Origin of the sequence: Mycobacterium sp. MS1601 (assembly GCF_001984215.1) — a bacterium.
Taxonomy (GTDB): Bacteria; Actinomycetota; Actinomycetes; order Mycobacteriales; family Mycobacteriaceae; genus Mycobacterium.
In genome coordinates, this window is sequence record NZ_CP019420.1 from 4,839,242 (window position 1) to 4,896,912 (window position 57,671).

General features: G+C 63.8%; 48 protein-coding genes and 2 pseudogenes (2 of these 50 running past the window's edge). 32 read left to right on the plus strand and 18 right to left on the minus strand.

The window, feature by feature from the left end; translation table 11 throughout:
* Together BVC93_RS23350 and BVC93_RS23355 are read left to right on the plus strand one after the other, a co-directional pair.
* A protein-coding gene (locus tag BVC93_RS23350; RefSeq protein WP_083741276.1) for a phospholipase D family protein crosses the window boundary here: on the plus strand, window positions 1-346 show its 3' end. 1,199 nt of this gene lie to the left of the window's left edge; 346 of the gene's 1,545 nt are visible here — the last part of the coding sequence; its start codon lies beyond the left edge, outside the window; the stop codon is at window positions 344-346.
* An 85-nt stretch (window positions 347-431) separates the two neighbouring features.
* Window positions 432-1,628 carry a metallophosphoesterase gene (locus BVC93_RS23355; RefSeq protein WP_083739531.1) on the plus strand — a complete coding sequence of 399 codons (1,197 nt, stop codon included), beginning with the start codon at window positions 432-434 and terminating at the stop codon, window positions 1,626-1,628.
* A 200-nt stretch (window positions 1,629-1,828) separates the two neighbouring features.
* On the opposite strand, the gene BVC93_RS23360 is transcribed toward BVC93_RS23355, so the two are convergent.
* Together BVC93_RS23360 and BVC93_RS23365 are read right to left on the minus strand one after the other, a co-directional pair.
* Complete coding sequence (locus tag BVC93_RS23360; RefSeq protein ID WP_083741277.1) at window positions 1,829-2,497, minus strand: response regulator; 669 nt, start codon at window positions 2,495-2,497, stop codon at window positions 1,829-1,831.
* Window positions 2,490-4,091: a sensor histidine kinase gene (locus tag BVC93_RS23365; protein ID WP_236950090.1), complete on the minus strand. Its 1,602-nt coding sequence runs from the start codon at window positions 4,089-4,091 to the stop codon at window positions 2,490-2,492. The genes BVC93_RS23360 and BVC93_RS23365 overlap by 8 nt, the downstream gene beginning before the upstream one ends.
* Before the next feature lie 184 nt (window positions 4,092-4,275).
* Between BVC93_RS23365 and BVC93_RS23370 the strand changes: the two genes are divergently transcribed.
* The 6 genes from BVC93_RS23370 (at window position 4,276) to BVC93_RS23395 (ending at window position 10,109) form a co-directional block, all read left to right on the plus strand.
* Window positions 4,276-5,160: a Bug family tripartite tricarboxylate transporter substrate binding protein gene (locus tag BVC93_RS23370; protein WP_236950487.1), complete on the plus strand. Its 885-nt coding sequence runs from the start codon at window positions 4,276-4,278 to the stop codon at window positions 5,158-5,160.
* Window positions 5,157-5,669 (plus strand): tripartite tricarboxylate transporter TctB family protein, encoded by a 513-nt coding sequence (locus tag BVC93_RS23375; RefSeq protein ID WP_083739534.1) that lies wholly within the window; start codon window positions 5,157-5,159, stop codon window positions 5,667-5,669. Before BVC93_RS23370 ends, BVC93_RS23375 begins: the two co-directional genes overlap by 4 nt.
* The gene (locus BVC93_RS23380; protein WP_083739535.1) at window positions 5,670-7,211 is read left to right on the plus strand and encodes a tripartite tricarboxylate transporter permease; all 1,542 of its coding nucleotides are present in this window, start codon (window positions 5,670-5,672) and stop codon (window positions 7,209-7,211) included.
* Window positions 7,212-7,601 (plus strand): universal stress protein, encoded by a 390-nt coding sequence (locus BVC93_RS23385; RefSeq protein WP_083739536.1) that lies wholly within the window; start codon window positions 7,212-7,214, stop codon window positions 7,599-7,601. It begins immediately after the preceding gene.
* 46 nt (window positions 7,602-7,647) lie between these two features.
* On the plus strand, window positions 7,648-9,057 hold the full coding sequence (zwf, locus tag BVC93_RS23390; protein ID WP_083739537.1) for a glucose-6-phosphate dehydrogenase: 1,410 nt from the start codon (window positions 7,648-7,650) through the stop codon (window positions 9,055-9,057).
* 74 nt (window positions 9,058-9,131) lie between these two features.
* The gene (locus tag BVC93_RS23395) at window positions 9,132-10,109 is read left to right on the plus strand and encodes a GGDEF domain-containing protein (RefSeq protein ID WP_083739538.1); all 978 of its coding nucleotides are present in this window, start codon (window positions 9,132-9,134) and stop codon (window positions 10,107-10,109) included.
* Window positions 10,110-10,114: 5 nt separating this feature from the next.
* Here the strand turns inward: BVC93_RS23395 and BVC93_RS23400 are convergent, their stop codons facing one another.
* From BVC93_RS23400 to BVC93_RS23415, 4 genes are all read right to left on the minus strand, one after another.
* The gene (locus BVC93_RS23400) at window positions 10,115-10,789 is read right to left on the minus strand and encodes a sensor domain-containing protein (RefSeq protein ID WP_083739539.1); all 675 of its coding nucleotides are present in this window, start codon (window positions 10,787-10,789) and stop codon (window positions 10,115-10,117) included.
* Window positions 10,790-10,924: 135 nt separating this feature from the next.
* Complete coding sequence (locus tag BVC93_RS23405; RefSeq protein WP_083739540.1) at window positions 10,925-11,227, minus strand: Rieske (2Fe-2S) protein; 303 nt, start codon at window positions 11,225-11,227, stop codon at window positions 10,925-10,927.
* The gene (gene nirB, locus BVC93_RS23410; RefSeq protein ID WP_083739541.1) at window positions 11,224-13,692 is read right to left on the minus strand and encodes a nitrite reductase large subunit NirB; all 2,469 of its coding nucleotides are present in this window, start codon (window positions 13,690-13,692) and stop codon (window positions 11,224-11,226) included. The genes BVC93_RS23405 and nirB overlap by 4 nt, the downstream gene beginning before the upstream one ends.
* Window positions 13,693-14,046, minus strand: coding sequence for a molybdopterin oxidoreductase (locus BVC93_RS23415; RefSeq protein WP_083739542.1), 354 nt, complete (start codon window positions 14,044-14,046; stop codon window positions 13,693-13,695).
* Between the two features lie 178 nt (window positions 14,047-14,224).
* On the opposite strand from BVC93_RS23415, the gene BVC93_RS23420 reads away from it, so the two are divergent.
* Both BVC93_RS23420 and BVC93_RS23425 read left to right on the plus strand, forming a co-directional pair.
* Window positions 14,225-15,637, plus strand: a complete 1,413-nt coding sequence (locus BVC93_RS23420) for an MFS transporter (RefSeq protein ID WP_083739543.1) — start codon at window positions 14,225-14,227, stop codon at window positions 15,635-15,637.
* A complete protein-coding gene (locus BVC93_RS23425; RefSeq protein ID WP_083739544.1) occupies window positions 15,634-19,515 on the plus strand; it encodes a bifunctional nitrate reductase/sulfite reductase flavoprotein subunit alpha in 3,882 nt (1,293 codons plus the stop codon). Before BVC93_RS23420 ends, BVC93_RS23425 begins: the two co-directional genes overlap by 4 nt.
* Here the strand turns inward: BVC93_RS23425 and BVC93_RS23430 are convergent.
* Window positions 19,512-20,099 carry an HD domain-containing protein gene (locus BVC93_RS23430; protein WP_083739545.1) on the minus strand — a complete coding sequence of 196 codons (588 nt, stop codon included), beginning with the start codon at window positions 20,097-20,099 and terminating at the stop codon, window positions 19,512-19,514. The two genes, BVC93_RS23425 and BVC93_RS23430, sit on opposite strands and share 4 nt — an antisense overlap.
* Before the next feature lie 38 nt (window positions 20,100-20,137).
* Between BVC93_RS23430 and BVC93_RS23435 the strand changes: the two genes are divergently transcribed.
* Window positions 20,138-22,642: an excinuclease ABC subunit UvrA gene (locus BVC93_RS23435; protein WP_083739546.1), complete on the plus strand. Its 2,505-nt coding sequence runs from the start codon at window positions 20,138-20,140 to the stop codon at window positions 22,640-22,642.
* Here the strand turns inward: BVC93_RS23435 and BVC93_RS23440 are convergent.
* A complete protein-coding gene (locus BVC93_RS23440; protein ID WP_083739547.1) occupies window positions 22,623-23,180 on the minus strand; it encodes a TetR/AcrR family transcriptional regulator in 558 nt (185 codons plus the stop codon). The genes BVC93_RS23435 and BVC93_RS23440 overlap by 20 nt on opposite strands.
* 86 nt (window positions 23,181-23,266) lie before the next feature.
* Between BVC93_RS23440 and BVC93_RS23445 the strand changes: the two genes are divergently transcribed.
* Window positions 23,267-24,172 (plus strand): SDR family oxidoreductase, encoded by a 906-nt coding sequence (locus BVC93_RS23445; RefSeq protein ID WP_083739548.1) that lies wholly within the window; start codon window positions 23,267-23,269, stop codon window positions 24,170-24,172.
* Here the strand turns inward: BVC93_RS23445 and BVC93_RS23450 are convergent.
* Complete coding sequence (locus BVC93_RS23450) at window positions 24,169-26,037, minus strand: HNH endonuclease signature motif containing protein (protein WP_192860079.1); 1,869 nt, start codon at window positions 26,035-26,037, stop codon at window positions 24,169-24,171. The genes BVC93_RS23445 and BVC93_RS23450 overlap by 4 nt on opposite strands.
* 119 nt (window positions 26,038-26,156) lie before the next feature.
* Complete coding sequence (gene ilvD / locus BVC93_RS23455) at window positions 26,157-28,001, minus strand: dihydroxy-acid dehydratase (protein WP_083739550.1); 1,845 nt, start codon at window positions 27,999-28,001, stop codon at window positions 26,157-26,159.
* Window positions 28,002-28,079: 78 nt separating this feature from the next.
* Between ilvD and BVC93_RS23460 the strand changes: the two genes are divergently transcribed.
* Window positions 28,080-28,919, plus strand: coding sequence for a helix-turn-helix transcriptional regulator (locus BVC93_RS23460; RefSeq protein ID WP_083739551.1), 840 nt, complete (start codon window positions 28,080-28,082; stop codon window positions 28,917-28,919).
* Here BVC93_RS23460 and BVC93_RS23465 read toward each other — a convergent pair.
* Window positions 28,905-29,429: an isoprenylcysteine carboxyl methyltransferase family protein gene (locus BVC93_RS23465; protein ID WP_083739552.1), complete on the minus strand. Its 525-nt coding sequence runs from the start codon at window positions 29,427-29,429 to the stop codon at window positions 28,905-28,907. The genes BVC93_RS23460 and BVC93_RS23465 overlap by 15 nt on opposite strands.
* Before the next feature lie 7 nt (window positions 29,430-29,436).
* Window positions 29,437-30,543, minus strand: a complete 1,107-nt coding sequence (locus BVC93_RS23470; protein WP_083739553.1) for a type III polyketide synthase — start codon at window positions 30,541-30,543, stop codon at window positions 29,437-29,439.
* A 62-nt stretch (window positions 30,544-30,605) separates the two neighbouring features.
* Here BVC93_RS23470 and BVC93_RS33640 point away from each other — a divergent pair, with 62 nt between their 5' ends.
* Both BVC93_RS33640 and BVC93_RS23475 read left to right on the plus strand, forming a co-directional pair.
* Window positions 30,606-30,881, plus strand: a complete 276-nt coding sequence (locus tag BVC93_RS33640) for a hypothetical protein (RefSeq protein WP_192860080.1) — start codon at window positions 30,606-30,608, stop codon at window positions 30,879-30,881.
* 419 nt (window positions 30,882-31,300) lie between these two features.
* A complete protein-coding gene (locus BVC93_RS23475) occupies window positions 31,301-31,774 on the plus strand; it encodes a winged helix-turn-helix domain-containing protein (RefSeq protein WP_083739554.1) in 474 nt (157 codons plus the stop codon).
* A 396-nt stretch (window positions 31,775-32,170) separates the two neighbouring features.
* On the opposite strand, the gene BVC93_RS23480 is transcribed toward BVC93_RS23475, so the two are convergent.
* The gene (locus BVC93_RS23480; protein WP_236950092.1) at window positions 32,171-32,845 is read right to left on the minus strand and encodes a hypothetical protein; all 675 of its coding nucleotides are present in this window, start codon (window positions 32,843-32,845) and stop codon (window positions 32,171-32,173) included.
* 20 nt (window positions 32,846-32,865) lie between these two features.
* Between BVC93_RS23480 and BVC93_RS23485 the strand changes: the two genes are divergently transcribed.
* The 6 genes from BVC93_RS23485 to BVC93_RS23510 all read left to right on the plus strand — a co-directional run bounded on the left by BVC93_RS23485 (window position 32,866) and on the right by BVC93_RS23510 (window position 38,791).
* Window positions 32,866-33,621 (plus strand): hypothetical protein, encoded by a 756-nt coding sequence (locus BVC93_RS23485; RefSeq protein ID WP_157517042.1) that lies wholly within the window; start codon window positions 32,866-32,868, stop codon window positions 33,619-33,621.
* A gap of 326 nt (window positions 33,622-33,947) precedes the next feature.
* Window positions 33,948-34,907 carry an SMODS domain-containing nucleotidyltransferase gene (locus tag BVC93_RS23490; protein ID WP_083741279.1) on the plus strand — a complete coding sequence of 320 codons (960 nt, stop codon included), beginning with the start codon at window positions 33,948-33,950 and terminating at the stop codon, window positions 34,905-34,907.
* Between the two features lie 11 nt (window positions 34,908-34,918).
* The gene (locus tag BVC93_RS23495; RefSeq protein WP_083739556.1) at window positions 34,919-35,452 is read left to right on the plus strand and encodes a hypothetical protein; all 534 of its coding nucleotides are present in this window, start codon (window positions 34,919-34,921) and stop codon (window positions 35,450-35,452) included.
* 176 nt (window positions 35,453-35,628) lie between these two features.
* Window positions 35,629-36,780, plus strand: a complete 1,152-nt coding sequence (locus BVC93_RS23500) for a ThiF family adenylyltransferase (protein WP_157517043.1) — start codon at window positions 35,629-35,631, stop codon at window positions 36,778-36,780.
* Complete coding sequence (locus BVC93_RS23505) at window positions 36,770-37,555, plus strand: DUF6602 domain-containing protein (protein WP_083739558.1); 786 nt, start codon at window positions 36,770-36,772, stop codon at window positions 37,553-37,555. Before BVC93_RS23500 ends, BVC93_RS23505 begins: the two co-directional genes overlap by 11 nt.
* Window positions 37,556-37,690: 135 nt before the next feature.
* Window positions 37,691-38,791 (plus strand): hypothetical protein, encoded by a 1,101-nt coding sequence (locus BVC93_RS23510; protein WP_157517044.1) that lies wholly within the window; start codon window positions 37,691-37,693, stop codon window positions 38,789-38,791.
* Window positions 38,792-38,883: 92 nt separating this feature from the next.
* Here the strand turns inward: BVC93_RS23510 and BVC93_RS23515 are convergent, their stop codons facing one another.
* Complete coding sequence (locus BVC93_RS23515) at window positions 38,884-39,072, minus strand: hypothetical protein (protein WP_083739560.1); 189 nt, start codon at window positions 39,070-39,072, stop codon at window positions 38,884-38,886.
* A 40-nt stretch (window positions 39,073-39,112) separates the two neighbouring features.
* Between BVC93_RS23515 and BVC93_RS23520 the strand changes: the two genes are divergently transcribed.
* The 9 genes and pseudogenes from BVC93_RS23520 (at window position 39,113) to BVC93_RS23560 (ending at window position 52,619) form a co-directional block, all read left to right on the plus strand.
* Window positions 39,113-41,224, plus strand: coding sequence for a DEAD/DEAH box helicase (locus tag BVC93_RS23520; protein ID WP_083739561.1), 2,112 nt, complete (start codon window positions 39,113-39,115; stop codon window positions 41,222-41,224).
* Window positions 41,221-41,379: pseudogene (locus BVC93_RS23525) on the plus strand (helicase associated domain-containing protein); the annotation flags it as partial. The gene BVC93_RS23520 and the pseudogene BVC93_RS23525, both read left to right, overlap by 4 nt.
* A gap of 69 nt (window positions 41,380-41,448) precedes the next feature.
* On the plus strand, window positions 41,449-42,693 hold the full coding sequence (locus BVC93_RS23530; RefSeq protein WP_083739562.1) for a helicase associated domain-containing protein: 1,245 nt from the start codon (window positions 41,449-41,451) through the stop codon (window positions 42,691-42,693).
* Between the two features lie 92 nt (window positions 42,694-42,785).
* Window positions 42,786-43,706 carry a S1 family peptidase gene (locus BVC93_RS23535; RefSeq protein ID WP_157517045.1) on the plus strand — a complete coding sequence of 307 codons (921 nt, stop codon included), beginning with the start codon at window positions 42,786-42,788 and terminating at the stop codon, window positions 43,704-43,706.
* A 1,251-nt stretch (window positions 43,707-44,957) separates the two neighbouring features.
* Window positions 44,958-45,509: a restriction endonuclease gene (locus tag BVC93_RS23545; protein WP_236950093.1), complete on the plus strand. Its 552-nt coding sequence runs from the start codon at window positions 44,958-44,960 to the stop codon at window positions 45,507-45,509.
* Window positions 45,470-45,574, plus strand: a complete 105-nt coding sequence (locus tag BVC93_RS34150) for a hypothetical protein (RefSeq protein WP_236950094.1) — start codon at window positions 45,470-45,472, stop codon at window positions 45,572-45,574. The genes BVC93_RS23545 and BVC93_RS34150 overlap by 40 nt, the downstream gene beginning before the upstream one ends.
* Window positions 45,575-46,141: 567 nt before the next feature.
* Window positions 46,142-48,649 (plus strand): hypothetical protein, encoded by a 2,508-nt coding sequence (locus BVC93_RS33235; RefSeq protein ID WP_157517046.1) that lies wholly within the window; start codon window positions 46,142-46,144, stop codon window positions 48,647-48,649.
* Between the two features lie 29 nt (window positions 48,650-48,678).
* Window positions 48,679-51,189 (plus strand): WD40 repeat domain-containing protein, encoded by a 2,511-nt coding sequence (locus BVC93_RS33240; RefSeq protein ID WP_157517047.1) that lies wholly within the window; start codon window positions 48,679-48,681, stop codon window positions 51,187-51,189.
* A gap of 111 nt (window positions 51,190-51,300) precedes the next feature.
* Window positions 51,301-52,619 (plus strand): annotated as a pseudogene (locus BVC93_RS23560) (ISL3 family transposase).
* Window positions 52,620-52,803: 184 nt separating this feature from the next.
* On the opposite strand, the gene BVC93_RS23565 reads toward BVC93_RS23560, so the two are convergent.
* Window positions 52,804-53,679 carry a hypothetical protein gene (locus tag BVC93_RS23565; protein ID WP_236950096.1) on the minus strand — a complete coding sequence of 292 codons (876 nt, stop codon included), beginning with the start codon at window positions 53,677-53,679 and terminating at the stop codon, window positions 52,804-52,806.
* Window positions 53,680-53,816: 137 nt separating this feature from the next.
* Here BVC93_RS23565 and BVC93_RS23570 point away from each other — a divergent pair, with 137 nt between their 5' ends.
* On the plus strand, window positions 53,817-54,908 hold the full coding sequence (locus BVC93_RS23570; protein WP_083737369.1) for an IS110 family transposase: 1,092 nt from the start codon (window positions 53,817-53,819) through the stop codon (window positions 54,906-54,908).
* A gap of 370 nt (window positions 54,909-55,278) precedes the next feature.
* On the opposite strand, the gene BVC93_RS23575 is transcribed toward BVC93_RS23570, so the two are convergent.
* Both BVC93_RS23575 and BVC93_RS23585 read right to left on the minus strand, forming a co-directional pair.
* Complete coding sequence (locus BVC93_RS23575) at window positions 55,279-55,905, minus strand: hypothetical protein (protein WP_236950097.1); 627 nt, start codon at window positions 55,903-55,905, stop codon at window positions 55,279-55,281.
* A 250-nt stretch (window positions 55,906-56,155) separates the two neighbouring features.
* The gene (locus tag BVC93_RS23585) at window positions 56,156-56,380 is read right to left on the minus strand and encodes an integrase core domain-containing protein (RefSeq protein ID WP_083739568.1); all 225 of its coding nucleotides are present in this window, start codon (window positions 56,378-56,380) and stop codon (window positions 56,156-56,158) included.
* Between the two features lie 480 nt (window positions 56,381-56,860).
* Here BVC93_RS23585 and BVC93_RS23590 point away from each other — a divergent pair, with 480 nt between their 5' ends.
* Window positions 56,861-57,397 (plus strand): HD domain-containing protein, encoded by a 537-nt coding sequence (locus BVC93_RS23590; RefSeq protein ID WP_083739569.1) that lies wholly within the window; start codon window positions 56,861-56,863, stop codon window positions 57,395-57,397.
* A gap of 10 nt (window positions 57,398-57,407) precedes the next feature.
* On the opposite strand, the gene BVC93_RS23595 is transcribed toward BVC93_RS23590, so the two are convergent.
* Window positions 57,408-57,671 carry the 3' portion of an NUDIX hydrolase gene (locus tag BVC93_RS23595; RefSeq protein ID WP_083739570.1) on the minus strand. The gene runs 204 nt beyond the window's last position, so only the last 264 of its 468 coding nucleotides appear in the window; its start codon lies off the right edge, out of view; it ends in the stop codon at window positions 57,408-57,410.

Here is a 57,671-nt window from a genome sequence, read left to right on the forward strand (position 1 = left end):
ACACGACAGCGAGCTGGCCTGTGCGGTGGTCGACCCCACCGAGGCGTTCGCCAGGGAGTTGCGCCTGCAGCTTCTGCGTGAGCACCTGGACCGTGCCGACGACGGCAGCCAGGACGACGGGCTGGTCGATCCGGCCGACGTCATTGCCACCGTGAACGCCGCCGCCGAAGCACTGCAGGCGTGGCACCACGGCGGCCGGACGGGTCCCCGCCCACCCGGACGTCTGCGTCCGCATCAGCCCGAACGGTTGGGCCGCTTCACCCGGTTGTGGGCGGTGCCGGCGTACAGACTGGTGTACGACCCTGACGGACGTTCGTGGCGGGAACGCCTGCGCAACCGCTGGTGAGCCGCATCACGCGGGCCTGGGCACCTGCGACACGTGGCTAGGGTGGTGTGATGCACCGGACCCGGACGCAGGGCTGATCACCTGCATGTTCATCGTCATTGTCAGTTCCATCCTCGGGTTGGCGCATCTCTATCTGTGGAAGCGGTTGATCAAAGACACCACGGCACCGGGGCGTACGCGCCGGATTCTGACCGGTGTTCTGCTCGGCTTGGCCGTCCTGTTGGTGGCGACGTTGATCGTGCCGCGGATGTTCGGCGTCGAGGAATCCGCCTGGTTCGCCTGGCCTGGTTACATCTGGTTCGCACTGGTCGGTTATTTGCTGTTGGCGTTGTTGGTGATGGAGCCGGTGCGGTTGGCGCTGCTGCCCTGGGTGCGACGCCGACCCAAGGTTGCGGTGTCGACGGTGCCCGACATTCCCGATGGCCCTTCGGTCGACTCGATCGGACTGAACCGTCGGGTGTTCCTGGCCCGGGCTAGTGCGGTGGCCGCGGGTGCCGCCTCGGTGGGGTTGGTGGGGGTCGGCGCGGCCACTGCGTTGGGACCGCCGCAGGTGCTGCAGGTGCCGGTCCGGCTGCGGCGACTCGATCCGGCGTTCAGCGGGTTTCGGATCGCGGTGGTCTCCGACATCCATCTGGGTCCGTTGCTGGGTCGCAAACACACTGAACGCATCGTCCGGATGATCAACGAGACCGAGCCGGATCTGGTGGCCATCGTCGGCGATCTGGTGGACGGCACCGTCGAGGAACTCGGACACGCCGCTGAACCGTTGCAGGACTTGGTGTCCCGCGAAGGCTCGTTCTTCGTCACCGGCAATCATGAGTACTTCGTGGAGGACACGGTGCCCTGGTTGCTGGAGCTCGAACGCTTCGGGGTGGCACCGTTGCGCAACGAGAACACGTTGATCCGTCGTGGCGGCGCGGCGTTCAATCTGGCCGGCGTCAACGACCTCGCCGGTGAGCAGCGTGGCGACCCACCCGACTACGAGCGTGCGCTGGCCGGCGTCGACCCTGATGCGGCGACGGTGTTGTTGGCGCATCAGCCGGTGATGGTCGAGGAGGCTGCCACCCGCGGGGTGGACCTGCAGCTGTCCGGGCATACCCACGGCGGACAGACCTGGCCGTTCCAGTACATCGTGGGGTCGGTGCAGCCGTCGCTGGCCGGATTGTCCACGCATCAGGACACCCAGTTGTACGTCTCCCGCGGCGCCGGGTTCTGGGGGCCGCCGGTGCGGGTCGGGGTGCCGCCTGATATCTCCATCCTGTCGCTGGATTCCGCGCAGTAGTCCTGTCTCCGTTCAGAAGTCGGGTGGGGTGTTGCGTTCGGCCACGTGGTTGTCGCTGAGTGCGCGCTCTGCGGATGGCGCGGGGCACGGGTGCCGAGGTGGTGCTGAAACCGGCAGTATCCCTATGCACGACGGTACAGGTCACGGGCTTTGACCCAACCACTTCGACTGTCGCATTCGTGTCGCGCAGAGGCGGGCAATCAGACTGCCCGATACCGCCGCTCGGGCCGTCCGGCGCCGTACTGCAGCCGCAACTCCACGGTCCCGGCACTCAGATAGTGCTCCAGGTACCGCCGGGCGCTCACACGCGAAATCCCGACCATCTCGGCGCACTCGGCAGCGGACACCTCGCCGGCGGCACGCACGGCATCGAGAACCCGCTGCGCGGTCTCGACCCCCAAACCCTTGGGCAGAACTTCCCCGCCGCCGACAGCAGCAGCGGCATTGCCGAACAGCTTGTCCACCATGCCTTGATCGACGTGCCGCTCGGTACCCAATGCCGCGGCGCGGGCGGCGAAGGCCTCGAGCTTGGCTCGCAGCTGCGGAAACTCGAACGGCTTGATCAGATAGTCGGCGGCACCACCATCCAGAGCCGCACTCACGGTGTCCAACTCGCGGGCCGCGGTGATCATGATGACGCCCACCCCGTTGCCATCGGAGCGCAACTGCTGCAACACCTTCAGACCCGTCATGTCCGGCAAATACACGTCCAGCAGCACCAGATCAGGGCACAGCTCGTTCACCGCTTCCAACGCCTCGGCACCGGATCGGGCCACGCCGACGGTGCGGAACCCGTCCACCTGCTCGACAAACCGGCGGTGGATCTCGGCGACCATGAAATCGTCGTCGACCACCAGAACGTCACGCATGGGCATTCTCGCTCAAGGGAATTCGCACACTGAACTGGGCGCCGCCGGCGGGGGCATCGGTGACGTCGACTGACCCGCCGTGCTGTGTGGTGACCAGTCGGACCAGGGCCAGGCCGATACCCCGCCCGCCGGGAACATCGGGTTTGGAGGTGACGCCGCGGGCGAAGATCGACTCGCGCAGATGCTCGGGCACACCGGGGCCGGAATCGGTGACGGTGATCGCCAGGGCGGCGCTCTCGCCACGCACCCCCACCACCACTTCACAGCGTGAGGAGCCCTCGGACACGTCGACGGCGTTGTCGATCAGATTGCCCAGCAAGGTGATCACGTCGGTGGCCAAGGCCGGCTCCAGGGGTGCCAACGTCGAATCCGGGGAGATCTCCAGCGATACCCGACGTTCGGCGGCCAGTGTGGTCTTGGCGATCAACAGTGCCGCCACGGCGGGATCGGAGATGTGCTGTGTTACTGCGTCACTGATCTCGGCTCGGCGCCGGGTCAGCGTGCCGACCAGTTCGCGGACCGCGTCGAACTCTCCGAGCTGCACCAGCCCGGAGATGGTGTGCAGCTGGTTGGCGAACTCGTGCGTCTGTGCGCGCAGGGTGTCGGTGACGCTCTTGTGGGACGACAGCTGGCCGCTCATGGTCGCCAGTTCGGTCGTGTCGCGCATCGTGGTCACCGTACCGATCGACCGTCCGTAGCTGCTGGCTGCCCTGCGGTTCAGTGCCAGTACCCGGGTGCGGGTGGCGATGACGGCGTGGTCGGTGTCGCCGGACTGCAGGAAATCCACCACCGCGGGGTCCATGTCCACCGCGTCCACTGGCCGGCCGATCGCTTCTTCACCCAGCCCCAGCAGATCCCGCGCAGAGTCGTTGAGCAGGGTGATCTCGCCGTCGTTGTTCACCGCCACCACACCTTCGCCGATACTGTGCAGCAGGGCCTCGCGATGATCGGCCAGGCTGGCGATCTCGGCGATCTCGAGTCCCCGGGTGTGTCGTTTGATCCGTCGTGACAGCAGCCAGGAGGCGGCGAGTCCCAGCAGCGCGCCCAGTCCCAGGTAGACCAGCAGCCGTTCGCCGGCTCCGGAAAGCAACTGCCACACGGTGGGGTAGGGCTCGCTGACCGAGGTGATGGCAAGGACTTCGCCGTTGATTCCCAGAATGGGGACCTGTCCCACGATGCTGTGCACGCCGGCGATGTCGACGTCGCCGAACCAGGCCCGGCCCATTCGCACGTTGCTCGCCCCGAACTCGGCCGGACTGCCCACCCGTGAGGGGTCCGTCGACGCACGGACGGTTCCGTCTGGGCTGATGATCTCTGCCAGCCCGGCCCCGGACAGGGCCACTGCCCGGTCCACATCCGGTGCCAGCACCCGGGAGGCGAACGGATCGTCGAACCGCTCGCGCACGATGGGGGTGGACGCCACGTTCTCCGCGACGGCGATCATCCGCTGTCCGCGGACCTCTTGGAACTCTTTGGTGGACTGAGCCACCGACACGGCGCCGACAGCCAGAAGCACCACGGCAACCACCACCAGCTGAAAGGCCAGGAACTGGCCCGCCAGACTGGCGCCGCGCCGCGTGTTCTTAACTTTCACAACTTCCTTTGCGTCCGAAAGAGTGACGTAGGTCACTTGAGGGGACAGTATTGCTGAGCATCACCACAAAACTCAGGAGCATTCGGTGTCCAGACGACCATATGGCGTCCGCGCAGCTGCGGTTGTGCTGATCGCGCTGTTACTCGCCGGCTGCGGGGTCACCCGCGGCGACGATCCAGCCGGCATGCACCGGCTACGCATGATGGTGCCCAACAGTCCCGGCGGCGGTTACGACCTCACCGCTCGCACCGCCGTCAAGATCATGGAAGACGACGACATCACCGGTCGTGTCGAGGTGTTCAACGTGATCGGTGCCGGCGGCACGGTCGCGATGGCCCGGCTGATGAACGAGCGTGGCAACGGCGACCTGATGATGATGATGGGCCTCGGCGTGGTCGGCGCGGTCTTCACCAACGGCTCGTCGGCGCGCGCCTCGGATGCCACTGCCTTGGCCAAGATGGTCGAGGAGCAGGAGGGGATCCTGGTCCCGGCCGACTCGCCGTTTCAGACCGTCGACGACTTCGTGCAGGCCTGGAAGGCCGACCCGGCCCGGGTGACCATCGGCGGCGGTTCGTCGCCGGGCGGACCCGATCATCTGTTCCCGATGGAGACCGCGCGAGCGGTCGGCGTGGATCCCAAGCAGGTCAACTTCGTCTCCTACGACGGTGGTGGTGACCTCTTGACGGCTCTGCTGGGCAACAAGATCGCCGCGGGCACCTCCGGGTTGGGGGAGTACGTCGACCAGATCGAGTCCGGTCAGGTGCGGGTGTTGGCGGTCTCCGGCAGCGAGCGTGTCGAAGGTGTCGATGCGCCGACGCTCACCGAAGCCGGCATCGATCTGACGTTCACCAACTGGCGCGGAATCCTGGCTCCGCCAGGGATTTCCGATGAGGATCGCGACGCCATGGTGAAGATCCTGGAAGAGCTGCACGCCACCGACGCCTGGAAGGAAGCGCTGGTGACCAACGGCTGGTCCGACGCGTTCATGACGGGGGAGCCGTTCGAGCGGTTCCTCGAAGAACAGGACAGCCGGGTGTCCACCACGCTGACGGAACTGGGGCTGGTATGACCACCACCGACACTGAAACTCAGAAGACCACCGACAAGGGGCAGTACGTCGTCTGCGCCGTGTGCGTGGTGGTCGGAATCTTCCTGATCGTCGACGCGATGCGTATTGTCGACGGCTTCGCGAAGGTGGATCCCGTTGGGCCGCGGCTGTTCCCGATTGTCGTCGGGGTGGCGCTGATCGTGCTGTCGGTGATCCTGGCCATCGCCATTCCACGCGGGTCGAAGGGCGAGGCCGATGCCGGCGAGGACATCGACCCGAACATGAAGAGTGACTGGCGCACGGTGGGGCTGCTGATCGCGTTGTTCGTCGCCGTCATCGTGCTGGTCAACCCGCTGGGCTGGACCATCGCCGGTGGGCTCTTCTTCGCCGGCACCGCGACGGTGCTGGGCAGCAAGCACTATGTGCGCAACGTTCTGATCGGCGCCGCTCTGGGCATCCTCAGCTTCTATGCATTCTATTCCGGGCTCGGAATACCGCTGCCCGCAGGCATTTTGGACGGGATTCTGTAAATGGAGAACTTCGACTGGCTGATGCAGGGGTTCGCCGAGGCGGCCACCCCCATGAACCTGCTGTACGCCGTGATCGGTGTGCTGCTGGGCACCGCGGTGGGTGTGCTACCCGGCATCGGCCCGGCCATGACGGTGGCGCTGCTGTTGCCGATCACCTACAACGTCAGCCCCAGCGCGGCGTTCATCATGTTCGCCGGCATCTTCTACGGCGGTATGTACGGCGGTTCCACCACCTCGATCCTGTTGAACACGCCGGGCGAATCGTCGTCGGTGATCACCGCCATCGAGGGCAACAAGATGGCCAAAGCGGGCCGGGCCGCCCAAGCGCTGGCCACCGCCGCCATCGGGTCGTTCGTTGCCGGCGCCATCGGTACCGCGCTGCTGGCGGCATTCGCCCCGGCGGTGTCCCGGTTCGCCGTGACGCTGGGCGCACCGAGTTACCTGGCGATCATGCTGTTCGCTCTGGTCGCCGTGACGGCGGTGCTGGGCTCGTCGAAACTGCGCGGCGCCATCTCGCTGTTCCTGGGCCTGGCCATCGGCCTGGTGGGCATCGACTCGCTGACCGGCCAGCCCCGTGCCACGTTCGGCCTGCCGCAGCTGTCCGACGGCATCGACATCGTGGTGATCGCGGTGGCTGTCTTCGCCGTTGGTGAGGCTCTCTGGGTGGCAGCGCACCTGCGTCGTCGTCCGGCCGACATCATTCCCGTCGGCCGGCCGTGGATGGACAAGAAGGACTGGGCACGGTCCTGGAAGCCGTGGCTGCGCGGCACCGCCTACGGGTTCCCGTTCGGCGCCCTGCCCGCCGGCGGCGCCGAATTGCCCACCTTCTTGAGCTACATCACGGAAAAGAAGCTGTCCAAGCATCCCGAGGAGTTCGGCAAGGGTGCCATCGAAGGTGTGGCCGGACCGGAAGCGGCCAACAACGCCTCGGCGGCAGGCACATTGGTGCCGATGCTGTCACTGGGTCTGCCCACCAACGCCACCGCCGCGGTCATGCTGACCGCGTTCGTGTCCTACGGGATCCAGCCCGGCCCGACGCTGTTCGACAAGGAACCGCTGCTGATCTGGACGCTGATCGCCAGCTTGTTCATCGGCAACTTCCTGCTGTTGGTGATCAACCTGCCGCTGGCGCCGCTGTGGGCCAAGCTGCTGCGCACCCCGCGACCGTACCTGTATGCCGGCATCCTGTTCTTTGCGATCCTGGGTGCGTTCGCCGTCAACATCCAACCGCTGGACCTGGCCCTGTTGCTGTTGTTCGGTCTGATGGGTCTGATGATGCGCCGCTTCGGGTTGCCCGTGCTGCCGCTGATCATCGGTGTCATCCTCGGCCCCCGTATCGAACGGCAGCTGCGCCAGAGCCTGCAGCTGGGCGGCGGCGACTGGAGCAGCCTGTTCACCGAGCCGGTGGCCATCGTCACCTACGTGCTGATGGCACTGCTGCTGCTGGCCCCGCTGGTGCTGAAGCTCATGCACCGCAGCGAGGAGACCCTGCTGATCGTGGAAGACGACAAGGATCAGCGAGAGAAGGCGAGGCAGCAGTAGATGATAGTCGTGGGATACACCGCAGACGAGTTCGGCCGGGTCGCGCTCGATTACGGCATCGCCGAGGCCAAACTGCGCAATACCAAACTGCTGGTGGTCAATTCGACCGCGGGTGACTCGTATGTGGATGCCGCATTCGCCGCGCCCGACGCGGTGCAGGAGTTGCAGAGCAGGTTGGCCGTGTGTGGTGTCGAGTACGAGATCGAGCAGCCGGTGGGCAAGTATGCTGCCGACGCCCTGCTGGAGGCCATGGACCGCTACGAGGCCGAGCTGCTGGTGATCGGTATCCGGCACCGCAACCCGGTAGGAAAGCTGTTGTTGGGCAGTGTGTCCCAGCAGTTGATCCTGCAGTGCCCCAAACCGGTGCTGGCGGTCAAGCCGCAGGAATGATGCCCGGTGCGTTTGACTGCATCCGGCAACGGCTACCTCCGTGGGAATGTCTGACACACTCGGTCCCCACGTCTTCGTCCTCTTCGGCGCGACGGGTGATCTGGCCAAGCGCAAGCTCTTCCCCGGCCTGTATCACCTCGCCGCGGCTCATCGGCTGCCGGATGAGTACAGGATCATCGGCTCGGGCAGGCACGCGCCAGGTTCGGACGACGAGTTCCGCAGGATGGTCCGCGAGTCACTGAACGAGTTCGTCGACGACCTCGACGGCGGTGTGGCTGACGCCGTGCTGGGTCGGCTGACGTTCACCGTCTCCGACGCCGACGACGGTGCCGACCTGGCCGAGGCGGTGCGTGAGGCGCAGCGCGAACTGGGCACGGACGTCCGGACCGTGATCTACCTGTCGGTGCCGCCGGCGGCCACCCGGTCGATGATCACCATGCTGGGCCGCGAACAGCTCACCGAAGACACCCGGATCGTCATCGAGAAACCGTTCGGCACCGATCTGCAGACCTCCCGCGAGCTCGAGCGCACCCTCAAAGGGGTGTTCGCCGAGGAGCAGGTCTATCGCATCGACCATTTCCTCGGCAAGGAAGCGGTGCAGAACATCCTGGCGTTGCGGTTCGCCAACGGGCTGATCGAGCCGGCTTGGAACCGCAACAACATCGAGTCCGTGCAGATCGACGTGCCCGAGAATCTGACCGCGCAGGGGCGCGGCAGCTTCTACGAGTCGACCGGCTGCTTCCGTGACATGGTGACCACTCACCTGTGCCAGGTGCTCGGTTTTGTGGCCATGGAGTCGCCGGTGCAACTCCACGCGACCCAACTGCGCAACGAGAAGTCGAAGGTGTTCACGGCCGTGCGTCCGCTCGATCCTGCACGCGTGGTCTTCGGTCAGTACGACGGCTACCGCGACCTCGATGATGTGGCCGACGACTCCGAGGTGGAGACCTTCGTTGCGCTGGAGGCGTGGGTGGACACCGAACGGTGGCTGGGCGTGCCGTTCTATCTACGCACCGGAAAGGCGTTGGGCGACAACCGTAGGGTGGTCACCCTGCGGTTCCGGACCCCACCGTGCGGACGGTTCGGCGAAAGCGGCTACGGCCCGGACGAGCTGGTGCTCGAATTGGACGACAACCCGACGGCCGACATCCACTTGAACGTCAAACGCCCCGGTCCCGACCTTGCTCTGACTCGCGGGACGTTCCACCTGGATCTGACGGCCGACGATCCCGGCGATGCGCCCTTGGAGGCTTACGAGCGTCTGCTGCTCGACGTGATGCGCGGGGATCAGACGCTGTTCACCCGGGCCGACGAGGTGGACCGGCTGTGGCAGGTGTGCCAGCCGGTGCTGGACAACCCGCCGCGCCCGCAGCCCTATGCCCAGGGCTCGTGGGGCCCGCAGGACGCGGTGGAGTTGCCGCAGGGCGGTTGGCTGCTGGGCGCCGTCGACGGCTGAACAGAGCGTCCCGAGGCTCGTATACCATTAGCTGGAATTCGACGGGGAATCGAAGAGCCAAGGCAGGCTGAGTCATGGACCACCTCAGTTCATTCGCTGGTGCGCAGGGCCAGCGAGTACGGCTGCTGCGGATTTATCTGGGTGCTACAACGTTTCTCTATCTCTACGGCGTGGTCTTCACACTGTTCCCGATTCGCACCGACATCGCCTACGGCAACCCCATCGGCGGGATCATCGCCATCGTGCTGGGATTGGCCGGCCTGCTACAGCTGGCGGTGGCGCCGGGCCGCCTGCTGCCCGCCACGGTGGCTGCATGCGTCGCTACCCCCATCGTGATGGCTTTTCATGTCACCTTGACCGCCGAGTACATGTGCTTGATCGCACCGATGTTCTTGGCCATGTATGTCAGAGCGTTCCATCCGCCCCGCCAGGCCTGGTGCATCGTCGTGACCTTGGCGGCGGCGTGCTGCGTTGCCGTCGCTGTTGCGCCGGCGCCGTTCACGGGTGTCATCACCTTTCTGATCATCGTCGTGGCGATCATCGGTGCGGCCGAGTCATTCGGCTTGCTCATGCGCGCAATGTTCTCGGCGGCGTGTACCGATCCGATGACCGGCCTGCTCAACCGTGCGGGTTGGGAGATCGGCACCAGTGATCTGCTGAGTCGGGCACGGGCGACAAGGACACCTGTCACCGTGGTGGCCATCGATATCGTCGGCCTCAAGCGTCTCAACGACACCTACGGCCATCGTGCCGGAGACCGCCGCATCATCGACTATGCGCGCAGTTGGCGACAGGCAGCGCCCCGGAATGCGGTGGTGGCGCGGCTTGGTGGTGACGAGTTTGCGATCGGTGTGGCCGCCGCCGACCCGGGGGTTGTCGCTGACTTCCTGCGCGCGATAGCTCGACGCACTCCGGAGGCCAGCGTCGGCACGGCGACGCAGGATGCTGCCGAGGCGAACATCTCGGAGTTGTACGCGCACGCCGACTCCATGCTCTACCAAAGTCGAGGCCGGCCGCTGAGCAGGGAGGATCCCGAGGACGTGGACGTGTGAAGTCGCTATTGCCGCGACACTTTGCGTCCGATCTCTTCGGCAATCCGCACCGCCGTGTCGGCCGGGTCGGCGCCGCAGGTGTTGACGTCGACGACGATGTTCCTGCGTAGGGCGAGTGCCCTGCCGCAGGCCCAGCCGGGGGCGGCCGCGTCGACGTGCGTGGCGACGGTGCTCAGGATGTGGTCGACCTGGCTGATCTCGCCGACGGTCCACTGCGAACCGCTCTGGGTGTGGGTGTACTCGTGGCAGGCGGGCCACTGCTGAACTGCCGTCTCGAAGAACGCGGCCGCGGGTTTGGCGTAGGGAAACAGGACGACCGCCTGTTTGAGGTAGTGGGTGAAGGCATCGCCGTTGTTGAAGCTCTGATCCAACTCGGCTCGAAACCCGCTGCCGGCGTACACCGGGGCCTCGGCCGCGCCGTCGATCGACAGGCACTCCAGTGGCGCCATGACGGCGCTGTTGTCCGACATGGTTGTCTTGGATTCCGTGATCGTCATCGGTGCCCCCATGATGGCGGAGGCTTCTTGTGGACTCAGCAGCAGACGCGGGAGTTCCCGCTCGACCAGCGGGCGGGGCTTCAGAGTTGGTGTGGGCTCAGGTGAGGCGGCGTTACTGGTCGAGCCGCAGCCGGCCACCAGGATGCAGAGCACAACGACAGCGGCTCGTCGTTTTTGGCGCATGCAGCCATGGTGCGACCGGCGGGTGATCCGGCCGCGGAAGTGAACCGCGTTTCCTGGTCACGATGAGCAGTTGTTCCGGTAACACATTCATTCGTGCCGTGTCATATCCATGACCCGGCCGTTACTTCGCCCCACTCAGATGTCGATGCGAATGGTCCCGTCGATCTCGCTGACACCGTAGGCCCGCACCGAGAGCCCGCTACCGGACGTTTCTACGCCCGAGCGCAGGTCGTAGGTCATGTTGTGTAGCGGGCACACCACCACCGAGTCGTCGAGCAATCCGTCGGCCAACGGCCCGCCCTTGTGTGGACACACAGCCGCAAGGGCTCGCAGGGACCCGTCGCGCATCCGGTACACCGCTACCTGCTCGCCGTCGACGGCGAACGTGCGACCCTCACCGCTGGGGATCTCCTCGACGCGTCCCACCTCGATGCTCATCGCACCGGCACCTGAGGCAGCGGCAGCAGCGGCAACGAGGTGCGGAACTGCCCTTCGGTGACGGGCTGCGCTCCGTCCTTCCACGGGTCACGATATGCGGCAATGGATTTCGCCATCCGCTCTTCCAGTCCCTCGGCCAGGCCCTCGGCGTCGTCGACGATCACGGCACGCAGGTGCTCGATGCCGACCCGGGGCACCCAGGTGTAGGTGCGCTCCAGCCAGTTCGCGCTTTCGCGGTAGTACTGCAGGAACCGACCGGTCAGCGTCATCACCTCCTCGGCTGAGTCGACGCGCGCCAGCAGGTCGCCTTTGCGGATGTGCGCCCCGGCGGCCCCACCGACGTAGATCTCCCACTGTCCGCCGTCGATCGCCTGCACGCCCAGGTCCTTGCACAGCGCCTCGGCGCAGTTGCGCGGGCATCCGGTGACGGCCAGCTTGAGCTTGGCCGGGCTGGCCAACCCCTGATAGCGCTCTTCCAGCGCGATGCCCAGCGCGGTGGAGTCGCCCACCCCGAAGCGGCAGAAGTCGCTACCCACACAGGTTTTCACGGTCCGGAAGCTCTTGCCGTAGGCGTATCCCGACGGCATGTCCAGATCTGCCCACACCCCGGGCAGGTCTTCCTTGCGGACCCCGAGCAGGTCGATGCGTTGTCCGCCGGTGCATTTGATCATCGGTATCTCGTACTTCTCGGCGACATCGGCGATCTTGCGCAGTTGCGCGACGGAGGTCACGCCACCCTTCATCTGGGGCACCACCGAGAACGTGCCGTCACGCTGGATGTTGGCGTGCACCCGGTCGTTGATGAACCGGGCGTCTTTTTCGTCGACGAACTCGTCGGCCCACATCATCTCCAACAGCGACGACAGGGCCATCTTGGATCCGGCGTCGGCCTTGCCGTCGGGAGCCAGGGCATTGAACACCGACGATACCGAATGCAGGTGCAGTTCCCGGATCAGCCGCATCAGCTCGGGTTTGGCGTACGGGACGCCCGGCACGTACCAGGAGGCCGACGGATCCTCGGTGACCGCACCGCCGGCGGCCCACTCGACGATCTGGCCCACCAACTGCTTACACGAGCCGCAGCCCTTGCCCGCCTTGGTCTTCTTCATCACGCCGGCCACCGAGGTGGTGCCGTCCTTCACGCAGGACACCAGGGCGCCTTTGGAGACACCGTTGCAGTTGCACACCTGGGCGTCGTCGGACAGTTCCGCGACACCGACTTCGACGTCGGGGGTGCCGATGTCGAACATCAGCGCCACCCGCTCGTCGGGCAGGGGCAGTCCGTTGTCGAAGGCCTGCGTCAGGAACGACACCTTGCTGACATCACCGACGAGGGTGGCGCCCACCAGCTTTCCGTCGCGGATGACCACCGTCTTGTACACCCCCTTCCGCGGCTCGGAGTACTGCACGAACTCGTCTCCCGCGTGTTCGGGTGCTTTGATGCCCATCGAGGCGACGTCGACGCCGGCCACCTTCAGCTTGGTTGCCACCCGCGACCCGTGGTACGCCGCGTGAAGATCGGTGTTGGTGAGGTGGTCGGCGAGCACTTTGGCCTGCTCCCACAGCGGGGCGACCAGGCCGTACACCTGTCCGCGGTGCTGGGCGCATTCACCGACGACGTAGATGTCGTCGTCGTCGACCGAGCGCATGTGGTCGTCGGTGACGATGGCGCGTTCCACGGTCAGACCGGCGCGTTGTGCCAGGCCCACATTGGGCCGGATGCCTGCGGCGATCACCAGCATGTCGCAGTCCAGTCGTTTCCCGTCGGAGAACACCACGCCTTTGAGTCGCCCGCCGGCGCCCTCGTCATCCACCAGCACTTCGGTGGTCCGCTTCGAGGTGTGCACGCCGATACCCAGTGCCTCCACCGACTTCTGCAGAATCGCACCGGCCAAGTCGTCGAGTTGGGCGTTCATCAGCGTGGGTCCGGCGTGCACCACGTCGACGGCCATGCCCCGGTTCTGCAGTCCGCGTGCGGCCTCGAGCCCAAGCAGGCCGCCGCCGATCACCACGGCCTTGGTGCGGTTGGCGGCCTCGGCGATCATCGACGACGTGTCGTCGAGGGTGCGAAACCCGAAAACACCGTCGGCCAAGGTCTTGTCGTCGGCCCACAGTCCGGTCATCGGTGGGAAGAACGACCGGCTGCCGGTGGCCAGGATCAGCTTGTCGTAGCGCATGGACGTGCCGTCGTCGGCGTGCACAAGGTGGGCGAAGGTGTCGACCCGGACTACGCGGACGCCAGCTCGCAAGTCGATGTTGTTGTCGGAGTACCAATCCAGGGTGTTGAGGTAGATCTCTCCCGGATCATCGCTGCCGGCAAGCACATTCGACAACAGGATGCGGTTGTAGTTGCCGTAGGGTTCGTCGCCGAACACCGTGATGTCGAATTGTTCTGAGCGACTGAGTATTTCTTCGATGGCCCTGATGCCGGCCATTCCGTTGCCGACGACCACCAGGCGCGTCATCTAGAACTCCACCAGGCCAAGGTCGACGATCACCGTTCCCGCGGCGCCGGAGGGAGCGCTGACGTACAGTTCGAGCACCGTGTCGGCTAACAGGTCCTCCACCACCCGAAGTGCCACGTGGGTGGCACCTTTGGCGGCAATGGGGAAATAGCGCATGGGTTTTCCGTCGCGGTAGAGCACCACGCTGATCATGTGCTTGCTGGAGTTGCCGCCGCGGAAGTAGACGGGCTGGGTGGTGGCGCCCGCGGGCACCACGTATTTCAGCGCGTCATCGACCAAAGCCGGTTTGTCGTAACCGTCGCCCTTGAATTCGAATACGCCCTGCAGGAACTGGGGACTGCTGCCGTCGGACATGGGCTCGAAGCTAGAAGCGCATTGTTTCGTCGCGGTTTCGCACGCGAGTCGCCCGTGGATATCCGTGCGCACACGGCAAAAGGCTCACGGTGAGCACTTCGGTCATGTGAGGGGCAATTGACAAGCCCGACACGGCTGGGCAATCGAGGCGGAATGCCGAGTCCGTACAACTTTTCTCATGACCCGTGGGAAAACCATCGAGCACTGGGATGCCGAAGACCTCGACGCCTGGAACTCGGGCGGCAGTAAAGTCGCCAAACGCAACCTGATCTGGTCCATCTTCGCCGAGCACGTCGGCTTCTCGGTGTGGTCCATCTGGTCGGTGATGGTGCTGTTCATGCCACAGGACGTCTACGGCATCGACGCCGCGGGCAAGTTCTATCTGGTGGCCATGCCCACCCTGGTGGGCGCCTTCATGCGCATTCCGTACACCATCGCCCCGGCGCGCTTCGGCGGCCGTAACTGGACCATCGTCAGCGCCCTGTTGTTGTTGATCCCGCTGGTGCTGACGTTGTGGGTGATGTCGCAGCCCGGCGTTTCGTACACCACGTTCATGATCGTGGCGGCGTTCGCCGGCCTCGGCGGCGGCAACTTCGCCTCCTCGATGACCAACATCAACGCCTTCTACCCGCAGCGGCTCAAGGGCTGGGCGCTGGGGCTCAACGCCGGCGGTGGCAACATCGGCGTGCCGGTGATCCAGCTGATCGGTCTGTTGGTGATCGCCGCGGTCAGCAACACCGCCCCCTACATCGTGTGCGCCATCTACCTGGTGCTGGTGGGCCTGGCCGCCGTCGGTGCCGCGCTGTTCATGGACAACCTGGGCAACCAGCGCTCCAATCTCGGTGCGATGGTCGAGGCCATGCGGTTCAAGCACTCCTGGGTGATGAGCTTCCTCTACATCGGCACCTTCGGGTCGTTCATCGGCTTCTCCTTCGCGTTCGGGCAGGTGTTGCAGATCAACTACCTGGCCGGCGGCGACACCCCTGCTCAGGCCTCGCTGCACGCGGCGCAGATCGCGTTCCTGGGCCCGCTGCTGGGCTCGATCTCGCGGCCGTTCGGCGGCAAGTTGGCCGACAAGATCGGCGGCGGCAAGATCACGCTCTACGTGTTCGTGGCGATGATCTTCGCCGCAGGCATCCTGGTGGCCGCCGGGGTGCTCGACGACGGCAGCGCCGGTGCGCCCACCGGCGGCCAGATGTTCGCCTACGTGGCCGGCTTCATCCTGCTGTTCATCCTGTCCGGGCTGGGCAACGGCTCGACCTACAAGATGATCCCATCCATCTTCGAGGCCAAGGCCCAGGGTCACGTCGAGTGGAGCAAGGACGAGAAGGCTGCCTGGTCGCGCAGCATGTCCGGTGCGCTCATCGGATTCGCCGGCGCCGTTGGGGCTCTCGGTGGCGTGGGCATCAACATCGTGCTGCGAATGTCCTACGTCAGTGATGCCAAGTCGGCCACCAACGCCTTCTGGGTGTTCCTCGGCTTCTACGTGGTGTGTGCGTTCGTGACGTGGTTTGTGTTCCTGCGGATGAAGCGCGCCGCCTCCACCGGGGAACTGGTGGGCCGCACCCCTGAGACGGTGGGGGCAAGCTGAGCACACGCACTGCCTGTTCCTATTGCGGGGTCGGGTGCGGGATCTCGGTGCAGACCCGCCTCGACTCCGCTACCGGTATGCCGGTGATCGCCAAGGTCAGTGGAGACAAGCTGCACCCCACCAACTTCGGCAGACTGTGCACCAAGGGCGCCACCCATGCCGAGATGATGGCCGCCACCGACGGGCGGCTGTCTACGGCCCTGGTGCGGCCGGCCCGTGGTGAGGAGCCGGTGCCCGCCCCGGTCGACGACGCGGTGGCCGAGGCCGCCAACCGGATGCGCGCCATCCTCGACGAACACGGACCCGACGCGGTGGCCCTGTATGTCTCGGGTCAGATGTCCATCGAGGCTCAGTACCTGGCGACCAAACTGGCCAAGGGCTACCTGCGCACCATCCACATCGAGTCGAACTCCCGGTTGTGCATGGCCAGCGCAGGCACGGGTTTCAAGCAGTCGCTGGGATCGGACGGGCCGCCGGGGTCCTACACCGACTTCGACACCACCAACTTGTTCTTCGTCATCGGCTCCAACATGGCCGATTGCCATCCGATCCTGTTCCTGCGGATGGCCGACCGGCTCAAGGCGGGTGCCAAGCTGATCGTGGTGGATCCGCGTCGCACCACCACCGCCGAGCGGGCCGATCTGTACCTGGCGATCAAGCCGGGCACCGATCTGGCGCTGTTGAACGGCATCTTGGCGCTGCTGGTCGAAAATGGCGCGATCGACCAAGGTTTCATCGACCAGCACACCCAGGGCTGGGACAGCATGCCGGAGTTGTTGGCCGACTACGCTCCGGCCCGCGTGGCCGAGCTCACCGGCCTGGCCGAGGCTGACATCCGCCGCGCGGCTGCCATGATCGCCGAGGCCGGGGATTGGGTGTCGTGCTGGACCATGGGGCTCAACCAGAGCACCCACGGCACCTGGAACACCAACGCCATCTGCAATCTGCACCTGGCCACCGGGGCCATCTGCCGTCCCGGCAGTGGTCCGATGTCCTTGACCGGTCAGCCCAACGCCATGGGCGGCCGCGAAATGGGCTACATGGGGCCCGGTCTGCCCGGGCAGCGCGCCGTGCTCAACGCCGATGACCGGGAGTTCGTCGAACAGCAGTGGGAGCTGGCGCCGGGTACCATCCGCACGGACGTCGGCCCGGGCACCATCGCGATGTTCGAGCAGATGGCTGCGGGCGACATCAAGGCCTGCTGGGTGATCTGCACCAATCCCGTTGCCACCGTGGCCAACCGGTCGACGGTGATCGACGGGCTCGAGGCCGCGGAATTGGTGATCACCCAGGACGCCTACCTCGACACCGCCACCAACCGCTACGCCGACGTGGTGCTGCCCGCCACACTCTGGTCGGAATCCGATGCGGTGATCGTGAATTCGGATCGCAACCTCACGCTTCTGCAACAGGCCTGCGAGCCGTACGGTGCGGCCCGCCCGGACTGGCAGCTGATCTGCGACGTCGCCACGGCACTGGGCTTCGGAGCCGCATTCGACTTCAAGTCCAGCGAAGAGGTGTTCAACGAGATCCGGCGGTTCTGGAACCCCAAGACCGGGTATGACCTGCGCGGCGCGTCGTATGCCCGGCTGCGAGAGACTCCTCTGCAGTGGCCACTGGCTCCAGAAGGCCCTGACCGCAATCCCATTCGTTACCTCAACGACGGCGTGAGCCAACACCTGTACGTCGACGATGCCGGCGTCACTCCGAGATTGGCGTTCGCCACCCCGTCCCGGCGAGCGCTGTTCCACCCGCGCCCTCATATGGATCCCGCCGAGATGCCGGACGCCGAGTACCCGTTGGTGCTCAACACAGGACGTTTGCAGCACCAGTGGCACACCATGACCAAGACCGGCAGAGTGGCCAAACTCAACAAGCTCAATCCCGGTCCGTTCGTCGAGATCAATCCTGCCGACGCGACCGGGGTGACCGACGGTCAGCCGATCGAACTGTCCTCGCGCCGCGGCCGGGTAGTACTGCCCGCTGTGGTGACCGACCGGGTGCGCCCGGGCAACGTCTGGGTGCCGTTCCACTGGAACGACGTTCACGGCGAGGATCTGACCGTCAACGCGCTGACCAACGACGCCGTGGATGCCGACTCACTGCAGCCTGAGTTCAAGGTGTGTGCGGTGTCGATGGCTCCGGTGGCGCAACCGGCACATCCGATGGCTCCGGAATTCACCGAGGACGAGAACCTCTACGTCACCGCCTTCTTCGCCGGGATCCCCGGCGGCGCGCCCGGAGTCCCGGTGCTGCCGGTCGACGCACCGGTCCGCAGGGAAGTCCGGCTCTGGGTGGACGGCCTGCTCGCCGGTGCGCACTCCCGGCTCACCGAGACGAGCGCCGACATGGCCACCGGACCGTTGGTGTTGTGGGCGTCGCAGACCGGCAACGCCGAGGAGTTCGCCGCACGGGTGGCCCAGCAGGCGGGTGCGCAGCTGCAGAACATGAACAACTGCACACTTGACGACCTGACCTCCGGCCGCGAGATCATCATCGTCACGTCGACATTCGGTGACGGTGGGCCACCCGACAACGGCGCCGACTTCTGGGACAGGCTGGACTCGCCACAGGCGCCGAAGCTGGACGGCGTGCGCTACGCGGTGCTCGGCATCGGTGACCGGGCCTACGACAGTTTCTGCGGTCACGCGAAGTCACTCGACGCCCGGCTCGCCGACCTCGGAGCCGTCAAGATCCTGGACCGCGCCGAGGTCGAGGCCTACGACGAAGAGCCGATGACCACCTGGGCCGACACCGTGACAGCCCTGGTCTCCGACAAGCCCGCCTCGACTCCGACACCCAGACCCGCTCAGCCGTTTACCCGCAACCGGCCCGTCCTCGCGCCGCTGGTGCGCAACAACCGGCTCACTCCCGAGGGTTCGGTCAAAGAGGTCCGCCAGTTCGGCTTCGACCTCTCTGGACACGGGGTCAGTTATGCCGCCGGTGACTCCCTGGGGGTGGTGCCCCGCAACAGTGACATCGCCGTGCGGACCTGGCTCACCGCAACGGGTCTCGACGCGCGGACCACTGTCACCGTCGACGGTGTGGAGACCTCTCTGGGCGATGCGCTGACCACCAGCTACGACATCTGTCGTGTCACCCCGGGACTGCTGGACTTCGTCGGTGCCCCACGCAAGCTGGATTCCTGGCTGGACAACCGCAACGGGCTCGATGTGGTGCGGGAGTTCCGGGTCAGTGCCGCGCCCGAGCAGTGGCAGGAGGCACTGGTGCGGTTGACCCCGCGGCAGTATTCCATCTCGTCGTCACCCTTGGTCAGCCCCCACGAGGTGCAGTTGACCGTATCGGTGCTCCGCTACCAGGACGGTCTGCGTGGGGGAGTGGCCTCGACGTTCCTCGCCGATCTGTGCGGCGGCACCCCGGTGCCGGTGTTCCTGCAGCAGTCGCCGCACTTCCGCCCGCCCGCCGACTCGACCACTCCGATGATCATGGTGGGCCCGGGTACCGGCATCGCGCCGTTCCGGGCCTTCCTGCAGGAACGTCGTGCTCTCGGCCACACCGGCGGAAACTGGTTGTTCTTCGGTGACCAGCACCGGGCCCAGAACTTCTACTACCGCGACGATCTCGAGGACATGGTGGCCGACGGGCTGCTCAACCATCTGGATCTGGCGTTTTCCCGGGACCAGGCCAAGCGGATCTACGTGCAGCACAAGATGTTCGACCAGGGGGCGCAGGTCTGGCGGTGGCTGGAGGACGGCGCGCACTTCTACGTGTGCGGTGACGCGTCCCGGATGGCCAAGGACGTCGACGACACCCTGATCCAGATCATCAAGGCTCACGGCAGAATGTCCGATGACAACGCCCGGGAGTACAAGCGGCAACTGGTGGCGGACAAGCGCTACGTGCGCGACGTGTACTAGGCCTGATGCCCTGAGCGGCGTAATGCGTTGCCGGGACGCAGGAACCCCGGCTGCTGGCGGGTGCGGACCGCCCGCAGTGCTCCCAGCGGGATCACACGCTTGAAAAAGACACCGGCGTCGAAGGTTTCGCGTACCTCGGCGACGTAGGATTTCGGCAGTCCGAATTTGACGACACCCTGGCTGACGTCGATGAGGTCCGCGCGCCGGACGGCTTCCACCAGGGGCGCATAGGGCAGTCCGGATCCGTAGGTGGTCAGCCGATGATGCTGGGCCACCATCTGCGCCAACTCTTCGGACCAGCCCTGGCGCCCTGTCGCGGTCAACCAGGCGTCCTGTGCTTCGATGGACGGCACCAGGTAGTCGAGGGTGTCGAAGGCGGCTAGATCGTGGAACGCGGCCGCGATCGCGAGCTTGTCGTCGCGGTGAACGGTATCGGGGGCCAGCGCGCGGGCGAAGTTGAACACCCGGTAGGCATGTGCTCGGTAGGCGGCCCATCCGGCATCATCGCCGCGTGCCCGGTCCCGGTGAACGTCGAGGATCTCATCGACCAACGGCGAGGTTCTGAGGATCTCAGGCTGAGACACGACGTGATGGTACGACGCACTGGGCGACAATGGGTCGGATGAGCGACGAACCCGACCATTATGTCCGTGTGTACGCCTCTCGCGTCCACAACCTGCGCTCGGTCGACGTCGCCGCGCCGCGTGACGCGTTCGTGGTGTTCACCGGCGTTTCCGGATCGGGGAAGTCGTCGCTGGCGTTCGGGACCATCTACGCCGAGGCGCAACGCCGCTATTTCGAGTCGGTGGCGCCCTACGCTCGCCGGTTGCTGCTGCCCAACGACGCGCCCAAGGTCGACGACATCACCGGCTTGCCGCCTGCGGTGGCGCTACAGCAGCGCCGCGGAGCCACCAGTTCCCGGTCCACCGTCGGCACCGTCACCACATTGTCGAACCTGCTGCGGATGCTGTTGTCGCGTGCCGGCACCTACCCACCGGATGCGACGGAACGGTTGGACTCCGATGCGTTCTCACCCAACACCACGGTGGGCGCCTGCCCCGAGTGCCACGGCCTGGGCCGAATCCACCGGGTGACCGAACAGACCCTGGTACCGGACCCGTCGCTCACCATCCGCGAGGGTGCGGTGGCCGCCTGGCCGGGCGCGTGGCAGGGGCAGAACCTGCGTGACATCCTCATCACCCTCGGCTACGACATCGACAAGCCGTGGCGCAAACTACCCAAGCGGCAACGTGATTGGATTCTGTTCACCGACGAACAGCCCACCGTCGAGATCGATCCCAGCCAGCATCCTGTCACTGCCGACTACTACTACAACGGCACGTTCAGCAGCGCCGAGCGCCATGTCCGGCACACCTTGGCCAACTCACAGAGCGCGATGATGCGTCGACGAGTCCTGCAGTACGTCGACAGCGTCGACTGCCCTGTGTGCCACGGTTCCGGATTGCGACCGGAAGCCCTGGCGGTGACCTTCGCGGGCCTCAACATCGCCGAACTGGTCTCGCTGCCCCTGACCGCCCTGGCTGACGTGCTGCAACCGGCCGCCACCAGAACGGAATTCGCCGCCGCATACGAGTCCACCGAGTCTGGTGAGCTCACCGAGGTCGCCACCATGATCGCCGCCGATCTGGTGGCCCGCATCGCCGTGCTGGTCGACCTCGGGCTCGGCTACCTGAGTCTGCACCGGCGCACGCCCACGGTGTCGCCGGGCGAGCTGCAGCGCTTGCGCCTGGCCACCCAGCTGCGGGCCGGGCTGTTCGGGGTGCTCTACGTGCTCGATGAGCCGTCGGCGGGGCTGCATCCCGCTGACGCCGAACCGCTGCTCGAGGTGTTGGACCGGCTGCGGCGGGCGGGCAATTCGCTGTTCGTGGTCGAACACGACATGGATGTGGTGCGCCGGGCCGACTGGGTGGTAGATGTCGGTCCCGGTGCAGGCGAACTGGGCGGCGAGGTGCTCTACAGCGGTCCGGTGACCGGGCTGTCCGATGTCGAGCCGTCGGTCACCCGCAGATACCTGTTCGACCGGGAACCCCTGCAGCGCAACACAACCAGAACACCGTCCGGTGTCCTGCGGCTGCGCGGCATCACGTTCCACAATCTGCGCGATGTCGACGTCGACATCCCGCTGGGCACGTTCGTCGCCGTCACCGGGGTTTCCGGGTCGGGTAAGTCGACGCTGGTGTGCAAGGTGCTCGGCGACGTGATGGCGCGCCGACTGGGGAAGACGGAGGTAGCCGAGGTCGAGGCCGACGTCGAACTCCTCGACATCGACTCCGATGCCGCCGTCGGTGTCACGGCCGAGGGCGCCGAGATCATCGACCGGTTGGTGACCGTGGACCAGAGACCGATCGGGCGGACCCCGCGGTCGAATCTGGCCACCTACACCGGAATGTTCGACGCCGTGCGCAAGGCGTTCGCGGACACCGACGAGGCCCGGCGGCGCGGCTGGAGCGCGGGCCGCTTCTCGTTCAACGTCGCCGAGGGGCGCTGTGAGACGTGCCAGGGTGAAGGTTTTGTGGCGGTGGAGCTGCTGTTTCTGCCCGGCACCTACGCCACCTGCCCCACATGTCGGGGTGCCCGCTACTCCAGCGAGACATTGGAGGTCACCTACCGGGGCCGCACCATCGCCGACGTGCTGGCCATGACGGTTGACGAGGCACTTCCGTTCCTTGCTGATCTGCCCAGTGCGGCACGGAGTCTGGGCACACTGCGCGACGTCGGCCTGGGTTATCTGCGCCTCGGGCAGCCGGCCACCGAGTTGTCCGGCGGCGAGGCGCAGCGCATCAAACTCGCCACGGAACTGCAGCGCGCCCGCCGCGGCCACACGCTCTACGTCCTCGACGAGCCCACCACCGGACTGCACCCCTCCGACGTCGAACTGCTGGAACGCCAGCTACACCACCTGGTCGACGCCGGTAACACCGTGGTGGTCGCCGAGCATGACATGACCGTCGTGGCGGGCGTCGACCACGTCATCGACCTCGGCCCCGGCGGCGGTGACGACGGCGGGAACATCGTCGTCGCAGGCACCCCGCGGCAGGTGTCGACTCACAAACGCAGCCGCACTGCGCCCTATCTCGCGGCCCAGTTCAGCTCATCACGGCCCTGAGCTCGGCCAGCGACTCGCGGATGTGCACCGCGAAACTACGATCGCTCCGGTCGGCGAGCCAGCGTTCGAAGGCGACTTTGAACACTCCGATTCCCGCCTGTGCGGTCAGGCTGGCGGCCGGTTCGGCCACGCCCCGGCTGCGCAGGGCGTCACCCATGATGGCGGCCATCGAGGCGAGCTTGATCAATTCCCGTTCCTGCAGAGCCGAATTGGCTTTGATCACCGATTGACGTTTCAGCGAGTGCGGTTTGCGTTCGTCGAAGAACGTGGCCGTACTCGCCAGCGCAGTGGCCACGGCATCCAGCGGCGGCACGGAGTCGGGAACCCCCTGCAAGGCCGAGGCGATGGATTGCGCCAGTTCGTCACCGCGGAACAGCACCTCCCGTTTGTCGGCGAAGTGCCGGAAGAAGGTGCGTTCGGTGACTCCGGCGCGTTCGGCGATATCGGCGACCGTGGTCTGGTCGTACCCGCGCTCGGAGTACAAATCCAGCGCCGCGCGTTCCAGCCGGCCCTGTGCATCCGGTTCCCAACGCGCCATGCGGGAATTCTACGGCGATGACAGACGCTGACATCAGGCGTAGGTTGATGTCAGCTACTGACATCACACGAGACGGAGGATTCATCATGCGCGTTTTTGTCACCGGAGCCTCAGGACACATCGGCTCCCTGGTGGTTCGGGAGCTGCTCGACAACGGTCATCAGGTCAGCGGGCTGGCCCGCTCCGAGGCCTCGGCCGAGGCGTTGACCACCGCCGGCGCCGGGGTGGTCCGCGGCACCCTCGACGACCTCGACCTCCTCGCCGGTGCGGCCGCCGACGCCGACGGGGTGATCCACCTGGCCTACAAGCACGATTTCTCCGACTACGCCGCCTCGGCCGTCAGTGATCTCAACGCCGTCGAAGCCATGGGTGCCGCGTTGGCGGGTTCAGGGAAACCCCTGATCAACACCTCGGGCACAGCGATGTTGGCGGTGGGTTCGAGCGGTGAACTGGGTACCGAGGAGTCCACCGTGGACCCGTCCGGCGCGCGTGTGGCGTCGGAGAACGCCACCCTGGCTCTGGCGGGCAAGGGTGTCCGCGCGGCCGTCGTGAGGTTGGCGCCGACGGTGCACGGGCCCACTGACTTTCACGGTTTCATCCCGACGATCATCGCCAACGCCCGCACCACCGGGCAGGCCCTCTACATCGGCGACGGCACCAACCGCTGGCCCGCCGTCGACAACCGCGATGCCGCCCGCCTGTACCGGTTGGCTGTCGAATCGGCTCCGGCCGGGTCCGTACTGCACGGGGCCGCCGAAGAGGGCATCGCCTTCCGCGACATCGCCGCCGCGATCGGTGATCAGCTCGGTGTGCCCGCGGTCAGCGTCACCCCGGAAGAGGCGAACGAACAGCTCGGCTTCATCGGATGGGTGGCCTCACTGGACAACCCGACGTCCAGCGCCATCACACAGAAGCTGCTCGGATGGACGCCGCAGTACCCGGGCCTGCTGGAGGACCTGAAGGCGGGCAGCTACTTTGAGCCAAGAGGCTAGATCGGAGGTTTACCCGGGGGTTTCCCGAGGGCGCGTTGCATCGCGTTGTATTCGCGTTCGGCATTGATTCGATACTCGCGCTCTTGTTCGCGGGTGCTCTTGCGAATGGGCATGGCGGGACCCGGGGTGTTCCTGCGTCTTCTGGGCCGCGTTGGGGGTGGCAGGGCCGCGGTGGTCGGGTCCCAGTCCGGGAACAGGAGTTTGCTGGTAGGTGCGGTGATGTAGGTGTGGCCGGTGGGCGCGGTCCAGTGAACCTCGCCGCAGGGTAGTTGTCGGTCGCGCCACCCGTCGGGGCCCTCGCGAAATGTCTTGGTGAGATGGTGAGTTCGACAGAGAACCTTGCCATTGGAGGGGTGGGTGGCACCCTCCTCGTCGTAGGGCTGGGTGTGGTCGATGTCGGCGTACTCGGCTTTGTTGTTGCACCCGGGGAATCGACAGCCCATATCGCGGCACTGGACGAATTCGCGGGTAGAGCCGGTGAATCGGTAGCCGGACGCTGGTGGAGCAGTGGGGATGGGCAGGGCGGTGATGGTGGCGCCGTCGCGGATCATCTCAGCGAGTAGGTCGAGTGGAATGATCGCGCCGCCCAAGGTGACCGCCGGGCGGGGGCGCCGCGGTGGGACGAAGGCTGCGGGTGTCTGCGGTGCAGTCGGGGCCGCGGGAGCCTGCGGTGAAGCCGAATTCGACTCATCCGCCTCATCGGTGGGGACGGCCGTCGCACCTCCACCGTCGGTGTCCGGGTCGCCCGGTCCGGGAGGCGGTTGCGGTGAACTGCCGGTAGCCCAGGGTGGCTCGTCACCGTCACCGTCACCGTCACCGGTGTCGGTGGTGAACCAGTGCGACCAGTCGGGTGCACCATCCACAGGGGGCTCCGGTGCGGGCTTGGGTTCTTCCCCGGGTGGTGGCGGCTCGGGTGGCGCGGCGGGGCGGGCGGCTTCAGCGGCGTCGGCGGCCTCGATCACCGAGTCGAGATCCACCGTGGGCGGCGCGGCAGTCGAACCGCTGGACTGTGGCTGTCGGAGGGCGTCGATCTGCGCCAGGATCTCTTCGAGCGCTTCGTGTTCGGCCAGAACGTGGATCACCGTGGACGGCACTGCTGAAGGCAGGGTGGCCGCCACACAGTCGGGGGCATTGCAGTGGCAGACCAGCCGGTTCTGGCCTCGGTAGACCGCACCCTGGGCGGCAGCCCGTAGTTCGCCCTTACTGCGGGGATCATTGGCACACACGGTCTTGACCAGCGCAGTGAGCACGCGGGCTCCCAGTTCGGCGTCGGCGGCCGAGATCCGTCCGTACATCGACGAGGTGCCCGTGGCGTCATCACGTTTACCGAATCCGACTTCACAGTTCTTGGCGGCTTCGCGGTACCGGCGCACGGCGTCGGGATCGTGTACTTCGATGATCGCATCGAGCGCCGATCCGAGCTCCTTTTCGGAGAGCAGAGTGTAACTGCCGGCCTCGGCGGCGATCTGAGCATCGACGGCGGCTTGGGCTGAGGGGTTGATCAATTCGGTGCGGTAGATGATGGTCTCGGCGACCCGGACATTGATCCTTCCGGCGTGCAGCAGAGCGGCGGTCTGCGGGTTGCGCGCCAGTCCTTCGGCCAACCGCATCTGCCCGGACGCACGCCACGGACTCAGCCGCATCGCAGGCCCGATCTGGTCGCGGACGTGAGCCCATTCGTCGTGGGCCCAGGTTTTCTCCTCGTCGGCGGCGTTGTCCTTGTGATGAGCCAGGAGTTTGTGGGTGAAGGCCAATTTGCGGGCGACCATGGTGGCCTCTGCGCGGTGGCACGCGGCAATGGCATCGACCATCTCCCGCGGGGTGAGGTCCCCGCAGGTCGCCGGATCGAGCACGTCTTCAAACATGTTTCGACAGTGCCACGCACCACCGACAAGCATTGCGTGACAACAGCTCCGACTACACGACACCTGCCGAGTTATCCACAGTTGGCACTACATCCACAGCCTCGATGCACACGATGTGCCTAGAGCGAGGCGACGTCCCGGGCGGCACCCTTGTCGGCTGACAGGGCCAGCGCGGCATAGGCTTTCAGTGCCGCCGAGACCACCCGCTCGCGGTTCTTGGGCTTGTAGCCTCCCGCAGCCTCCAGGGCGGCGCGGCGGCGCTCCAACTCGTCATCCGGGACGTCGAGGATGATGCTGCGGTGGGGGATGTCGATGGTGATCAGGTCACCGTCTTCGACCAGCGCAATGGTGCCACCCGCGGCGGCCTCGGGGGAGACGTGCCCGATGGATAGGCCCGATGACCCGCCGGAGAACCGGCCGTCGGTCACCAGCGCGCACACCTTGCCCAGCCCGCGACCCTTCAGATACGAAGTGGGGTAGAGCATTTCCTGCATGCCGGGGCCACCCTTGGGGCCCTCGTAACGCACCACCACCACGTCGCCCGGTTCGATCCGGCCACCCAGGATGGCGTCGACGGCGTCCTCTTGCGACTCGACCACCACGGCCGGACCCGAGAACTTCCAGATGGATTCGTCGACACCCGCGGTCTTGACGATGCAGCCGTCGACGGAGAGGTTGCCGCGCAAGACGGCCAGCCCGCCGTCGGCGGAGTAGGCGTTGGCGATGTCGTGGATGCAGCCGTTCTCGGCGTCGGTGTCCAGGCTGTCCCAGCGCTCGGACTGGGAGAATGCTGTCGCTGAGCGCACACAGCCCGGCGCGGCGTGGAACAGCTCCACCGCTTCCTCGGAGGGCGATCCGCCGCGGATATCCCACGCGCGCAACCACTCCGCCAAGGATCCGGAGTGCACCGAGTGCACTGTCTCGTGCAGGTGACCGCCGCGCCACAGCTCGCCGAGGATGGCGGGGATGCCGCCGGCCCGGTGCACGTCCTCCATCAGGAAGTGCCCGTTGGGGGCGACCTTGCACAGGCAGGGGATCATCTGGCTGCGCTTCTCGATGTCCTCGAGGGTGTAGTCCAGTTCGGCCTCCACCGCCGCTGCCAGCAGGTGCAGCACGGTGTTGGTGGATCCGCCCATGGCGATGTCGAGGGCCATGGCGTTGTCGAAGGCGTCGCGGGTGGCGATGTTGCGCGGCAGCACCGACGCGTCGTCCTCGTCGTAGTAGCGACGGCACAGGTCCATCACCGTGCTGCCGGCGTTCTCGTAGAGCGCACGACGGGCGGTGTGGGTGGCCAGCGTCGAGCCGTTGCCGGGCAGCGCCAGGCCGAGGGCTTCGGTCAGGCAGTTCATCGAGTTGGCGGTGAACATGCCCGAGCACGAGCCGCAGGTCGGGCAGGCCGCCTCCTCGATGCGGGCGATGTCGGCATCGGAGACCTCGGTGCTCACGGCGTCGGCGATCGCGGACACCAGGTTGAGCCGGGTGCGCACCGTGCCGTCGACCAGGACGGCGGTGCCGCCTTCCATGGGTCCGCCGGAGACGAACACCGTCGGGATGTTCAGCCGCAGCGCGGCCATCAGCATGCCGGGAGTGATCTTGTCGCAGTTGGAGATACACACCAGAGCATCGGCGCAGTGGGCGTTGACCATGTACTCCACCGAGTCGGCGATCAGCTCACGCGACGGCAGCGAGTACAGCATGCCGCCATGCCCCATGGCGATGCCGTCGTCGACGGCGATGGTGTTGAACTCGCGCGGCACCCCGCCAGCAGCGGAGATGGCCTCGGAGACGATGCGGCCCACGGGGGCCAGATGGGTGTGCCCGGGCACGAATTCGGTGAAGCTGTTGGCCACCGCGATGATCGGCTTGCCGATATCAGAGCTCGCCACGCCTGCGGCGCGCAGCAGTGAGCGCGCACCCGCCATGTTGCGACCGTGGGTGACCGTCCGTGACCTGAGTTCTGCCATAGCACACACAGTGGCAGTCCGGGCTCCCACGTGGGAAGTCGGCGTTGATGCTAGTACCGGTACCACTACCCTGAGGTGATGGACAAACGCACCCGCCAACGCCTGGCACTCGGGGAGTTCCTGCGCGCCCGTCGGGAGGCGGCGCCGCGGGCCGAGCTCGGCTTCCCGGCGGTGCCCCGGTTGCGGACCAGCGGGCTGCGCCGCGAAGAGGTGGCGGTGTTGTCCGGAGTGAGCGTCACCTGGTACACGTGGCTGGAACAGGGCCGCGACATCAATCCGTCGAAGCAGGTGCTCGACGCGGTGACCGGCGCACTGCGGCTCTCACCGGCTGAACGTGACTACGTACTGACCTTGGGCGGCTACAGTCCCGAGCCGACGGTCGACATGTACGCGGGGCCGACGCCACCACACCTGCAGCGGTTCCTCGATGCCCTCGCCGGCTACCCGGCGTTCGTCATCGGGCCCACCTGGGACATCGCGGCCTGGAACGAGGCCTATGCAGCGCTGTACCCGAACATCGACAGTACTGAGGCCGGCGACCGTAATCTGTTGTGGCGGGTGTTCATGGATCCTGCCATCCGGGAGTTGTTGCCGGACTGGGAGATCGACAGCACGAGATTTCTCGCCGAGTTCCGTGCCGAGGCCGGACCACGCGTGGGAGAAGCGGCGTACACCCGGCTGATCGAACGGTTGATGGCAGGCAGCGAGCACTTCCGGGCGGGATGGCAGGCCAGCAGCGTGGAGCGGTTCGCCTCCCGTGAGCGGCGCTTCTTTCATCGCCGGGTGGGGGAGTTGCACCTCGAACACCACCAGCTCACGCCGGCCGATGCGCCCGACACTCAGGTGATCGCCTATCTGCCGGCGCCCGGCGGTGATGCGGGAGAAAGACTGCGGCAGCTGGTGTCAGGCGGCCGGTGACGGTGTGGGTCCGCGGTAGCCGAGTGCGGAGTTCTCGGCGCGGATCCGCACCGTCAGCACCAGTGCATTGGCTGTGCTGAAGACGATGGCAGTCACCCAGGCAGAGTGCACCAGCGGCAGCGCGGCCACCTCGGCGATCACGGCCGTGTAGTTCGGATGATGAAGCCAGCGGTACGGACCACCCTGCACCAGTGGGGCATTCGGGATCACGATGAGACGCGGGTTCCAGTGCTTGCCCAGGGTCGCGACACACCACCACCGCACCGCAGTGCTGATCACCACAACAGCCACCATCGGCCAGCCCAGCCAGGCGATGAACGGACGGTGCCAACCCCACACCTCGACAACGCAAGCCACCAGCAACAGGGTGTGCATCATCACCATGACGGGGTAGTGGTTGCGGCCGAATTCCCTGCCGCCGTGGGCCATCGACCATCGAGTGTTGCGCCGTGAGACCACCAGCTCGGCCAGCCGCTCCACGGCGACGGCGAGAATGAACAGGTAGTACATCAGGTCCTCACCAGCTCAGGAGTAGCAGTTCGAAGCTGAAACCCGGCCCCATGGCCAGCATGACTGCCAGCGAATCCGCAGCGGGCGGGTCGGCGAGGGTGCGCCGCAGCACGTCGAGCACCGAGGCCGAGGAGATGTTGCCGTACTCCCTCATCGAGCTGCTGCTGTGTGAAAGGGCTTGCGGGGCAAGTCCGATGGCTTCGACGATGGCGTCGATCACCTTGGGTCCGCCGGGATGGCAGATCCAGGTGTCGATGTCGGTCGTGGACAGTCCGTGCTCGACCAGGAAATCATCGACGGCCGGGCGAAGACGGTGTTCGGCCATCTTCGGTACCTCGCGTGACATCACGAGGTGGAATCCCGACGAGCCGACATTCCAGCCCATCACGTCGACGGTATCGGGGAACAATGTGCTCCGCGTGGCCAGCACCCGGGGATCGCGGTGCGCATCGGCGTGTGCGGGCACCCGGTCGGCGCCGGTGCACACCACCGCCGCGGCGCCGTCGCCAAACAGGCACACGCCGATCAGCGCAGGGATAGACGTGTCCTCGCGTTGCAGGGTGAGCGAACACAACTCGACGGAGACCAGCACGGCCAGATGGTCGGGGAAGCCGCGCAGGTAATCGTGGACCCGGGCCAGGCCGGCGGCGCCACCGACGCAACCCAGTCCGAACAGTGGGATGCGTTTGACATCCGGGCGCAAGCCGAGGCGGGCAGCCAGGCGGGCATCGACGGTCGGTACCGCAACTCCGGTGCTCGACACGGCCACGATGGCGTCCACTTCAGACGGGCTGATCCGGGCATCGTCGAGCGCGGAACGCACGGCGTGTTCGGCAAGGTCGACGGCCACCTCGAGGTAGGCGTCATTGGCCTCCGTGAAACCGGAGAGGTGGGGATAGCGCTGCAGCGGTAAGGCGAGGTTGCGGGTGTCGACGCCGCTGGTCTGGGCGAATCGCATGAACTCCGGGCCGCCCAGGACGGTGAGTTCGCGCGCGACGTCGGCCTGGTCGTAGTGGTGCTGGGTGAATGCCACAGCGGTGCCCGCGACGCGTGGAGCGCCGTGGGTGACGAGGTTGCGTAGATCGTGGAGCGACAGGTGCGTGGTATCGGTCATGCAGGCGAAAGTACGAGCCCAAACACGGGGTTTTGCTGTTCGTTTCCCTACAATTGAACCCTGTGATAGGCATCACAAAAACTAATGAAGGCGCCCATCCCGAACATGAATGCAGAAGTGGGCAACGGGTTCTCGCTGACGTCGGAGTAATCGAGTTATCGCTGTTGGTGGGCGGTGATGGGCGCAGTATGCCGGTGGCAAAGAATGGCCGGATCCTGCAGCAAAGAATGGCAGAAACCATTTCCATCGACGTGGTGTGGGCGGTGAAATATACGCCGCTGGGACTGTCGAAATCGAGGAAAAGGTGCGCACCTGCCCACAGAATGCTGGGAGCGTAGAGGTCGGGGTTTCACCGCCGCCACAGGAGTGTCCGAGGGGGGACTTTGCCACTTACGACACGACTCGAGACCTTTTAACTCAGTCATTGACCAGTCTCTCGCGACTGGTGAGAAGGGGCTGTTGTGCCTGGTAGAGAGCCCGAACGGCACGGTCAGGCGCCGAGGATGCTCCTCTGCCGTGTTCGCGTTCATGGTTATAGTCCAGCATGCGTTGAACCGGATAGCCACGCCCCTGAATCGTTGATCCGAGGCCGCGACGAAGTCGCCGGCGATCCCCGTCACTGGCCTGAGGAGCGGTGCGGGCTCGCCGTCGACGAGGCCTCCAGCAAACAAAACGTCGGGGGCGGATTCTGTGGCAACCTTAAATGTCGTCGTTGACGGCCCATGCCCCGATTCATAATGAATCAGGAGGTGTGAGGATGCCGACCGAACCCGCCAGCCAGACCATGGCGCATCAGGCCGAGCAGCGCTTGGCCGCGATCGCCGCCCGTCGGCGGGTCGCCGATCGCGAACTGGAGCGCGAAATCTATGAAGCAGCGACCGTCCGGGGTCTCAGTCAACGGCAGATCAGCGACGTGGTCGGAAACCAGTCCCAGGCCACGATCCAGCGCATCTTGCGGCGCGTCAACGACGACCCCAGCTTGTTGGACGTCAAGCCGGCCGAGATCGTCGACCAGCGCACCGCCGGAATCATCACCACCGAGCAGATGATGGACTTGCTGATTAATTGGCGGTACACCGTCGGGGATGTGGTCCGTATCGGTGGTGTCGCCACGGACGCGTACATGACCGGGGACTGGGATGCAATCGAGATGGCCTTCTACCGCGGCCAACTCAGCGACGACGAGTTCCGGCAGTTGGCCGACCGCCAATGCGATGCGCCCCTCCCGTGATCTGCGTGCGCAGGTCGCCGCCCAGCTCACCGAACTGTCTGTCCAGCTGGGTTTCCTGCTGTGGTGATCCACGCGCCCCGCGGGGTCGTGAAGCTGCGTGGGTAATTCGGTGCCCGGCCAGTGCACCCCAGTAGCCGCTCGGGCCGATCGATATCGACACAGGACGGGACGGGGACCTGGAAGAGCGGTTCGATATCATCGGACGGTAGGGATTCGCCCAGGTCTCGATCGCGCGGGTCGTGAAGTCCCTGGCCGCGAGGGATGAAACTACAGCCAGATGATGTTAGAGTGTTCATAGCAAGGCGTTGGTCCTCCGGGTCGTTAAGACCTCGACAGCCAACCTGGCCCCTGGTGTAGCGACAGCAGCCAGGGGTTGCTGCTTTTCCGGAGTGGTTCTTATCCGGGCCGCACGAAGTGGACTTGGTCTTTCACCACATCGAACAACTGGCTGGTCTCGTCACTGTGGGTCAGAGTGCGGCGGAATACCGACGACACAAGGTCTGGAAGCCACAACAGCAGTTCAGCGGCTGGCGAAACCTGCAGGAGCCTGGTTTGTCGAGGAATCCGCTTGTCGGTCACAAGCGCTTTGTGAGTTGCAGCGTCGTTGTTCTTGAGGTGGCGTTGATTGCGCTCCTCCATCAACAGCAGATCAACCGGGCCCCACGCTCCGGGTCGGCCGTTGGCCAACTCGACCGCCAATGCTTGATAGCAGATTCTGCGTGCCAGCTCAGCTTCCGCGTCTTCGTCGGCAACCGCCACTTTGTGGGCAATTACACAGGGCTCACCACCGTCGCCGAGGAACTCCAGCATGTCGCGGATGTCATCGAGCCGGCCATCGCGGAGCGCATCGGTCGTATGCCAATAACGCTCGCCGGCGATCTCGACGAGCCCGTCTCGAAGCGCGTCAAAGTCCTTGGTGGCCACCAAGACCGCGGTGAAGATGTAGAAAGTCTTGTCACCATGAGCGGTGTCCTTTGGCGCCTGGTAGGACTCGTCGAGAAACGCGACAGGGCCTTTGGTCCGTGCGTAGGCATCAAGCACCATCCGCCGGTCGGCGAACTTCGGCGTCAAATCGGCTCGTTCTCCAGGGTATGCAGCACCACGAGATCCTAGCATCGTCTTCAGAATCAGTTCCAGCATCACTTCTGGTAACATCACTGGCATATCCTGATCATGGGAAGGCCGTGGAAGCTGTGGATGACCAAGACATCAAGGTGATGGAGAATCGGCTCCGCCGGGCGGCCACCCGCCAGGGCCTTCGGCTTGAGAAGTCCCGCACACGTGACCCCCAAGCGAGCGACTACGGAACGTATCAGCTCGTTGACATCGAGACGAACACGATCGCGAAGTGCGGCACTCGACGCGGTTACGGCCTCGGTCTCAACGAAATCGACGAGGCACTCAACGAGGGCTCATTGAGCTGGTTCCATCAGCAGCTGACACTCGAGGAGCGCATTGCGGTCCTTTCCAATCCGTGTGGACCTCTGCCGACTTCTCTCGCTGAGCGGCTAATGCACCGCCCGGGTATCTCGATGACCTACTGGGTGGGCAGCAGTGACCCAACCCATTGGACGCTCGATGCGATTGCGGCGCGCCGGCTGCTGGCGGTGAACAGCCAACTCGATGATTGGTGGGAACGTCTCACAGAGGAACAACGCTGCTACATCACCGACCACCGCGGCGGGGAGCTAGGGGCCGATTACGCTGAAGTCGTCCAGGGCGCGAGTTCCGATCCCATCAACAACCCGGATGCACTCGTCGTCATCGTCGTACGAGACGCGAAGAATCAACACCGATTCCGACTGCCTCCGCTGGTACAGGCCTATGTGGAGATGATGGCGGCCTGAAGGCTCCAGTGCAACACTGGCCAGCTAAGTCCGGGGTGCCCGCGTCACCTGACCAGCTCGATGAGAAGACCGCGGTGAATCCAACTCTTGTAGTTCGCGCACGCGTGCTCTGACCACTTGTCGGACCACAAGAGTATCGTCGACCCGGGGTGGCGACATTGTCATCCACAGGATGCTGGAGGCTCGCCGGACGGGTTCCAGCAAGGAGGGGCGGGGATCCGCAGGCCGTCTTGCTCGGCCCGGCTGCGGTCAAGACTCGCTTTGTCAGAAGTCCTGCGTATCGCCCAATCATCACGGGCCCGATGTTCGGCAGGGGAGTCTGCAACGTGGGAGTTGACGAAGCGTTCGATGGGTATCAGAAGACGATCGACGCTGACCCTGCGCATGTGAAGCTCGCGCGCGAACGCCGCGACGTCTTCATCGGCGCACTGCAGAAGGCCGATGGTGTCAAGGAGATCGTCAAGTCCGGCTCCCTCGAGAGGCGGACCCAGCTCGAGCCCATCCACGACGTCGACCTGATCATGGTCTTCGACGGCTCCACAGTGCCCGAATGGGGTAGCCCGGGATCGTCCTCGTACGAGGCCCTGGAGCGAGCTCACGACGAGGTGGTGGCGCGGCTGGGGCTGTCGCGGGGGACCGACAGCAAGCTCGTCCGGCGCGCCGATACGCGCGACCACGCGGTTAAGTGCTTTGTTGATCCCCCCGACGATGAACATCCCTTCACCGTCGACGTCATGCCCGTCATCCGCCAAGCGGACAACACGCTGCTCATCCCGAGCACCAACGCCCAGGAGTGGTCAACCGCAGACCCGGAGTACCTGATCGACCAGGTTCGTCGGCATCACGAGGACTGGTCATTTTTCCGCCCGATGGTGCGTGTCCTCAAGAATTGGCGCAAGAGCGTCGACAGTGAGACGCGCATCAAGTCGCTGGTCATGGAAGTTCTTGCACTGCAATGTCTTCCGCATACCGGGAACCGGCCCGAGGCGCTGCGCGAGTTCTTCACCGCCGCCGCCGTGCAGGTGAATCTGGGCGTCGACGATCCGGCCGGCCACTGCGGTGCGATCCAACCCGACCTCGACATCGTCGCGTTGCGCGACGCGCTCCTGGACGCCGCCGATCTCGCCGACCGCGCATGTGACCAGGCCGCACGCAACGACGTCGACGGCGCCCAACGCACCTGGCAGGAACTGTTCGGTCCCGACTTCCCAGCTCCGCCGAAGAAGACAGTTCCCAAGGCTCCTCTCGCTCCGATTCCCCTGATCACGGACTCTCCGCAGGGCTGAGGGGCGAGTTCGTGCAGTCCGACTCCTGCGATGACAGATTCGAGTGGTGGCACCATGAGCCCGGCCGACTCGATGCCGACCGTCGTCAACTGAACGAACGCTTCCCCGGCCTGACCTGGAGCGCTCACGAAAACGGGCAATGGGCCGGCGAACTCCCGATGTGGCCGTTCGACCGGGATCCACCAGATGGACTCGGCGCGCTCCTTGGAGGTCGTGGGCTAGAGGTCCTGGTGCGGTGTGGGCAGGCCTATCCGGTTGCGGCGCCACGCATCGTTCCACTCGATCCTCAACCGGAGATCGCCGAACGGACCCAGCAACGGTGGCACGTCAACGGCGACGGAACATTGTGCCTGTTCCAGAGCGAAGCCGTCTGGACCCCCCGTGCGACGCTGGCTGACGTCCTGCTCAAGGCCGCCGGCTGGCGAATCGAATACGCACTGATGAAAACCGGCCTGATCGACACCATGACGATCAACGGCGTCGTCACCGACAACGCTCTCGACGCGACCATCGCCACGTTCGGGGTGACGGGCAGGGTGCGGTGACCGAATTCTTCGTGCTTGTATCGCCAGCGGTCTTGACCACGATCGAGCAGGGCGGCCCGTGGGGTGCGATATCTGCGCAGATATCCGAACCCGAGCAACTAGCAAGAGTCGCAGCCGTTTCCGCGGACGGCGACGCCAGCCTGCTGCCCGTGGAGGGCCTCAACCGTTCCCACTTCATGAGCGCGACCGACACCAGACGCGTCGGCCGATGGGTCAAAGTGGACGCCGACACACAAGTCGTTTGGGCGCAGACGCGATACCGCGCCGCCGGTATCACCCTCCAGGGATTCCGCGCCTTGATGCCCGTGCGGGTACCAGATCCTGGCGAGCACATCTACATCGTGCTCACCTACGCACCGGACATGCCGCCGGAGTACGTCGCCGCCGGCATCTCCAGACTCACCGGCTGGGCTGTCAGCACTTCGGGAGTCCAACCGGTCGCCGTCGACCTGGATGAGCCCCTCACCATCGGGGAACAGTTGGCCGATCGATGGCCCATCGGACAGTTGCAACGCCAACGGGTGTGTGTCATCGGCGCCGGCAGCATCGGCTCGGCCGCCGCGCACAGTCTGGCAACCTACGGCGTCGGCACGCTCGATCTCGTCGATCCCGATCGACTCCTGCGGTACAACCTGATCCGGCACACCAGTTCGGCCCGGCAGGTAGGCAAGCTCAAAGTGAACGCGTTGAAGGAAGACCTGGAAAGCCAACGACTCGACACCCACGTCAACGCCCGTCCGCTCAACGTTGTGGATGACGCGAACGCGATCCGCAAAATGTTCGAAGAGACCGACCTTGTCGTCTGCGCGACCGATGGAGTCGCATCCCGTCGTGTGGCCGGCCACCTGGCGCGGCGGGCCCGCAAGGACGCCATCCTCGCATGCGTCTTGGAAGACGGTGCACTGGGCGAAATCATCCGACTGAGACCCTGGCCCGACCGCGGCTGCATCACATGCTGCCGAACCCACCTACAGCTCGCCGGCGCGTTCGACCCCGAACCCGGCATCAATCGTCCGTACGGCGAGGGCACGCACCACCGTCCGATGACGGCGGTCGGAGCCGATCTGCACCTCGTCGGCGCTCACGCAGCCAAAATGGCCGTCGCAACATTGCTGGAGGCCAGCGGATTCAACGAGCAGCGCCTACCCAGTGAGCACCTGATCATCGCGCTACGTCCGGCTCCGATGTGGCCTTCTCCGTATGACGTCCGACGCTGCGGAGAGATGAAGTGGCTCGACCCCGCACCGCCGCAACCAGGCTGCCCAACCTGCCATCCGGGCCCGCCACACACCCAGGCAGAGAAGGAGCCCATCAGCAGTGACCGCTGACGACGATAGTGTGACCACCGACCCGCCGGGGAACAGGTTCGACCTCGCCGAAGCATTCCGCGCCCGCCAGCAGCAGCTGGAGGCCGACCTGGGTTTCGGCCGCACCGTACTCGCACACCCCGGAACCCTCGGCGACGCCACCGAACTTGACTGGCGCGGAATGCTCGCGGACTTCCTGCCGCGCCGATACGGAATCGCCAAAGCCTTCGTGATCGACATCGACGGCGCCATGAGCCACCAACTCGACATCGTCATCCACGATCGGCACTACTCACCGGTGCTCTTCGAAGTCGGCGGCGCCCACTTCATACCCGCCGAGAGCGTCTACGCTGTCTTCGAAATCAAACAGTCCCTCAGTAAGAAACACATCAAATACGCAGGAGACAAGATTGCCTCCGTGCGGCGCCTGCACCGAACGAGTGTCGGATTCACCACCGCGACCGGTGTGGCACCCGCCCAAGAACCTAAACGGATCCTCGGGGGTCTCCTGGCGCTCGATAGCGAGTGGACCCCGGCCCTCGGCAAGCCCCTGCGCAAGGCACTAGCGTCCCGCACCGTGGAACAAGCTATAGACTTCGGATGTGCTTTGCGCGCAGGAGCTTTCGAAGTGCCAGACTCCACTGGGCGCGACGATATGTGGACCAGCAGTGACCCCACGACGAGTCTGATCTTCTTCGCCCTGCGGCTGCTCAAACGTCTCCAAGCGATGGCCACGGTGCCGGCCATGGACTTCGCTGCCTACATTGAGTCCGCTCAGACCCAATCACCGGGATAGTTGTCGCACCACTTCGTGATTGCTCCTAATCCTCTACGACACCGATACCCAGAATTCTGTTGCTCCCCTTCGTGGAGCGCGGCACCATTGCCTCTGGCACCCACCACCGAGTCGTACGGCTGTCCAGGAGGCATCGTGGCCACCACATACACGATCCGGAACGACGTGGTCTGGCCTGATGCGCTGATCCGGCCTCCGCGTCCTCCGCAACTGGTGTACCTCGACATGCTCGGTTGGATCAACCTGGCCGAGCTCATCGCAGGAAACTCGGTGCCGAACGGATACACCCGACTCCTCGAGTCCTGCCGGCGAGCACGTGCGGAGGGTCGCGCGTTATTTCCACTGTCGTCCTCAACCGCGATCGAGCTGTACAACATCGGAGATGTCGCGCGGCGGTCTGCGCGCGCCAGGGTCATGGAGGAGCTGTCGGAGTTCAACTACTTGCTCGGTCGGAATCAAATCCAGCAGCTTGAGGTCGAAGCCGCGCTCGGCGCAATTCCAGGCGTCGTCGTCGCGCCCCAGCAGAGCCCACTTCCGTTGCTCGGACCGAGCCTGCTGTGGTCCTTCGGTATGAAAGGCGGTCTTGAGATCCACGGCCCAGACCCCGCCGCCGCCGCTCGTACTCTGTGCATGATCATCGGTATCGACGTCGGCGAAAGCCCGGGCGCGGCGCTGGAGGCCTGGGCAGAACGTCTCCTGCTCACCGGGCCCGAAAAGCACGAAGACCCCGCATTAGAGAACCTCGGGTACAACCCCGACGGGTGGCGCAACATATTGGAGGCCCGCGCTAACCAGGAACGCGCTCTCGCGGGGAAACTCGATGTGGAACCAGGATGGAGGCGGGGCAACCTGCGCGACGTCATCAACGCCAACGAGATGCACGTCGAGCTACGAGAACCACTGGCTAGGGCCGCCACCATGACGAACAGGCCCCTCGACGATGTTTTCAGTGATCGCGACACGCTGCGGTCATTCTGTGACAGCATGCCTTCCACCCGGGTATCAGTATCGCTCAAGACGATCTATCACAAGAATTCCCAACATAATTGGAAGACGAACGACATTCACGACATCGACGCTCTATCAGTAGCAGCGCCCTACTGCGACGCCGTATTCACCGATAAGGCAGCTCGGGACAAGGTCAACACTTGCCCAGAGCTCACCATCTTCCACACCGAGATCCCCCGAACCCCGGACGATCTCGCCGATTGGTTGGATAACCTCCCCTCCGCGTAGCGACCCCTGCGGTAGTGACAACGCGCGGAGCCCCGGCCCGGTAGATCGTTGCCGTGACTCCAGCCGGGACGAGTGCCTGCGCGATGGTGCGTTTACTGCCGGCCTTTCTCGATCTTCATGTCTACGTAGCGCTGGCCGGGTAGCAATAGGTCGCGTACGACGACGCGCAGCTCGGCGAGGTCGGAGTCGACGTGCACGCTGGCGACGAGCAGGCAGTCGCGGTGGTGGTACCGCCGACGACCCATCGCCACGGCCTCGGTTGCCCGCGTGCGTTTCCGCACGCCCCAACCTGTCGGAGCCGCGCTCTAAGATTTCCTCTCCATGGGGGACTTCGACACGTTGCTTCGTAGCCTGGATGCTGATCCGCAGCTGCGTGGGAAGCGGTTCGAGCATGTCTGCCAGTGGTTCTTGGAGAACGATCCGGTCTATTCGCGTGAGCTGACGCGGGTGTGGCGGTGGACGGACTGGCCGGGTCGGTGGGGTGGTGACGCTGGCATCGATCTGGTGGCAGAGGACCGCAACGGCGATTTGTGGGCGATCCAGGCCAAGGCGTACGACCCCAAGTACCGGGTGTCGAAGAGGGACGTCGACAAGTTCCTGTCGGAGTCCGGCCGCAAGGTGTTCGCCTTCCGGATGCTCATCGCCACCACTGATCTGATCGACCACACCGGCGAGCGCACCATCCAGCAGCAGGAGAAACGCAGCACCTTCTTCCGCCTCAACGACCTGCGCGCCGCCGCAGTGGACTGGCCTACGTCTCCAGTTCAGCTGTGGCCGGCGAAGGCGCGCAAACCTGCGAAGCCGCGGCGGCATCAAAAGGACGCCATCCGCGACGTGGTGAAGGGGTTCACGACCTCTGATCGTGGCCAGCTGATCATGGCGTGCGGCACCGGCAAGACGCTCACCGTCTTATTCATCACGGAGAAGCTGGAAGCCCGGCGGACACTGGTGTTGTTGCCGTCGCTGTCGCTGCTCAAGCAGACACTCAACGAGTGGCGGGCCAACTGCGCCAATGATTTCGCCGCACTGCCGGTGTGTTCCGACGATACGGTGGCCGGCATCGACGACGCCGCGATCGCCCACACCACCGACCTCGGCGTCCCGGTCACCACCGACCCGACCGAGATCGCGGCGTTCCTGCGCCGGAAGTCCGGTCCGCTGGTGGTGTTTTCCACCTACCAGTCCTCGCCGCAGATCGAGGCAGCATTCACGTCCGGCCGGGTTCCGCGATTCGACCTGATTATCGCCGATGAGGCGCACCGCGTCGCCGGGCCGGTGTCCTCAGACTTCGCCACCGTGCTGGATCCCACGGCGATCCGGGGCGATCGGCGTCTCTTCATGACGGCTACCCCGCGCTACTTCACCGGGCGGGTGCTGAAAGCTGCCCAGGAAGCCGACTACGAAGTCGCGTCGATGGACGATGAGAAGAAGTTCGGTCCGGTGTTTCACCGGTTGTCCTTCGGGGAGGCGATTGAGCGCGAGCTGCTCACCGACTATCAGGTCGTCATCGTGGGTGTGGACGACGCGACCTACCGGCAGTGGGCCGAGAAGGGAACCCTGGTTACCCGCGACGGCAAGACGGTCGACAACGCCGGGACGCTGGCCGGGCAGATCGGTCTGGCCAAGGCGATGCGCAAATACGACCTGCGCCGGGTCATTTCGTTCCACTCCCGCGTCAAGAGCGCACGCGAGTTCGCCTCCTCGATGCCTGACGTCATCGGCTGGATGCCGGCACGTCAGCGGCCCAAAGGCCGCCTCTGGTCGGACGTGGCCAGCGGGGAGATGCCCGCCGGCGACCGCTATGTTCTGTTGCAGCACCTGGGCCGCCTCGATGACGCAGACCGCGGCCTGTTGGCCAACGCCCGATGCCTGTCGGAAGGCGTTGACGTTCCTACCCTCGACGGGGTGGCGTTCATCGATCCCCGCCGCAGCGAGGTGGATATCGTCCAGGCAGTTGGTCGTGCGATACGAAAGTCCGACGCGAAAACCGTGGGCACCATCGTCATCCCAGTCTTCATCGACACCGATGAAGATCCCGAAGTGGCGCTGGACTCCTCGGCCTTCAAGCCGGTGTGGGATGTCATCAAAGCGCTACGAGCCCACGACGACGAGCTCGCTGAACAGATCGACACGATGCGCCGGGAAATGGGTCGCTACGGAGGTAAACCGAAGCTGCCGAACAAGATTCACCTTGATATTCCTCCGTACGTCGGCGCGGATTTCATCCGCGCCTTCGACACCCGACTTGTTGAGCAGGCGAGTACCCCGTGGGACTTCTGGTTCGGGCTGCTACAACGGTACGTCGACGAAAACGGAACAGCGTCGGTCGTGCAGACAACTCGATCGGATGGCTACCGACTCGGAACCTGGATCACGATTCAGCGTGTCGATAAGACTAAGGGCCGGTTGAGCGTTGGCGTCAGCGACTACTGAGTGCGCTTCCCGGGTGGAGCTGGGACCCGAAGTACGATCAGTGGGAGGATGGCTTCGAACACCTTCGAGATTATGTCGACGCACGCGGCACCGCGGGAATCCGTGACGACCATGTCTGCGATGACGGATACCGGCTCGGCAAATGGGTCGGCAAGCAACGGACCAAATGGGCCACGCTATCTGCTGATCGCAAACATCGCCTCGAAAGCCTTCCCGGCTGGACGTTGGATGCCCGCTCCACGCTGTGGGAAGCCTCCCTGACCGCCCTCACCCACTACGCCGTGGAGAACGGCCACGCGAATCCGCCGCGAGGTCTGCTGGTCGACGGCATCGATCTGGAGTCGTGGATACGTCGGCAACGTCGGACCTGGGACCAGCTGACCGATGAACGCCGCCAACGTCTCCAAGAGTTGCCCGGGTGGACGCGAAATGTGTTGGACGACAAGTGGGAGGCTGGCTACCGCCACCTTGTGGACTACGTCGATTTCACCGGCAGCGCGGAGGTCCTGCAGTCCTATGTCGCAGAGGACGGCTACCGGTTGGGCAAATGGGTCAGTGTCCAGCGTCGAATTTGGAAAGACCTGAGCGAAGACCGCCGTCGACGACTGTCGGAGCTGCCCGGCTGGACTCTGGACGCGCGGGGGCGCTGGTGGGATGACTGGTTCGCCAAACTTGAGGATTACGTGACCGAACAAGGGACTGCACGTGTGCCACAGACCTACGTCACCGAGGATGGAGCGAAACTCGGTACGTGGGTGAGCAACCAGAGGTCCACCTGGGAGTCACTAAGCGCTGAGCGCCGGAGCCGCCTGGAACAACTCGCGGGGTGGACACTCGACAGTCGAACTGCATTCTGGGAAGAAGGATTTCGTCATCTCCAAGCCTATGCGAAAGAGACCGGAACAGCCCAGCCGCCGAGCAACTGCATCCGCGACGGATTTAAGCTCGGGGTCTGGGTCAACACGCAGCGGCAGAACTGGACCACACTCGACGACGAACGCAAACGGCGCCTCGAACAACTTCCAGGCTGGACACTCAACACCAAGAACACGCAATGGGAAGAGGGCCTCGCACACCTTATCGCGTACGTGGAGGAACACAGCACCGCTCTGGTGCCGACGGACTGTATCTTCAACGGATTCAAGCTGGGCCAGTGGGTCACTGTTCAGCGAGTTAACTGGACCTCGCTACCGGCAAACCGCAAACTGCGCCTCGCAGCACTGCCGGGGTGGGCCGTGTCCGTCCGCGACGCTTGGTGGGAGGAGGGATTCGCGCAACTGAAGCGCTACGTCAACGAGAACGGTCACGCCTGCCCAGCCCAAAGTTATTTCTGCGCAGATGGATTCAGACTCGGCTCCTGGGTCGCAACACAGCGTCAGAGCTTCGCTAAAAGCCAGCTAAGTGAGACGCGCAAAACGCGACTCGCCAAGCTGACCGGATGGGAATGGAAGCCGCGCCGGAGACGATAGTCGCCCGCGCGTTGCCCTCCGCGAAGTTGAGGTGGAGCGGGACTTCCTTCCTGCCCTCGTGAGAGTGATCATGCAGGAATACACTCGTTCGAGTGGCTGACCACGAATATCGGATAGGCACGGACCCACTCGCAGTGCCGAACGACGGTATGCGGATCACCGTCTCGTCACTAGACATCGACCCGGTTAAGGCCGAGGCGGCGCCGTTGTCGGTAGAAAACTACGAGTACTTTGACGGGGCGCTGCTTGCCGTCTGCATTCAGTACGGCAATACATACGTGGTCGAGGGGACCGCGGTCATGATCGGCCTCGGACTTGCGCTCTCAGCCAGGCATGTATTCGACCACCACCGCGCTGCTTTGGGTGCCGGCGATGCAGTAGGGCTCTGCCTCGGCGTTCGTGGGGACGGCACGGTGGCGGCCTGGCATGTGTACTCAATGGCCACGATGCCGAACGGCACCGATTTGCAACTGTTGTCGTTGAGGCTTGTCTCCGACATGCCCACCGACGGGGACTTAAGCACTGTTCCGCTGACGACTCGTGTTCCGCCCCGAGGTGAGGATCTCACCGTAGTGGGTTTCCGATTCAATGATGAACCGGCCTCAACCGACTCGATCGAGAATCCCGCTGCCCTCAGCGGTCTTCTCTACGTGTCCCAGGGCGCGGCTGGCCAGTTCAGCTTTCCACTACATGATTCCGTTCTGGCGCCATACCCGACGATCGAAGTACTCAGTGGCACCCTCGGCGGAATGAGCGGCGGCGCGGTCATCGACGTCAATGGCCACCTTGTCGGAGTCACCTCAATGGGCCTGGAGACCGACGATCAAGAAGGACCTTCGTTGGCTGCGTGGTGGTTGCCTGCCTATTTCTGGAAACCGCAGCTGACATGGCCGGTTGGCCTCTACAACGAGGAATTTACGGCCGTGTCGGAAAACTCGACAGTGAGAATCGTTGGGCGCGAACATATTTTGGTCACAGACAATGGCCGATACGATTTGACTAAGTGGCTCTGAACGTCGAACCTAGCGACGGACTTTCTCTTGCCACGCGGTCACGTCAGCGAGGCCACCGTCGACAGGTTCACCGCGCCAACTTAGCGGTCGGCAGCGTGTCATTTGCCGTTGACCTACCCGCTCGCTGAAGTGTGGCGTGCCGTGATGTCGTTAGTGCCTTGCGCTGGTGGCGTCAATTGTGGGGGTTCGTGTCGGAGTGGATAATTTCGGCGAACATCAAAAATCCGCTCCGACCGAGGTCAGAGCGGATTTTTGGTCGCACAAAGCTAACCCCCAAGTGTCCGAGGGGGGACTTTGCCACTTACGACACGACTCAAGACTTTTCAACTGAATCGCTGAGCACCCCCTTACCCGCTGGTGAGGGGTGTTTTCGCGCCTGGCGGTGACCTGCCAGCGTTCGACAAGGTCCTCGGCGAGGGGATGCGTTTCGTTCATTCCTCTAGTCCAGCACGCGTTGGTCCGGATAGCTACGGGCCTGAAATGTCGGCGCTTCCGGTCCAGCAGGACGGACTTACACTGGGGGTGCTTGGAGCGTTGAACTTCAGGAAGTGAGCCCGAGACTCGGCCGGACGACCGTGGCGCTCGGGCTTCGCGATTTCTCCAGCACCTAAGACGTCGCGGACATCGACGATGGTTGGCGCGATGAGTTGGCGCCAGGGTCCGCCCTTTGGCCCAGCACCAGGCGATGGCGTCGGGGATCCCGAGCAGGGTGCCGGCGTTGGTGTGCTTGTGTTCGTAGCGCAGTCGTTCGCGGCAGCCGGTGGCACGGGTGTATTCGATGAGTCGTTGGTTGTCGAAGCTGAGCAGGGTGTCGTCCTGGTCGAACACGATGTGCGTTGCCGGTGCGGCGGCATGGTCGACAATTAGGGCGCGAAGGCATGCTGCGCGACGGTTCTTTCGGTCCGCAGCCCCGGAGACCCGGCCCGGTAGATCGTTGCCATTACTCCAGCGGTGACGAGGGCCTGCGCGATGGTGCGTTTGCGGCCGGCCTTCTCGTTTTTTCATGTGGAGGTATCGCTGGCCGGGCAGCAATAGGTCGCGCACGACGGCGCGTATTTCGGCGAGGTCGGAGTCGACGTGGACGCTGGCGACAAGCAGATAGTCGTTGCTTGCTCTCGTCGACGTAGATGTAGTTGGTGACGCCGCTGAGTCTATGGACCACCGCCGACGACCCAACGCCACGGCCTGCGTTGCACGCGCGAATTCCACAAGCTCAATCCTGTCGGAGCCCCGCTCTAAGATTCCGTGTTCATGGGGGACTTCGACACGTTGCTCGGCAGCCTGGATGCTGACCCGCAGGTCTGTGCGAGGCAGTTTGAGCACGTGTGCAAATGGTTTTTCGAGAACGATCCGGTCTATTCGCGTGAGTTGACGCGGGTGTGGCGGTGGACGGACTGGCCGGGTCGGTGGGGTGGTGACGCTGGCATCGATCTGGTGGCAGAGGACCGCAACGGCGATTTGTGGGCGATCCAGGCCAAGGCGTACGACCCCAAGTACCGGGTGTCGAAGAGGGACGTCGACAAGTTCCTGTCGGAGTCCGGCCGCAAGGTGTTCGCCTTCCGGATGCTCATCGCCACCACTGATCTGATCGACCGCACCGGCGAGCGCACCATCCAGCAGCAGGAGAAACGCAGCACCTTCTTCCGCCTCAACGACTGCGCCCCGCCGTGGTCGACTGGCCGAGGACCGCATCGCAACTGCGGCCGGCGAAGCCGCGCGTGCCTGCGAAGCCGCGACTGCATCAGAAGGACGCCATCCGTGATGTGGTCAAGGGGTTCACCACCTCCGATCGTGGCCAGCTGATCATGGCCTGTGGCACCGGCAAGACCCTGACCGGCAGCGTCAGAGCTTCGCCAAAGGCCAACTGAGCGCGACGCGCAAAACGCGACTCGCCAAGTTGACCGGTGGGAATGGAAGCCGCGCAGGGGACGATAATCGTCCGCGCGCGTGCCGGCTTCTTGTGGGCGCTGCGGGCGCAAAACTGTCACCTATTCGTGCGGCAGACCCGAGCGCAGACACCCATGCGTGGAAAGCTTCACACACCGCCAAGGCGAGTGAAATGAAGCTAGATTTACCGTTCACCCTCTGCGCCGTTGGGAGCCACTTTGGTCGAGACAGATCTTTTGATAGTCACTGCGCTTGCGGAGGAATACGACGCGGCACTCAGAGCGGGAGCTCGGGGTTACGGCCCAAACCGCGGCGTGTCGGAATGGCTTCCGGTCGATGACGACGCGCCCGTGCCATACGTTCGCGGAACCTTCGAGAGGGTGAACGGACGATCGCTTGAAATCGCTGTCGCTAGGCCTACACGGATGGGCGCAAATGCAACAGGACCGGTCGCTGCAAGCTTGTCAGAACGACTCAGTCCTGCATGTCTCGCGATGTCGGGAGTGTGCGCCGGTAATCCTGGAGATGTTGCGCTAGGAGACGTCATCGTGGCAGAGATGACGTATGCCTACGACGAGGGGAAGCGCGTTTCCGATGAATTTCTAGGCGACCACCGTCAAATCCCGCTCACCAACAGCTGGGTGCGAGCGGCGCAGGAACTATCCGTTGGCGACCTACCCAGTTACGGATCGGCTACTGATAGGGATACTCAAATCTGGGTGCTAGAGCGGCTCAGCGCCGGTGACGACCCCAGGAAGCATCCTGCAAGGGAACGTTACCTTCCCAACCGGAGCTGGCCACGTCATCTCGATATCCTCCGTGAGGCTGGGCATGTGCAGGTCCACGGAGCGGCTTTAGATCTCACGGACAGTGGCCGCCTCTTTATAGAAGAGATAGTGGCAAACGACCTCGACGGTCCCGATAAACTGCCCTTTTCTATCAGTGTCGGCCCAATTGCGTCTGGCAACGTGGTCGTCAAAGACGGATTGACATGGAAGCAATTGGAACGCTGGGGCGTCCGCTCTGTTCTTGGTTTGGAAATGGAGGCAGCGTCGATCGCGCAGATAGCCTATCGCCTTGCTGTTCCTAATTGGCTAGTGGTGAAGGGTGTGATGGATCATGCCGACCCTAGAAAGGATGACCGATATAAGTCATTCGCCGCTCGTGCGGCGGCTGAGGTGCTGTACAAATTGGTGGTTAGTCGCACAGGGGGACGCGCCCGAGGAAGTAGCGCGACCGTGGCATTGCGAAATCGATCAGATGGTGACGAAGACGATAACTCATCCGCCTGTGACACGAATTTGCCTCCTAATTGGACTTATATGGGACAGAGCGCGACGGATCACTTTCACCGCCGCTCGCATGGACTCCGCGGAGGTATAGCGAACGGGGACTTTTTCAGGGGTCGTTTATCGGCCATCTCAGTGGCGACAAAGCTGCTGAAGCGCGGACTTAACCGTCCAGTCGTTATAACTGGACAACCCGGCGCAGGGAAGTCCGCGCTTCTGGGGCGCATGGCAATAATTTGCCAGGAGGAAATCCGATATGACGGATTCGCCTATCACGCGCGAGGCTCATCTTCGCAGGATTTTCTTAGGTCGCTTGTCGGCGTTCTGAACGCGGGCCCTATCGTGTCCGTTGCCGATCTTCACGAATTCCTATCAGCAAATACAAAGCGACCCTTGATTATCTTGGTCGATGCACTAGACGAATGCATTTCAACTTCCGAGACATACGCGCTCGCCAATTTGCTTACTGAACTGGCACGCTATCCTGATATCAGAGTCGGAGTTGCCACGCGTCCACTTGCGGCGGCAGACTGGTTCGCGGTCGGCGGATTGATGTCTTCGCTGGACATTTACAGTCACGATTCTCAATCGCTGATCGACTTGGACAGCGAACGCTATCGAGATCCTTCGGCGATCGCCAACTTCGCCGAATCTATTCTTCTGCAGGTCGGCGTAGCTAATCCAGGTCCTGATGGGTGCGCCTGGGCCGCATACCGCGCGGCGCCAAAAGTAGCGCGGGTACTTGCCGAAACAATTGCACTGAAGGCCGAAAACAATTTCCTGGTGGCTGCAATAGCAGCAAGCACGCTCTCGTGTCGAGAATCAATTTTAGATCCATTGGCTCCGAATTTCGAGATGTCCGACCTCCCGGGCAACATTGGCGAGGCGTTAGAAAAATTTCTCGATACCCTCTCGCCAGATACCAGAACTGTCGTTTCGAGCATGCTATTCTCACTGCGGTTCGCGTATGGCGAAGGAATCGATCTCGACACTTGGATCGGCTTTTGTCAGGCCTTAGGATATTCGGTAACCCGCTCAGATATTGAGCAGTTCAAAAAGACACCCGCAGCCGATTTCCTAATAGAGACCACGTCTGCTGGCGGTGATGTCGCGACACGGTTATACCATAAAGCACTCATTGAGCAGCTTTCACTTGGGCATCCTCGATCGGATGCCGCAAAAATTCTAGGCTACCTCCATCAGCAGGTAGAGGCGTCGGGCGGTTGGGAGAATGCCGACGACTATATTAGACGCACAATATTGCTTTATGCGGCTGCTGTCGAGAAGTTAACATCGCACTTACTCGATGGAAAGATGCTTCCTTACATAGCTTTTGAGCAGGTCGAATCCGCAATTGCAGGATATGGCGCCGAGGTATTGCCGGCGTTTGTTAAGTACCTCGCTGAGGAAACTGAACAACTTGATCGACTAGACGCCGAGCAACGTCTATTGTTGCTATACCTAGTCGGCTGCATCCACCGCTGGCATGACCTCATCCTAGTTGTTAGAAATGCTCATGATGTGCCACTCTCCGTGCAATGGGCAACCGATTTAGCGGTGCAGCATAGTCGACTCCAGGCGCGTGGAGGCGCAGTCCGCGCATTAGCTTCCGGATTGTTAGGGCACCAGCAAGTTCTTGCTGCTGGCTGTGAGGACGGAAGTATAAGACTGTGGAATTCGAATGGGTCCGCCATTCTGGAACCGTTGTCAGTGAGCGGTAGCCCGATCGCCGCTGTAGCCATCGGCGACTTCGGGGGCAGAGTGTAATTGCTGGAGGGACCGAGTCGGGCGATGTGATGGCCTGGTCCAGCACTGGTCAGCGAGTGTTGCCAGAAGTTTCACTGGCTGGGGCGGTGACTTCGCTTTGTTTCAGCAGCTATGGCGGTGGACTTCTCTTCGTGGCGGCAACCGGCGTAGGTACCGTCGGGCTCGACGCACGCGGCAGCGTCTTCCATGAGGACCGTTCCGAGCTTATGACGTGCGACCTAGGGGCCGTCGGTAACTCAGTTGTTGCAGCGTATGCATTTCGGAAGTCGACAGTGCTCAAAAATCTGTCCACCGATGTATTTGAAAAGATTCACGGCCACTCTGATGCTCGAAAGACGCTAGTTCGTATCAATTCGGTGAACGGCCGCCCCTGCGTGTTGACGGCAACTGATAGTGGCCGGATCTCTATGTGGATGAGGACTCATAGCGAAACGTCCGAACGTCCAGTAGTCACGATCGAGGACCCGCCTGTGAGCGCGCTGGCAATTATAAGGGAACCGTCGGATCTTCTGATTGCAATCGCTGATCAGAGAAGTAGCATCAGGATCTGCGGTATGAATGGTGAGATTGTTGATGAACTGATAGGTCACGACGGCAAGGTGCTGGCTCTTCTTTCTCCTTGTTTCGAGGACCAACAGCGATTGGCATCGGGCGGCGAAGATGGGATCGTGCGGATCTGGGAGCCGAGACAGTTGGTGGATGACGCGTCGCGCCGGTCGATCGGTGTCACGCTCGAATGGGCGCAAGTGGCCGTAAACGGAGTTCAATTGCAGGTGTCTTATTCGGAAGACCGATGCATACGGCTATGGGATTTGGGAAAGGTTATTGGCTACTGGCCTACTGAGCTCTCGGGTACGTTGAAGGAACTATTAGCAGTTGGTTCGAGTGACTCAATCTATTTGGTAATATCTACTAAACTTGGCAAGGCGCCAGCGACAGTGACTTCTTGGCGTATCGTAGTACCTTCACTTAACGCATCGCAGATAGGAGGTCCATTCAAACAATCTGGACTATTGCAAAGGGCCTCTCTGGTTATATTAGACGACTCGCCTTACATTATCGCCGCGCAGGGACGGTTCTTCAATTTAATTAATATCACGAATGGAACTAAGAAGACGATCGCCACCCACTCGGCGAAGATAAAGAGTATCGAAGTTATCGAGACGCAAGCGGGCTACCTCATTCTGGCCGGAACTAACAATGGGCGAATAATGCAACTTCGGCTGACGGCGGCCGAGGAAATGCTGGAGAACTTAGGGTTCGTGGATGCATTACCCGGATCTGTTTCCGGAATTAACGCTGCGTCGGGAGCGGAAGTATGCTATTTGGCATCGCATACTTCGACCGGCATCGTTGTCATTCACAGTTTGAAGCTAGACTCGGAGGCGAAGCTTGAGCTTCTCGGCGATTTCGCCGTAGGAAAGATTGATGACTTCACTTTTTCCCTTGATGAGGAGCTTGGTTGGCTAGCCATCTCATTTCGGTCGAATGAAAGCAGTCTCACGATCTGGTGGAATAACTTTAGAAGGTGCGCCACCGTTCAGCTTCCCCAACCTGTGATGAGTTTGCAGCTCAATGACCGCTCTATCTTGTGTATGTCGAGAACATGCATTTACAATTTTACGCTTGAGCGAGAAGCTCTTGAGGCGATGTTCCCTGATCCGGCAGTCGTGAATCCCGATCTGGTGCCGGCCGTTCGGTCTAGCCGCGGAAAGCGTGTGACTGCCCAGCTTCTTAAAGACGCAAGACATCTAATTAGAGTAGGGGCGTACGCTCGGTCCTTTGAGATTCTCGTTCCAAAATATCAGGACTCGGCTGCGGCGATTACACTGGCGGCAGACTGTGCTTATTGTTCGGGTGATGTGAGATTGATCAAGGCGGCCAATGCATTCCTCGCGCAGAGCGAATTCGCCGCTCACGGCAGTGTCGCCGCGCGCTTAGCTGTGCTTTGGGTGTTGGATGACTACCCAGACCGGATGTTTGATATGTCGCTCATTCTTGCTCGTCACGGTGTCGCGTTCATTATGCGAGAGTGCATCCAAGTTTTTGACTTAGACCAGACCACAGAACTAAAAGTTTACGATCGTTTTTTTGCTTCCACCGTCCCAATGGAAGCTTGTCCAGAGACATTTGAATTTTTCTGTGTGCTCGCCGCGACTCGTATGTTTCCGGTTGTTAGGCGTCAGGCCGATGCACTCGGCGTGACTTTCCGCGACGCCTTTATAGGGGTAAGGCACTCGTACGATAGATGGTTTACCGGGCAGGCGAAAAAGCGCGTATGCGATTTCGCACGGGAAATCATATCGGATGCAGGACTGAGTGAGCGAAAGCTCGACCTCCTGCCATACCAGTTGTTGTCGTTCATCGAGCTTTTAGATTTGGTAGCTAGCGAAGAAGCAGAGCTACGCAATGGCCTCTTCGCGGTTCTACAGAACAGGCTTGAACGCAGCAATACGTCGCACATCGAGCGTTTCGCATATTGGGCTCTGCACTCTTGGGTCGCTGCTGACGTCCTTCGCCGTGTCACTCCGGTTGATTAGGGGCTCTTCGCAGTTGAGGGTGTAGTGCTGGTTGGCGCGTCGTTACCGGGATGAGGGTCGAGGTCTCTCGAAGATGAAGGTTCCTACACGCCTCATCCGAAAGACCTCGACTTGCCCAACGCTACCGGTTGGGCGGGCTTCGCCTGTGCTGACCTGACCAGTTTCTGCCGCCTCGACGACCTCGGGTTGGAGGTGACCGGCCAACAACTCGCCCCAGACCGTGCGGTGCTGGCATGCCGGGTCACCGACGACGACTCGTGGTGCCGCCGCTGCGGCGAGCAAGGTATCAGCCGCGACAGCGTGACCCGCGAACTGGCACACGAACCATTCGGGTGGCGGCCCACCACCTTGCTGATCACCCTCCGCCGCTACCGCTGCGCCAGCTGTGCCCATGTGTGGCGTCAAGACCTCAGCAACGCCGCCGCACCGCGGGCCAAGCTGTCCCGTGGTGCGCTGCAGTGGGCGTTGAAAGCGATTGTCTGCCAACACCTGACCATCGCCCGCGTCGCCGAAGCCCTCGCGGTGTCGTGGAACACCGCCAACAACGCCGTCCTCGCCGAAGGTCAGCGAGTGCTGATCTCCGATCCGGCCCGCTTCGACAGCGTGCGCGTGCTCGGCGTCGACGAGCACGTGTGGCGGCACACCCGCCGCGGCGACAAGTACGTGACCGTCATCATCGACCTCACCCCGGTCCATGACCAGACCGGACCAGCCCGGCTGCTCGACATGATCGAAGGCCGCTCCAAGAGAGCATTTGCCGACTGGCTGGCCCAGCGCCCGCAGGACTGGCGTGACGGGGTGGAAGTTGTTGCCATGGATGGCTTCTCCGGGTTCAAGACCGCCACCGCCGAAGAGCTTCCAGCGGCGTCCACGGTGATGGATCCTTTCCACGTGGTGCGGTTGGCCGGTAACGCTCTCGATGAGTGCCGCCGCCGTATCCAGGTGGCCACGTGTGGGCACCGCGGCCGTAAGTCCGACCCGCTCTATGCCTGCCGGCGCACCCTGCACACCGGCGCCGATCTGCTCACCGACCGCCAGAATGCCCGGCTGGCAGCCTTGTTCACCGGCGACATTCATGTGGAGGTCGAAGCCACCTGGCGCATGTACCAACGCGCCGTGGCTGCCTACCGCGAACCCGACCGCACGAAAGGCCGCGCCATGATGACAGCGCTGATCACCACGCTGAGCGCCGGCGTTCCCACACCGCTGACCGAACTGATCACCCTCGGCCGCACACTGACCAAGCGGGCTGCCGACGTGCTGGCCTATTTCGACCGCCCCGGCACGAGCAACGGGCCGACCGAAGCGATCAACGGCCGTCTCGAACACCTCCGCGGATCGCCCTGGGCTTTCGCAACCTGACCCACTACATCGCCCGATCCCTGCTGGAAGCCGGCGGATTCAGACCCCAACTACACCGTCAATCATGAAGAGCCTGATTAGGGAGGTTCGGGTCTGCTGCACGAATAGGTCAAACTGTCACCTATCCGTGCAGCAGACCCCTTCGATTAGCCGCGGTCGCCGATGAGCATAGTGCCGTCCTGGTCGAAACTCGGTGCGCTATGGCGGTGTTGGCGTGGTCGGGGGTCAGGGCGAGGTGGTGAACGTGGGGGGTTAGCGCGCTGCGTGTTCGAGAAGGTCGAGCAGGCCACCGTCGAAGTCGGTGGTGGTCGGGCTCAGGTAGTCAACTCGGGCTTCTGCGATGGCGGAAAGTTGGATCGGCGGAACGCCGAAATTCAGCTCCGCGTGGACAATTCGATCGATTCCCGCTCCAATCAGGGGCGTTATGGTCTCGGAAATGGAGTGCAGGTTTGCGCCGCGGATCTGTCCGCCGTGAACAATCATGTTGCGCTTCCGGTAGAGACGTGTGAACTCTCGGGCGAGTATTTCGGTGACGTTGGTTATCTCCTGTCGAGGGTTGCGCAGAGCAGGTCTAACACGTTGTAGGGCAAGGTTGTCCGTCGCATTGTTTAGTGCAAGTTCCGGTCTGGCGGAAGCTAGCTTCTGAAAGTACTTGGCCCGCTCAAGGTTGGTTGGGCATTCGGCGATTGCTGCAGCGGCGGCATCGTCGTTCTCCGCGCTGTATGTCTTTGCCAGCCAGGTGAATTCGGCTCTCATCAAGCTGGCGGCGATGATCAGTGAGAATCGCCGAGCGGCGACGATGTCATCGGTGTCCGCCGGTCCGACCAGCAGTGATTCTACGGCTGACCATCCGCTCATCACTGCGATGTGGGGTGCGGCGGTCTGGAGCGGTTCAACCAACGAGAGTGTATTTGCGAGGTAGTCCGCAGTTTTCAAGTCTTGCAGTCGGCCCAGACGTTCGAAGGACGTGAGGTTGATCATTCGGTTGGTCGATAGGGTAGGGAACCCGCTGTGCTTCTCCATCGACCACATCGTTGAGCAGATGCCGACGGAATTGCGGCTGCCGAGCTGAAACTTTGTCCTGACGTGAGCTATGACATCGCGGGCGGCTTCTGCTGCGGCGTTCACGTCATGGGCGCTAGACGGTATGGGTGACCGTCGGCGTTGAGCTGGGGGTTGCGGGCCGGGGCCCCACGCACCCATGTTCGTGGGTTACCGAGTAGGAGTCGCCTGCCCGGTCTATCCGACAGTGGTGGGAGGCCCCGGTGTTTACAGAGCGTACGAGTGTTGGCCTGGACGTGCACGCACGTTCAGTGGCGGCGGCGGCAATCGACAGTGACTCCGGGGAGGTGCGCCAGGCCCGGTTGACCCCTTCTTATGAGGACATTCGGTCGTGGATATCGGAGTTGCCGGGGCCGGTGGCGGTGGCCTATGAGGCGGGTCCGACCGGGTTTGGGTTGCAGCGAGCGTTGACCGACGCGGGGATCCGCTGTGAGGTCGTCGCGCCGTCGAAGCTGCAGAAGCCGGCCGGTGATCGAGTCAAGACCGATGCCCGCGACGCCCTGCATCTGTGCCGGTTGTTGCGTCTGGACGAGATCACCTCGGTGTCGATCCCGAGCGTGGCTCAGGAAGCGGCGCGTGACCTGGTGCGTGCCCGCGAGGACTGCCGTGGCGATCTGATGAGGGCCCGGCATCGGCTCTCGAAGCTGCTGTTGCGCCACGGCATCGTGTACTACGGCGGGGCGGCGTGGACCGGTGCCCATGATCAGTGGCTACGCACCGTCGCCGCGCCGCAGCTCAGTGCGCCGGCGACGCGGATGGCCTTCGACGCCGACTATGACCACGTGTTGACGATGCAGGCCCGGCGGCGGCGGCTGGACGCAGCGATCGAGGAGATGGCCGCCGATGGGGAATTCACCGCGATTGTGCGGCGGGTGTCATGTCTGCGGGGAGTGAACACCTTGACCGGGTTTGCGTTGGCAGTCGAGATTGGTGATTGGAACAGGTTCACCGGCAACACTATCGGCTCTTTCGTTGGGTTGGTGCCTTCGGAGTTTTCGTCGGGTTCCTCGCGGGTTCAGGGCCCGATCACCAAGACCGGCAACACTCATGTCCGGCGGCTGTTGGTCGAGGCGGCGTGGCATCACAAGCCGCGATATCACGTGGGTGCGGTGATGCGGTCGCGGTGGGATCGGGCTTCTGCGGCGGCCCGCGCTCGTGGGGACGAGGGCAACCGCCGCCTGCATGGCAGGTGGGTGAGCTTCCTGGAACGACGCAAGCGACCTGTGACAGCCAATGTCGCGGTCGCGCGTGAACTGGCCGGCTGGTGCTGGTCGCTGGCTGTCATGGACGACTGACCGCCACCTAATCTGCTTCCTCACGAGGTCGGTGGTGGCAAGCGCGTGGATCGACCCGCGACACACCTATGAGCAGCCCTCTGCGGCGACGCTCGATGCTAGACACGCGGATGCGATCCAGCCGAAACACCGTCCTGCGGTAGCCAATCCGCGTATATCAGTCTGACCGCGCGTCGCCAACGACACGCTCACCACACAGACTCGCTAAGGAAGCAACGAGGCGCCGTCGGGGTAGCTCCCCGGCGGCGCCTCACCCTGCCCCTTGACAAAGTTCTCTACATATCAGTTTGTACCAGGAAAGAACCTTGGTGTCGTACTGATTTCGCGTCTGGAGCGTGGGCGCGCTTCCACGCAGCCGTTTCACTTGATGTCAGCCATCCACGGGCAGTACTTGAGGTGATGTCGAACGGGGGTTCTTGTCCACTGGGACACAGAAGGTGTAAATCTTCTCAGGGGCCTTGAGTCGCCGGTCTGCCTCCCTGAGCAGATCGCTGGGCGTCACGATTTGGTCCTTGGACTGAACATCGCGAAGCCAACTGTAGAGGCTGTTCTTGTGCATGCCTGCACCGAGAATATGGCCTGTGATACGTCGCGCCGCACCTTCGGTGTCGACAGGTCGGTTGGGCGGCGGATTATCAAGCGCTTGAGCCCAGTTTGGGAGGTAGGCCGCGTTCATCTCTTCAAGATGGTGGCGGAGCGCGATCCAGGCGTGACTCGTCTCGTCTGTGTCCGGTTTGATCTCCTTCGCTACTGCTTCGATGCACTTCCCGAAGTCTGCGATTCCGTGATCAGTTCGGAGCGCACTCATCAAATGTTTGCGCCGTTCGGCGATGGCGAGTTCGCGCGCACCTGGGCGGGCGCTGTCCAGAAGGAACTCTTGCGCTAACTCCATCGTCCCGCCACGCCACAATCGGCGATGCCATGGTGCTTGGGTCGATGCAATCTCCATGACGCGGTCTATGAAGCCGGCCAGCTTCGAGGTCTCGACGATGGGCACTCGTGGTACGCTACAGATGTAAATGGGCTTCATCGACGCGCGTGCGCGTCCATAAGCCCATTCTTCCTTCAAGGAAGCAGGCGCCCCGCTGACATGGTGGGGCGCCTCTTTTGTTCGTCGGTCTCTAATTCAACCACCTTTGTTCCTGCGCCGGTGCAGTCGATCGACCAGCTCGGCGGCGGGGGATGGGTGGGCGAGTCCCCGATATCAGGTCCACCCGGAATTAGAGTCGGGTTTGTTTGATCCAGATTCAGTTGATCTCGCAGGCCACCGGGGTGTGGGTGCACCTGCAGTCCGCAGCGTACTCGGCCGGCGTCCGGTAGCCCAGCGATGAGTGCCGGTGTCGGTGGTTGTGTTCCTCCTTGAAGTCGCCGATCACGACCCGGGCCTCGAGCAGGGTGTTCCAGTGGTTGCGGTTGAGGCACTCCTTCCGCAGTCGGTTGTTGAACGATTCGATATGCCCGTTGTTCCACAGCGTCCCCGGCGAACACCTTCTTCAGCTCCGCGACGAGCAGCTCGGCGGTGATCGAGCGTTCCACGATGTTCAGCATTGACGTCCTCGTGTGTTCGTCGACCATCGACGCCATCTTGATACCAGTAAAGAAAGTTCTCACATCGCAGGTCGGCGACGGTCGGTTGGCTGTTGGTCCAGCCTGCCGCTCGCGGCGTCTCGATGCGGCGAGGAGCGAGGGCAGCTGCGCTTCGTCGTGATGCCAGAGCTGTGGTGGCCTGCGACTTGGTTCCGGCGTCGGTCGTGGGTGCATGTGCGCGTGGCGGCGGACGGAGGGCGAAGCGCAGGGAGCGGCGCGGACGGGAGCGCCAGCGGACGGGAGCAGAGCGAGCGTAGCGAAGCCTGCAGGTAGCCGCCGTTCCTCGCAGATCCTGGCCTCCAGGGTCTACGTCATAAGCTGCGAGGGGGCTGCGTCATGGTGCTGTGGCTCGTAAGCTGGCGGCTGTGAGCGGGGTTCTGACGCAGCGTGCACGGCGCGAGACCGAGACGCGGCTGGCTGAGCAGCCGCGGCGGTTGGCGCATGTCCGGGGCGTCGCGGCGACTGCCGAGCGGTTGAGTCGGCGTTTCGATCCCCAGACAGCGGACTGTCTGGTCGCAGCGGCGTGGCTGCACGATATCGGTTACGCATCGTCGGTGCGCCGGACCGGGTTTCATCCGCTCGATGGAGCGGAGTACGTGCGATCGGCCGGCTTCGGGGAGCTGGCCGCCTCCTTGGTGGCCTTTCATACCGGAGCGCACGCGGAGGCTGCCGAGCGGGGCTTGTCAGGTTTATCCGCGTTCAGTGATCCGCCCAGCGATGTCCTTGATGTGCTGACTTTTTGCGATCTGACGACCGGACCTGACGGAGCGCCGATATCACCGCGCGATCGGTTACGCGACGTGCTGGCGCGTTATGGATCCGAGGACCCGGTGCACCGGGCGGTCGACGCGGGCCGCGACGAATTGTTGGCGGCCGTCCGGCGAGTTCGCGACTGGCTATAAACCCAGCCGGTTAGCCGAGGTAGGGGCCGTCGCGGTGTTGCAGGTAGTGCTCGATGCGCAGCCTCATCGACGGATGCATATCCAGGTTAGGGATCCCGTCGGGTGCAGTCCAGGCGATGTCCGTGCTTTCGTGGTCGATGGCAAGGGTGCCGCCGAGCACCGTGGTGGTGAACAGGAGCGAGAATTGCTGGCGGACTTCGCCATCGGTGAACGCGACCACGTGGCGGGGATTGGTGTAGACACCGACCAGACCCGTGACTTTGACGTCAAGCCC

Excerpts from the sequence above, each read along its gene's own strand:
- BVC93_RS23355 (WP_083739531.1), top strand. The coding sequence starts at position 432 with ATGTTCATCGTCATTGTCAGTTCCATCCTCGGGTTGGCGCATCTCTAT.
- BVC93_RS23360 (WP_083741277.1), bottom strand. The coding sequence starts at position 2,497 with ATGCGTGACGTTCTGGTGGTCGACGACGATTTCATGGTCGCCGAGATC.
- BVC93_RS23370 (WP_236950487.1), top strand. The coding sequence starts at position 4,276 with ATGCACCGGCTACGCATGATGGTGCCCAACAGTCCCGGCGGCGGTTAC.
- BVC93_RS23375 (WP_083739534.1), top strand. The coding sequence starts at position 5,157 with ATGACCACCACCGACACTGAAACTCAGAAGACCACCGACAAGGGGCAG.
- BVC93_RS23380 (WP_083739535.1), top strand. The coding sequence starts at position 5,670 with ATGGAGAACTTCGACTGGCTGATGCAGGGGTTCGCCGAGGCGGCCACC.
- BVC93_RS23385 (WP_083739536.1), top strand. The coding sequence starts at position 7,212 with ATGATAGTCGTGGGATACACCGCAGACGAGTTCGGCCGGGTCGCGCTC.
- zwf (WP_083739537.1), top strand. The coding sequence starts at position 7,648 with ATGTCTGACACACTCGGTCCCCACGTCTTCGTCCTCTTCGGCGCGACG.
- BVC93_RS23395 (WP_083739538.1), top strand. The coding sequence starts at position 9,132 with ATGGACCACCTCAGTTCATTCGCTGGTGCGCAGGGCCAGCGAGTACGG.
- BVC93_RS23400 (WP_083739539.1), bottom strand. The coding sequence starts at position 10,789 with ATGCGCCAAAAACGACGAGCCGCTGTCGTTGTGCTCTGCATCCTGGTG.
- BVC93_RS23405 (WP_083739540.1), bottom strand. The coding sequence starts at position 11,227 with ATGAGCATCGAGGTGGGACGCGTCGAGGAGATCCCCAGCGGTGAGGGT.
- nirB (WP_083739541.1), bottom strand. The coding sequence starts at position 13,692 with ATGACGCGCCTGGTGGTCGTCGGCAACGGAATGGCCGGCATCAGGGCC.
- BVC93_RS23415 (WP_083739542.1), bottom strand. The coding sequence starts at position 14,046 with ATGTCCGACGGCAGCAGTCCCCAGTTCCTGCAGGGCGTATTCGAATTC.
- BVC93_RS23420 (WP_083739543.1), top strand. The coding sequence starts at position 14,225 with ATGACCCGTGGGAAAACCATCGAGCACTGGGATGCCGAAGACCTCGAC.
- BVC93_RS23435 (WP_083739546.1), top strand. The coding sequence starts at position 20,138 with ATGAGCGACGAACCCGACCATTATGTCCGTGTGTACGCCTCTCGCGTC.
- BVC93_RS23440 (WP_083739547.1), bottom strand. The coding sequence starts at position 23,180 with ATGGCGCGTTGGGAACCGGATGCACAGGGCCGGCTGGAACGCGCGGCG.
- BVC93_RS23445 (WP_083739548.1), top strand. The coding sequence starts at position 23,267 with ATGCGCGTTTTTGTCACCGGAGCCTCAGGACACATCGGCTCCCTGGTG.
- BVC93_RS23450 (WP_192860079.1), bottom strand. The coding sequence starts at position 26,037 with ATGTTTGAAGACGTGCTCGATCCGGCGACCTGCGGGGACCTCACCCCG.
- ilvD (WP_083739550.1), bottom strand. The coding sequence starts at position 28,001 with ATGGCAGAACTCAGGTCACGGACGGTCACCCACGGTCGCAACATGGCG.
- BVC93_RS23460 (WP_083739551.1), top strand. The coding sequence starts at position 28,080 with ATGGACAAACGCACCCGCCAACGCCTGGCACTCGGGGAGTTCCTGCGC.
- BVC93_RS23465 (WP_083739552.1), bottom strand. The coding sequence starts at position 29,429 with ATGTACTACCTGTTCATTCTCGCCGTCGCCGTGGAGCGGCTGGCCGAG.
- BVC93_RS23470 (WP_083739553.1), bottom strand. The coding sequence starts at position 30,543 with ATGACCGATACCACGCACCTGTCGCTCCACGATCTACGCAACCTCGTC.
- BVC93_RS23475 (WP_083739554.1), top strand. The coding sequence starts at position 31,301 with ATGCCGACCGAACCCGCCAGCCAGACCATGGCGCATCAGGCCGAGCAG.
- BVC93_RS23485 (WP_157517042.1), top strand. The coding sequence starts at position 32,866 with ATGCAGCACCACGAGATCCTAGCATCGTCTTCAGAATCAGTTCCAGCA.
- BVC93_RS23500 (WP_157517043.1), top strand. The coding sequence starts at position 35,629 with ATGAGCGCGACCGACACCAGACGCGTCGGCCGATGGGTCAAAGTGGAC.
- BVC93_RS23520 (WP_083739561.1), top strand. The coding sequence starts at position 39,113 with ATGGGGGACTTCGACACGTTGCTTCGTAGCCTGGATGCTGATCCGCAG.
- BVC93_RS23545 (WP_236950093.1), top strand. The coding sequence starts at position 44,958 with ATGGGGGACTTCGACACGTTGCTCGGCAGCCTGGATGCTGACCCGCAG.
- BVC93_RS33240 (WP_157517047.1), top strand. The coding sequence starts at position 48,679 with ATGGCCTGGTCCAGCACTGGTCAGCGAGTGTTGCCAGAAGTTTCACTG.